Source organism: Brevundimonas sp. SORGH_AS_0993, assembly GCF_030818545.1.
In the GTDB taxonomy this organism is placed as follows: Bacteria; Pseudomonadota; Alphaproteobacteria; order Caulobacterales; family Caulobacteraceae; genus Brevundimonas.
The window spans coordinates 1,412,283-1,466,088 of sequence record NZ_JAUTAH010000001.1 but is presented as its reverse complement, the minus strand read 5'-3'; the positions used below and the strand labels follow the sequence as shown (position 1 = coordinate 1,466,088).

The 53,806-nt window shown below is 66.9% G+C and carries 57 protein-coding genes, 1 tRNA gene, 1 other RNA gene, 3 pseudogenes and 1 riboswitch (2 of these 63 only partly in view); of the genes and pseudogenes, 29 read left to right on the top strand and 33 right to left on the bottom strand.

Translation table 11 applies throughout. From position 1 onward, the window contains the following. Positions 1-358, bottom strand: partial view of a transketolase gene (tkt, locus tag QE389_RS07290; protein ID WP_307365873.1) — the start only. It extends 1,634 nt beyond the left edge of the window; 358 of the gene's 1,992 nt are visible here — the first part of the coding sequence; the start codon lies at positions 356-358; its stop codon lies off the left edge, out of view. 96 nt (positions 359-454) lie between these two features. On the opposite strand from tkt, the gene QE389_RS07285 reads away from it, so the two are divergent. From QE389_RS07285 to QE389_RS07265, 5 genes are all read left to right on the top strand, one after another. Next, positions 455-712, top strand: a complete 258-nt coding sequence (locus QE389_RS07285) for a hypothetical protein (RefSeq protein WP_307365872.1) — start codon at positions 455-457, stop codon at positions 710-712. Continuing rightward, on the top strand, positions 712-1,032 hold the full coding sequence (locus QE389_RS07280; RefSeq protein ID WP_307365870.1) for a cell division protein ZapA: 321 nt from the start codon (positions 712-714) through the stop codon (positions 1,030-1,032). Before QE389_RS07285 ends, QE389_RS07280 begins: the two co-directional genes overlap by 1 nt. A 52-nt stretch (positions 1,033-1,084) precedes the next feature. Then, positions 1,085-1,246: non-coding RNA, 6S RNA (gene ssrS / locus QE389_RS07275), on the top strand. 154 nt (positions 1,247-1,400) lie between these two features. Next, positions 1,401-1,949, top strand: coding sequence for a 5-formyltetrahydrofolate cyclo-ligase (locus QE389_RS07270; protein WP_307365866.1), 549 nt, complete (start codon positions 1,401-1,403; stop codon positions 1,947-1,949). Continuing rightward, on the top strand, positions 1,946-2,767 hold the full coding sequence (locus tag QE389_RS07265) for a TIGR00282 family metallophosphoesterase (protein ID WP_307365864.1): 822 nt from the start codon (positions 1,946-1,948) through the stop codon (positions 2,765-2,767). Before QE389_RS07270 ends, QE389_RS07265 begins: the two co-directional genes overlap by 4 nt. Positions 2,768-2,770: 3 nt before the next feature. On the opposite strand, the gene QE389_RS07260 is transcribed toward QE389_RS07265, so the two are convergent. The 6 genes and pseudogenes from QE389_RS07260 to purL form a co-directional block, all read right to left on the bottom strand. Beyond that, entirely contained in the window at positions 2,771-4,336 is a 1,566-nt protein-coding gene (locus QE389_RS07260; protein ID WP_307365862.1) for an alkaline phosphatase, read from the bottom strand. 56 nt (positions 4,337-4,392) lie between these two features. Beyond that, complete coding sequence (locus tag QE389_RS07255) at positions 4,393-5,781, bottom strand: cytochrome P450 (RefSeq protein WP_307365861.1); 1,389 nt, start codon at positions 5,779-5,781, stop codon at positions 4,393-4,395. A gap of 27 nt (positions 5,782-5,808) precedes the next feature. Further along, positions 5,809-6,123 (bottom strand): type II toxin-antitoxin system RelE/ParE family toxin, encoded by a 315-nt coding sequence (locus QE389_RS07250; RefSeq protein ID WP_307365860.1) that lies wholly within the window; start codon positions 6,121-6,123, stop codon positions 5,809-5,811. A 5-nt stretch (positions 6,124-6,128) separates the two neighbouring features. Next, positions 6,129-6,386: an addiction module antitoxin gene (locus QE389_RS07245; RefSeq protein WP_307365858.1), complete on the bottom strand. Its 258-nt coding sequence runs from the start codon at positions 6,384-6,386 to the stop codon at positions 6,129-6,131. Between the two features lie 57 nt (positions 6,387-6,443). Next, positions 6,444-6,686: pseudogene (locus QE389_RS14665) on the bottom strand (DUF305 domain-containing protein); the annotation flags it as partial. A gap of 95 nt (positions 6,687-6,781) precedes the next feature. Then, positions 6,782-9,011, bottom strand: a pseudogene (purL, locus tag QE389_RS07235) (phosphoribosylformylglycinamidine synthase subunit PurL). A 100-nt stretch (positions 9,012-9,111) separates the two neighbouring features. On the opposite strand from purL, the gene QE389_RS07230 reads away from it, so the two are divergent. Together QE389_RS07230 and QE389_RS07225 are read left to right on the top strand one after the other, a co-directional pair. Then, the gene (locus QE389_RS07230) at positions 9,112-9,279 is read left to right on the top strand and encodes a hypothetical protein (RefSeq protein ID WP_307365855.1); all 168 of its coding nucleotides are present in this window, start codon (positions 9,112-9,114) and stop codon (positions 9,277-9,279) included. Next, the gene (locus QE389_RS07225) at positions 9,276-9,509 is read left to right on the top strand and encodes a Tat pathway signal protein (RefSeq protein ID WP_307365853.1); all 234 of its coding nucleotides are present in this window, start codon (positions 9,276-9,278) and stop codon (positions 9,507-9,509) included. Before QE389_RS07230 ends, QE389_RS07225 begins: the two co-directional genes overlap by 4 nt. Here the strand turns inward: QE389_RS07225 and QE389_RS07220 are convergent. Next, a complete protein-coding gene (locus QE389_RS07220; protein ID WP_307365851.1) occupies positions 9,506-10,300 on the bottom strand; it encodes a hypothetical protein in 795 nt (264 codons plus the stop codon). The genes QE389_RS07225 and QE389_RS07220 overlap by 4 nt on opposite strands. A 116-nt stretch (positions 10,301-10,416) precedes the next feature. Between QE389_RS07220 and QE389_RS07215 the strand changes: the two genes are divergently transcribed. Both QE389_RS07215 and QE389_RS07210 read left to right on the top strand, forming a co-directional pair. Beyond that, positions 10,417-10,839, top strand: a complete 423-nt coding sequence (locus QE389_RS07215; protein WP_307365849.1) for a hypothetical protein — start codon at positions 10,417-10,419, stop codon at positions 10,837-10,839. Between the two features lie 56 nt (positions 10,840-10,895). Beyond that, positions 10,896-11,096 (top strand): hypothetical protein, encoded by a 201-nt coding sequence (locus QE389_RS07210; RefSeq protein ID WP_307365847.1) that lies wholly within the window; start codon positions 10,896-10,898, stop codon positions 11,094-11,096. Between the two features lie 6 nt (positions 11,097-11,102). Here QE389_RS07210 and QE389_RS07205 read toward each other — a convergent pair whose 3' ends face one another. The 5 genes from QE389_RS07205 to QE389_RS07185 form a co-directional block, all read right to left on the bottom strand. Next, entirely contained in the window at positions 11,103-11,780 is a 678-nt protein-coding gene (locus QE389_RS07205; protein ID WP_307365844.1) for a hypothetical protein, read from the bottom strand. 186 nt (positions 11,781-11,966) lie between these two features. Next, positions 11,967-12,629 carry a phosphoribosylformylglycinamidine synthase subunit PurQ gene (gene purQ, locus QE389_RS07200; protein ID WP_307365842.1) on the bottom strand — a complete coding sequence of 221 codons (663 nt, stop codon included), beginning with the start codon at positions 12,627-12,629 and terminating at the stop codon, positions 11,967-11,969. Positions 12,630-12,640: 11 nt separating this feature from the next. Beyond that, on the bottom strand, positions 12,641-12,871 hold the full coding sequence (locus QE389_RS07195; protein ID WP_307365840.1) for a hypothetical protein: 231 nt from the start codon (positions 12,869-12,871) through the stop codon (positions 12,641-12,643). Positions 12,872-12,945: 74 nt separating this feature from the next. Continuing rightward, the gene (locus tag QE389_RS07190; protein ID WP_307365838.1) at positions 12,946-14,142 is read right to left on the bottom strand and encodes an MFS transporter; all 1,197 of its coding nucleotides are present in this window, start codon (positions 14,140-14,142) and stop codon (positions 12,946-12,948) included. 60 nt (positions 14,143-14,202) lie between these two features. Further along, entirely contained in the window at positions 14,203-14,682 is a 480-nt protein-coding gene (locus tag QE389_RS07185; protein ID WP_307365836.1) for a YbhB/YbcL family Raf kinase inhibitor-like protein, read from the bottom strand. Between the two features lie 344 nt (positions 14,683-15,026). On the opposite strand from QE389_RS07185, the gene QE389_RS07180 reads away from it, so the two are divergent. Further along, positions 15,027-15,194: a hypothetical protein gene (locus QE389_RS07180; RefSeq protein WP_307365834.1), complete on the top strand. Its 168-nt coding sequence runs from the start codon at positions 15,027-15,029 to the stop codon at positions 15,192-15,194. Here the strand turns inward: QE389_RS07180 and purS are convergent. Both purS and purC read right to left on the bottom strand, forming a co-directional pair. Next, entirely contained in the window at positions 15,191-15,427 is a 237-nt protein-coding gene (purS, locus tag QE389_RS07175) for a phosphoribosylformylglycinamidine synthase subunit PurS (protein ID WP_307365832.1), read from the bottom strand. The two genes, QE389_RS07180 and purS, sit on opposite strands and share 4 nt — an antisense overlap. After that, positions 15,427-16,185: a phosphoribosylaminoimidazolesuccinocarboxamide synthase gene (gene purC / locus QE389_RS07170; protein WP_307365830.1), complete on the bottom strand. Its 759-nt coding sequence runs from the start codon at positions 16,183-16,185 to the stop codon at positions 15,427-15,429. Before purC ends, purS begins: the two co-directional genes overlap by 1 nt. A gap of 274 nt (positions 16,186-16,459) precedes the next feature. On the opposite strand from purC, the gene QE389_RS07165 reads away from it, so the two are divergent. Further along, entirely contained in the window at positions 16,460-16,783 is a 324-nt protein-coding gene (locus QE389_RS07165) for a DUF1476 domain-containing protein (RefSeq protein WP_307365828.1), read from the top strand. Between the two features lie 228 nt (positions 16,784-17,011). Here the strand turns inward: QE389_RS07165 and purU are convergent, their stop codons facing one another. From purU to purB, 4 genes are read right to left on the bottom strand one after another with little or no spacing between them, the layout of a single operon-like run. Beyond that, positions 17,012-17,854: a formyltetrahydrofolate deformylase gene (gene purU, locus QE389_RS07160; RefSeq protein WP_307365826.1), complete on the bottom strand. Its 843-nt coding sequence runs from the start codon at positions 17,852-17,854 to the stop codon at positions 17,012-17,014. Continuing rightward, complete coding sequence (locus QE389_RS07155; RefSeq protein WP_307365824.1) at positions 17,851-18,378, bottom strand: DNA-deoxyinosine glycosylase; 528 nt, start codon at positions 18,376-18,378, stop codon at positions 17,851-17,853. The genes purU and QE389_RS07155 overlap by 4 nt, the downstream gene beginning before the upstream one ends. Further along, positions 18,375-18,692, bottom strand: a complete 318-nt coding sequence (locus tag QE389_RS07150; RefSeq protein WP_307365822.1) for a hypothetical protein — start codon at positions 18,690-18,692, stop codon at positions 18,375-18,377. The genes QE389_RS07155 and QE389_RS07150 overlap by 4 nt, the downstream gene beginning before the upstream one ends. Positions 18,693-18,697: 5 nt before the next feature. Continuing rightward, positions 18,698-19,996 carry an adenylosuccinate lyase gene (gene purB / locus QE389_RS07145; protein ID WP_307365820.1) on the bottom strand — a complete coding sequence of 433 codons (1,299 nt, stop codon included), beginning with the start codon at positions 19,994-19,996 and terminating at the stop codon, positions 18,698-18,700. A gap of 194 nt (positions 19,997-20,190) precedes the next feature. On the opposite strand from purB, the gene QE389_RS07140 reads away from it, so the two are divergent. Beyond that, entirely contained in the window at positions 20,191-20,337 is a 147-nt protein-coding gene (locus QE389_RS07140) for a hypothetical protein (RefSeq protein WP_307365818.1), read from the top strand. A 61-nt stretch (positions 20,338-20,398) separates the two neighbouring features. Here QE389_RS07140 and QE389_RS07135 read toward each other — a convergent pair whose 3' ends face one another. Together QE389_RS07135 and QE389_RS07130 are read right to left on the bottom strand one after the other, a co-directional pair. Then, entirely contained in the window at positions 20,399-22,063 is a 1,665-nt protein-coding gene (locus tag QE389_RS07135) for a lytic transglycosylase domain-containing protein (protein WP_307365816.1), read from the bottom strand. 129 nt (positions 22,064-22,192) lie between these two features. Next, the gene (locus QE389_RS07130; protein ID WP_307365814.1) at positions 22,193-23,005 is read right to left on the bottom strand and encodes a uracil-DNA glycosylase family protein; all 813 of its coding nucleotides are present in this window, start codon (positions 23,003-23,005) and stop codon (positions 22,193-22,195) included. Between the two features lie 196 nt (positions 23,006-23,201). Here QE389_RS07130 and QE389_RS07125 point away from each other — a divergent pair, with 196 nt between their 5' ends. The 5 genes from QE389_RS07125 to glyS all read left to right on the top strand — a co-directional run bounded on the left by QE389_RS07125 (position 23,202) and on the right by glyS (position 31,066). Next, on the top strand, positions 23,202-24,857 hold the full coding sequence (locus QE389_RS07125) for an electron transfer flavoprotein-ubiquinone oxidoreductase (RefSeq protein WP_307368962.1): 1,656 nt from the start codon (positions 23,202-23,204) through the stop codon (positions 24,855-24,857). Between the two features lie 106 nt (positions 24,858-24,963). After that, positions 24,964-26,829 (top strand): tetratricopeptide repeat protein, encoded by a 1,866-nt coding sequence (locus tag QE389_RS07120; RefSeq protein ID WP_307365812.1) that lies wholly within the window; start codon positions 24,964-24,966, stop codon positions 26,827-26,829. Between the two features lie 70 nt (positions 26,830-26,899). Next, complete coding sequence (locus QE389_RS07115) at positions 26,900-27,796, top strand: 4-(cytidine 5'-diphospho)-2-C-methyl-D-erythritol kinase (protein WP_307365810.1); 897 nt, start codon at positions 26,900-26,902, stop codon at positions 27,794-27,796. A 39-nt stretch (positions 27,797-27,835) separates the two neighbouring features. Then, a complete protein-coding gene (locus QE389_RS07110; RefSeq protein ID WP_307365808.1) occupies positions 27,836-28,729 on the top strand; it encodes a glycine--tRNA ligase subunit alpha in 894 nt (297 codons plus the stop codon). Positions 28,730-28,885: 156 nt separating this feature from the next. Then, positions 28,886-31,066: a glycine--tRNA ligase subunit beta gene (glyS, locus tag QE389_RS07105; RefSeq protein ID WP_307365806.1), complete on the top strand. Its 2,181-nt coding sequence runs from the start codon at positions 28,886-28,888 to the stop codon at positions 31,064-31,066. 60 nt (positions 31,067-31,126) lie between these two features. On the opposite strand, the gene prmC is transcribed toward glyS, so the two are convergent. After that, positions 31,127-32,041 (bottom strand): peptide chain release factor N(5)-glutamine methyltransferase, encoded by a 915-nt coding sequence (prmC, locus tag QE389_RS07100; protein ID WP_307365804.1) that lies wholly within the window; start codon positions 32,039-32,041, stop codon positions 31,127-31,129. A gap of 87 nt (positions 32,042-32,128) precedes the next feature. Here prmC and QE389_RS07095 point away from each other — a divergent pair, with 87 nt between their 5' ends. Further along, positions 32,129-33,412 carry a YihY/virulence factor BrkB family protein gene (locus QE389_RS07095; RefSeq protein WP_307365801.1) on the top strand — a complete coding sequence of 428 codons (1,284 nt, stop codon included), beginning with the start codon at positions 32,129-32,131 and terminating at the stop codon, positions 33,410-33,412. Between the two features lie 72 nt (positions 33,413-33,484). On the opposite strand, the gene hslU is transcribed toward QE389_RS07095, so the two are convergent. Next, a complete protein-coding gene (gene hslU / locus QE389_RS07090) occupies positions 33,485-34,786 on the bottom strand; it encodes an ATP-dependent protease ATPase subunit HslU (protein ID WP_307365799.1) in 1,302 nt (433 codons plus the stop codon). 139 nt (positions 34,787-34,925) lie between these two features. Continuing rightward, positions 34,926-35,486, bottom strand: coding sequence for an inorganic diphosphatase (gene ppa / locus QE389_RS07085; RefSeq protein WP_307365797.1), 561 nt, complete (start codon positions 35,484-35,486; stop codon positions 34,926-34,928). Positions 35,487-35,625: 139 nt separating this feature from the next. On the opposite strand from ppa, the gene QE389_RS07080 reads away from it, so the two are divergent. After that, positions 35,626-36,309: a DUF599 domain-containing protein gene (locus QE389_RS07080; RefSeq protein WP_307365796.1), complete on the top strand. Its 684-nt coding sequence runs from the start codon at positions 35,626-35,628 to the stop codon at positions 36,307-36,309. Between the two features lie 256 nt (positions 36,310-36,565). Here QE389_RS07080 and QE389_RS07075 read toward each other — a convergent pair whose 3' ends face one another. Further along, positions 36,566-37,390: an N-formylglutamate amidohydrolase gene (locus tag QE389_RS07075; protein WP_307365792.1), complete on the bottom strand. Its 825-nt coding sequence runs from the start codon at positions 37,388-37,390 to the stop codon at positions 36,566-36,568. Positions 37,391-37,515: 125 nt separating this feature from the next. Here QE389_RS07075 and cpdR point away from each other — a divergent pair, with 125 nt between their 5' ends. The 4 genes and pseudogenes from cpdR (at position 37,516) to QE389_RS07060 (ending at position 39,681) form a co-directional block, all read left to right on the top strand. Beyond that, positions 37,516-37,872, top strand: a complete 357-nt coding sequence (cpdR, locus tag QE389_RS07070) for a cell cycle two-component system response regulator CpdR (protein WP_307365790.1) — start codon at positions 37,516-37,518, stop codon at positions 37,870-37,872. A gap of 124 nt (positions 37,873-37,996) precedes the next feature. Next, positions 37,997-38,071 (top strand) — tRNA-Val (locus QE389_RS07065). Positions 38,072-38,145: 74 nt separating this feature from the next. Next, positions 38,146-38,454: pseudogene (locus QE389_RS14660) on the top strand (DUF6538 domain-containing protein); the annotation flags it as partial. A 105-nt stretch (positions 38,455-38,559) separates the two neighbouring features. Beyond that, entirely contained in the window at positions 38,560-39,681 is a 1,122-nt protein-coding gene (locus QE389_RS07060) for a site-specific integrase (RefSeq protein ID WP_307365789.1), read from the top strand. A gap of 178 nt (positions 39,682-39,859) precedes the next feature. On the opposite strand, the gene QE389_RS07055 is transcribed toward QE389_RS07060, so the two are convergent. The 4 genes from QE389_RS07055 to QE389_RS07040 form a co-directional block, all read right to left on the bottom strand. Next, positions 39,860-40,942, bottom strand: coding sequence for a Fic family protein (locus tag QE389_RS07055; RefSeq protein ID WP_307365787.1), 1,083 nt, complete (start codon positions 40,940-40,942; stop codon positions 39,860-39,862). 141 nt (positions 40,943-41,083) lie between these two features. Then, positions 41,084-41,440 (bottom strand): hypothetical protein, encoded by a 357-nt coding sequence (locus QE389_RS07050; protein WP_307365785.1) that lies wholly within the window; start codon positions 41,438-41,440, stop codon positions 41,084-41,086. 20 nt (positions 41,441-41,460) lie between these two features. Beyond that, positions 41,461-42,081: a cysteine hydrolase family protein gene (locus tag QE389_RS07045; protein WP_307365783.1), complete on the bottom strand. Its 621-nt coding sequence runs from the start codon at positions 42,079-42,081 to the stop codon at positions 41,461-41,463. A 1-nt stretch (position 42,082) separates the two neighbouring features. Continuing rightward, the gene (locus QE389_RS07040) at positions 42,083-42,307 is read right to left on the bottom strand and encodes a hypothetical protein (RefSeq protein ID WP_307365781.1); all 225 of its coding nucleotides are present in this window, start codon (positions 42,305-42,307) and stop codon (positions 42,083-42,085) included. Positions 42,308-42,751: 444 nt separating this feature from the next. Here QE389_RS07040 and QE389_RS07035 point away from each other — a divergent pair, with 444 nt between their 5' ends. The 5 genes from QE389_RS07035 to QE389_RS07015 all read left to right on the top strand — a co-directional run bounded on the left by QE389_RS07035 (position 42,752) and on the right by QE389_RS07015 (position 47,305). Continuing rightward, positions 42,752-43,510, top strand: coding sequence for a Crp/Fnr family transcriptional regulator (locus tag QE389_RS07035; protein ID WP_307365780.1), 759 nt, complete (start codon positions 42,752-42,754; stop codon positions 43,508-43,510). Between the two features lie 82 nt (positions 43,511-43,592). Then, positions 43,593-43,812: riboswitch (cobalamin riboswitch) on the top strand. A 109-nt stretch (positions 43,813-43,921) separates the two neighbouring features. Next, entirely contained in the window at positions 43,922-44,902 is a 981-nt protein-coding gene (locus QE389_RS07030; protein WP_307365778.1) for a DUF1852 domain-containing protein, read from the top strand. A gap of 29 nt (positions 44,903-44,931) precedes the next feature. Further along, a complete protein-coding gene (locus QE389_RS07025) occupies positions 44,932-45,960 on the top strand; it encodes a methionine synthase (RefSeq protein ID WP_307365776.1) in 1,029 nt (342 codons plus the stop codon). Between the two features lie 5 nt (positions 45,961-45,965). Further along, positions 45,966-46,526, top strand: a complete 561-nt coding sequence (locus tag QE389_RS07020) for a flavin reductase family protein (protein ID WP_307365774.1) — start codon at positions 45,966-45,968, stop codon at positions 46,524-46,526. After that, positions 46,523-47,305 carry an acyl-CoA thioesterase gene (locus QE389_RS07015; protein WP_307365772.1) on the top strand — a complete coding sequence of 261 codons (783 nt, stop codon included), beginning with the start codon at positions 46,523-46,525 and terminating at the stop codon, positions 47,303-47,305. The genes QE389_RS07020 and QE389_RS07015 overlap by 4 nt, the downstream gene beginning before the upstream one ends. A gap of 47 nt (positions 47,306-47,352) precedes the next feature. Here QE389_RS07015 and QE389_RS07010 read toward each other — a convergent pair whose 3' ends face one another. From QE389_RS07010 to QE389_RS06995, 4 genes are all read right to left on the bottom strand, one after another. After that, positions 47,353-47,568, bottom strand: coding sequence for a hypothetical protein (locus QE389_RS07010; protein WP_307365770.1), 216 nt, complete (start codon positions 47,566-47,568; stop codon positions 47,353-47,355). A gap of 62 nt (positions 47,569-47,630) precedes the next feature. Beyond that, a complete protein-coding gene (locus QE389_RS07005) occupies positions 47,631-48,047 on the bottom strand; it encodes a YadA-like family protein (protein WP_373458296.1) in 417 nt (138 codons plus the stop codon). Further along, a complete protein-coding gene (locus QE389_RS07000) occupies positions 47,942-51,493 on the bottom strand; it encodes a hypothetical protein (protein WP_307365767.1) in 3,552 nt (1,183 codons plus the stop codon). The genes QE389_RS07005 and QE389_RS07000 overlap by 106 nt, the downstream gene beginning before the upstream one ends. A 125-nt stretch (positions 51,494-51,618) precedes the next feature. Beyond that, positions 51,619-53,370, bottom strand: a complete 1,752-nt coding sequence (locus tag QE389_RS06995; protein ID WP_307365764.1) for a PAS domain-containing protein — start codon at positions 53,368-53,370, stop codon at positions 51,619-51,621. Positions 53,371-53,657: 287 nt separating this feature from the next. On the opposite strand from QE389_RS06995, the gene QE389_RS06990 reads away from it, so the two are divergent. Next, on the top strand, positions 53,658-53,806 hold the beginning of the coding sequence (locus QE389_RS06990; RefSeq protein WP_307365762.1) for a cytochrome c oxidase assembly protein. Its footprint extends 574 nt past the window's final position; the window shows 149 of its 723 coding nt (coding positions 1-149); its start codon is at positions 53,658-53,660; its stop codon lies beyond the right edge, outside the window.

The window sequence follows — 53,806 nt, the reverse complement described above, 5'->3', positions numbered from 1 at the left end:
CCTCGACGCCGGGCATGTGGCCGTACTCGGGGTGGCCGGCGGTCTTGGAGCCCCACTGGCGGAAGTTGGACAGCTCCTGCTTGGTCGCGGCCTTGTAGCCGGTCAGGTGCAGCAGGGCGTAGATCAGCATCGAGCCGTGGCCGGCCGACAGGATGAAGCGGTCGCGGTCGGCCCAGTCGGGGCGCGAGGCGTCGAACTTCAGGAATTTGGAGAACAGCACCGTCGCCACGTCGGCCATGCCCATCGGCATGCCGGGGTGGCCGGACTTGGCCTTTTCGACGCCGTCCATGGCGAGGACGCGGATGGCGTTCGCCATCTGCTCGGGCGTGGCCTTCGGTGCGGATTTGGCGTCGCTCACGGCGGAGACCTTTCGGACGATGCGGAATTAAAGAGGCGGCGCCGCTTTACCCCGGCGCGTCCTCGGGTTCTATACGCAATTTGCAAGGAGCGACCGATGGCAGACGCCACAACGGCCGCACGGGCGCGCATCGACCGCGCCTTGGCCGAATTGGAACGCAAAATCCTGGAACTGAAGGCGCGCACAGCCTCGGCGCCCGCCGTGGCGGACGACGACCTGTTCGCGCCGCGTCCGTCCGATCAGCGCGTCGCCGAACTGGAGGTCGCCGGCCGCGAGGCGTCCGAAGCCCTGGGCCGCGCGGCCCAGGCGGTGCGCGAGGTTCTGGCCGAGACCGCCGAAAGGGAGGACGACTGATGGCGACCGTGACCGTGGAGGTGAACGGCCGACCCTACGCCATCGGCTGCGCCGACGGCCAGGAGGAGCGGGTCCGCATCCTGGCCAAACAGTTCGACAACCAGGTGCGTCAGGTGGCCCAGGACGTCGGAAACGTCGGGGACCTGAGGCTTTTTCTGATGGCGGCCCTGATCCTGTCGGACGAACTGCACGAAGCGCGGCTGAACGGCGGCAAGACGACCGGCCCGGCGCCCGCGCCCACCGCCGCGACCCATGACGGCGTGGCCGAGGCCCTGAACGCGGTCGCCGCCCGGATCGAGAAGATCGCGCAAACTATCTGATCCGCCGGTGCTGGCGCGTTCGGTCGCAAGGGCCTATCTTGATCGACGGCGGGTCCTGCTGCGGCTCACGTCGGAGGCAACATTTCCTCGCGACCTTAATTCACTCGAAGGGATCTGTCCCTGTCCGGGCTCGAGGGCCTGGGCACACGGAGCCCACCTGGCTACCCAGGTCGAGAGGATTTAAACCGCTCTTCACGGTTCACGCGGCGCCGCCAACCTTTTCTCTTTCTCGTGCGCTATCGCTCGCCGCGCGGCGGCGCGCTGCTTGAGCGCGTTTTCTCTCTGTTTAGGGCGCTACCGCTCGCCGCGCGGCGACGCGCTGCTTGAGCGCGGGTGCGCGTTCCGCCGGAGGGGTGTAAGGCGGCGGCATGATCCTGGACAAGCGCGAACTCCGGTCGGCCATGCGGGCGCGGCGCAAGGCCCTGGCCGAGGCCGACGCCCTGGCGGCGGTGCGGGCGGCGGGCTTTGCGGATCGGTTGCCCCGCGCGGCGATGGTCGCCCTGTATCGCGCCATGGGAACCGAACTGGCCGCCGACGCCCTGGCCGTGGCGCTGGAGGCGGCGGGGCGGCGCCTGTGTCTGCCCGTCGTGCTGGATCGCGACGCCCCCATGATCTTCCGCGCCTGGACGCCGGGCGAACCGCTGGAACTGGACGCCGCCGGTTGTCCTGCGCCCCTGCCGCTGGCCGAGACGGTGGACCCGGACTTGATCGTCACCCCGCTTCTGGCCTTCGACGCGACAGGCGGGCGGCTGGGGCAGGGCGGCGGGCATTACGACCGCACCTTCGCCGCGCGGCCGCAGACGATCCGCATCGGCTTCGCCTACGCTGGGCAGAAGGTCGAGCGGCTGGAACTGGAAGCCCATGACATTCGCCTGGATGGTGTTCTGACCGAGACCGGCTATACGGCTTTCAAATGAGATTGGCATTTTTCGGCGACGTCATCGGCAAGTCCGGCCGCGACGGCATCAGCGATCATCTTCCGGGCCTGAAGCGGGATCTGAAGCTCGACTTCGTGGTCGTGAACGCCGAGAACGCCGCGGGCGGGTTCGGCATCACCGAGAACACGGCGCGCGAGCTGTTCATGGCCGGCGCCGACTGCCTGACCCTGGGCAACCACAGCTGGGACCAGCGCGAGGCCCTGACCTATATCGTGCGCGAGCCGCGCCTTATCCGGCCGGCCAATTATCCGCGTCTGATGGATGCGCCGGGCGCCGGGGCCAATCTGTTCGAGACCGATACAGGGCGCACCGTTCTGGTCATGAACGTGCTGGGCCGGGTCCATATGGACCCGATGGACGATCCGTTCGGCGCGGTGGAGCGCGAACTGGCGGCCGCCCCCCTGGGCGCCGTGGCCGATGCGGTGATCGTGGATATGCACTGCGAAGCGACCTCGGAGAAGATGGCGATGGGCCATTTCTGCGATGGGCGGGCATCGCTGGTGGTGGGCACCCACACCCACGTCCCGACGGCCGACTGCCAGATCCTGCCCGGCGGCACCGCCTATCAGACCGACGCCGGCGGCTGCTGCGACTATGACAGCGTCATCGGCAACGAGAAGGACGAGCCGCTGCGCCGCTTCACCACGCGGATTTCCGGCGGCCGCTACACCCCGGCCTCGGGGCCTGCGACGGTGTGCGGCGTCTTCGTCGAGACCGACGACCGCACGGGTCTGGCTGTCCGGGTCGAGCCGATCCGTGTCGGCGGCCGACTGTCCCAGGCGATTCCGACGCTCTGATCGTCAGGCCGCGCTGAGGGTGTTCGATCCGGCCTCGATCACCAGGGTCTGGCGCAGGCTCAGCGTTCCGTCGCGGTCCGACACCTTGTCCAGCACCTTGAACTGGGTGGTCCAGCGGTCGGGCCGGGCCTCGCACACCAGATAGCCACGCTGGTTGTTCAGGAACTTCAGCTGCGGATTGGCGGCCATGAATCGGTCGTAGTCCGCGCGTCGGTCCGAGCCGTTTCCGCCCGAGCTGATCGAGGTGCCGACGAACTCCACCGCGATGGGCCGGCCCTCGGGCTGGCCGCCGTCCAGCCACAGCCCGCCGGCGAAGTTCTGGTGCTCGTCGCCGGTCAGGACCACGACATTGTCGATGCGCCGGTCGCGGATATGGCCCAGCAGCCGGTTGCGCGGCACGCGATAGCCGGCCCAGCTGTCGGTGTTGACGCCCTTGCCGCCCGAGGTGTTGCGGTTCAGGTCCATCATCATGACCTGCTGGGCCAGGGCCTTCCAGCGGGCGGTCGAGCGGTTCAGGTCGTTGAACAGCCAGGCCTCCTGGGCGTCGCCCAGCACCTGGGCCTCGGGCGATTCCACGCCGGGGCAATAGCTGTTGAAGCGGTCGTCGCAGGGCTGGTCGCTGCGGAACTGGCGGGTGTCCAGGAAGGATACGTCCAGCAGGTTTCCGTATTGCGCGCGGCGATACGCCTGCATCGAGGCGCCGCGCGGGAAGGCGGACTTCCGCATCGGCATGAACTCGTAGAAGGCCTGCAGGGCGGCCGCCCGGCGCAGCAGGAAGACTTCGGGCGGCGCGCCTTCCGGGTCGTGGTCGCCAACCCAGTTGTTGTCGACCTCGTGGTCGTCGAAGGTGCAGAACCAGGCGGCCGATCCCCGCGCGGCCTGAAGGTCGGCGTCCACGGTGTATTGCGAATAGCGTCGGCGATAGTCGTCCAGGCTGAACACCTCGCCGCCCAGGTGGATGCGGGGATTGTCCTGAGGTCCGTCCGCCGTCTGATAGATAGGGTTGCTGCGCCCCTCGTAGATGTAGTCGCCGTACAGGAAGACGAAATCCAGATCGTCTTCGGCCATGTGGCGGTGGGCGGTGTAATAGCCCTGCTCATAGGCTTGGCAGCCGGCGACGCCGAACCGGACGGCGTCCAGCGCCGCGCCGACGACGGGCGTGGTCTTGGCGCGACCCGTCCCGCTGCGCTCGCTCCCGCACTGGAAGCGGTAGAAATAGGGGCGGCCGGGCTCCAGCCCCCCGACTTCGACGTGGACGGAATGGCCCAGTTCGGGGCGGGCGACGGCCTCGCCCGACTGGACGACGGTGCGGAAGCCGCGGTCGGCCGCCACCTCCCATTTCACCGCCACGGGCGCCCTGGGCATGCCCGAGCCATAGGCCAGGGGATCGGGCGCAAGGCGGGTCCAGATGACGAAGCCGTCGGGCAGGGGATCGCCCGCCGCCACGCCCAGACTGAAGGGGTTGGTGTCGAAGGCCGCCTGGGCCAGGGCCTGACCGCTTCGCGCCAGGACCAGGCCGCCGCCGAAGACCGCCAGGATCGAACGGCGCGAAAGGACGGGGCGGGTCATGGGCGGCTCCGAGGCTGAGGCTCGAAACCTAGGCCGTCATTGTGACGGTTTGTCGATCAGCGGGGCCGGCGCGCCCGCAGACGCAGGCGCATCGGCTCGCGGCTGCGCAGGGTGATCTGATGCACGGGGCGGGGCTCGACCGCCGTGATCGGCTCCACCTCGGCGACGCGCAGGATGGCGGCCAGGGCGATCATCGCTTCCTGCAGGGCGAAGGCCGCGCCGATGCAGACGCGGGGTCCGGCGCTGAAGGGGATGTAGGCGTAACGGTCGATGGCTCTGCGGTTCTCGGGCAGAAAGCGTTCCGGCCGAAAGGCGTCGGGGTCGTCCCACAGCAGGGTGTGGCGCTGAACGATCCAGGGCGAGATGATGACGGTGGCGCCGGCCTTGATCGGCTGACCGCCCACCACGTCCTCGGCCAGGGCCTTGCGCGCCATGGTCGGGGCGGGCGGAAACAGGCGCATCGTCTCCTCCAGCACCGCGCGGGTCCAGGGCAGGCCCTCCGCCCATTTGGGATCGGAGACGTCGAAGGCGTCCGCCTCGGCCTGTAGCCGGGCCAGATATTCCGGCTGGCGCGACAGCAGGTGCAGGGTCCAGCCCAGTGCGCGGGCCGTGGTCTCGTGCCCCGCCAGGATGAAGGTCAGGATGTTGGCGGCGACCTCTTCGTCGCTCAATCCGGGGCCGCCGGTCTCGTCCCGGGCCAACAGGAGGGCGCTCAGCAGATCGGGCGGGATGTCGCCGGCCTGGATGTGCGCACGGCGGGCCTCGACCAATCGGGTGACGCGCTGTTCGAAGAAGCGGGCGGATCGGATACTGGCCAGGCGGCCCAGACGCGGCGCCCAGTCGGGGGCGCCCAGCACGTCCAGCGGATCGATGCGCCCGCCATTGGCCAGAAACTGGTTCAGGGCGCGCTCGAACCCGCGCGCCTCGCCGCCCAGTTCGTCCGAGAACAGGGTGGCCGACAGGATGTCGAAGGTCAGGCCCGACATCTCGGAATCGATGTTCAGCACCCGGCCGTGCGCCGACAACGACCAGCCGGCGACCCGCGCGTCACAGACCTCGGCCATGCGCGCGTTCAGGGTCGCCATCCTGGCGGGGGTGAACAGGGGCGCCAGAATGCGTCGGACGCGGCGCCAGGCGTCGCCTTCGGTCAGCAACAGCCCTTGCGCCAGCATCGGCCCCAGCACACGGCGTTGCAGGTCGCCCTTTTCGTAGTTGGCGGCGTTTTCGGTCAGGACGTGCCGCACGCCCTCCGGGTGGCTGACCACCAGGATCTCGCCGAACGCAGACTGGCCGTACAACTGCGGCTCGGTGAAATGCCGCTCGGACCACATGCGGATCGGATCGCGCCAACTGATCCACAGAAACGGCAGCAGCGACAGGGGCTTGCCCGCCCGACGGGGCGGGACGGCGGGGCGGAAGACGGTGTCGGCGGTCGTCGCATCCATCAGACGCTCCCTATTCAAGTCGCCGGTTCAGCCGGGCGCATCGTCCCTGAAACGCTGGATCTGATGCATGCGTTCATGCAGGATCGTCACGATCCCGACCGCCTCGTCGGACAAGATGCGCCAATAGACGTAATGATGTCCGCATCGCGCATGGAAGCCATCGACGCCGAACTCGGCTGGAATGGCGCGCCATGCGACACGGCGGGCCGCGATGTCTTCGAAACAGGCGAAGAGCTGACGGATATAGGTCTGCGCCTGCGCCTCGCCCCAGGCATCGCGGCTGTAGGCGTAGATGTCGTCTAGACGACGACCGGCCGCTTCCTGAATCCGAAATCCAGTCATGGATTTTAGGGGCGGCTGTTGCGAGCGAACACGGTGTCGGCGTCGAGCAGGCCGTAGCTGGTTTCCGGCGCTTGGAACGCCGCCGTCAGTTCAGCCTTCAGCCGGTCGAACCTTTCAGTTTCCACCCGGTCGCGGTCGCGTCGGATCAGATCGCGGACATATTCGCTGACGTTTTCGTACGCGCCGTTCTGTCCCACGTTCGTAGCCACGAACTCGCTCAGCGGGCCGGTGACGCGGACGTTTAGGGTCATGGAATTCGACATTGCGCTCTCCTCTGTCCTTAATCTGAGGAATATCGATGACAATGCAAGGCTGGCGGCTCAGTTCGCCAGGGCGGTCTTCGGCGTCCAGACCTTCATCTCGGCGATCTCGCGGGTCCGGGTGTCGATCACGGTCTGGGCCATGCGGCGGATGTCGGGGTCGCGGCTGTCGCGTAGGGCGATGCGGGCCGAGGCGACGGCGCCCTCGTGGTGGGCGATCATCCTGGCGACATAGGCATGGTCGGCCGTCTGGCGGGCGGCCTCGGTCTCGGCCGTCGTGCGGGCCGCCGCCGCGTGATTGGCGGCGGATGTGTCGCGCAGCGCCTGCTGCACCGGATCGCCGCCGCCGTCGCAGGCCCCCAGCGTCAGGACCAGGGCGACGGGAACGGCGGCGCGGATCAAGCGGCGTCGCCCAACCAGCCGGGCATCCAGCCTTCGTGCCATTCGCGCAGATGGGCGACGGGGATGCGGAACAGTTCGCCCTTGTCGCCCCTGGAGGCGAAGGCGTCGCCGCCCGCGTGGCCGACGACCGAGGCGTGCAGGCCGGCGGCCTGGGCCTTGGCGATCAGGGCCTCGGCGTCGGTCACGGCGACCAGATAACGGGCCTGATCCTCGCCAAACAGGAAGATGTGGGCGTGGGCGGCGCTGGAGGCGTCCAGCGTCACGCCGACGTCCGACGCCAGCACCAAGTCGGCGGCGGCGGCCGATCAGGCCGCCGTCGGACAGGTCGTGAACCACGGTCAGTTCGCCGCCCTCGATCAGGCCGCGCACGAAGTCGCCGGTCTGTTTCTCCAGCTTCAGGTCGACGGGCGGCGGGGCGCCGTCCTCGCGGCCCAGGACCTCGCGCAGATAGATCGACGCGCCCAGTTCGCCGTGGGTCTGGCCGATCAGGACCAGGGCGTCGCCCTCGGCCATGCCGGAGAAGCCGGTGACGACGTCGTAGTTGGGCAACAGGCCCACCGCGCCGACCGTCGGGGTCGGCGGAATGGCGACGCCGTTGGTCTCGTTATACAGCGACACATTCCCCGAAACGACGGGGAAGACCAACTCGCGGCACGCCTCGGCCATGCCGTCGATGGCGCGCACGATCTGGCCCATGATCTCCGGCCGTTGCGGATTGCCGAAGTTCAGATTGTCGGTGATGGCGATGGGGCGGCTGCCCACGGCGGTCAGGTTGCGCCACGCCTCGGCCACCGCCTGTTTGCCGCCCTCGTAGGGGTCGTTCTGGACATAGCGGGGGGTGCAGTCCGAGGTGACGGCCAGGCCCTTGTCCGTGCCATGCACCCGCACCACGCCCGCATCGGCGCCGGTGGAGGAATCCTGGAGCGTATCGGCCATGACGTGACGGTCGTACTGTTCCCAGATCCAGCGTTTGGAGGCCATGTCGGGGCAGGCGACGACCTTCATCACCGCGTCGGCCCAGTTGTCGGGCGCGGGGACGTCGGCGGGGCTCAGTTTCGGCTGCAGCTCGGGCTGGACCCAGGGGCGGTCGTACAGGGGGGCGTCGTCGAACAGGGGCGCCAGCGGCACGTCGCAGACGGTCTCGCCGTGATGCGTCAGCACCAGATGGCCGGTGTTCGTGGTCTTGCCGATGACGGCGAAGTCCAGGCCCCATTTCTGGAAGATGCGATAGCCGACGTCTTCGTAACCGGGCTTCAGCACCGCCAGCATCCGCTCCTGGCTTTCCGACAGCATCATCTCATAGGCCGTCATACCGGTTTCGCGCTGGGGAACCTGGTCGAGGTCCAGTTCGATCCCGACGCCGCCCTTGCCCGCCATTTCGACGGAGGAGGAGGTCAGGCCGGCGGCCCCCATGTCCTGAATGGCGGCGACGGCGCCGGACGCCATCAGCTCCAGCGTGGCCTCGATCAGCAGCTTCTCGGCGAAGGGATCGCCGACCTGGACCGTGGGGCGTTTGGCCTCCGACTCGTCGTCGAACTCGGTCGAGGACATGGTGGCGCCGTGGATGCCGTCGCGGCCGGTCTTGGAGCCGAAATAGACCACGTCATGGCCGGCTTCCGGCGCGGCCGAATAGTAGATCTCGTCGGCGCGGGCCAGGCCGACGCACATGGCGTTGACCAGGATGTTGCCGTTGTAGCCCTTGTGGAAGTTGGTCTCGCCCGCGACCGTCGGCACGCCGACGCAATTGCCGTAGCCGCCGATGCCGGCGACCACGCCCTTCACCAGACGTTTCGACTTCTCGTGCGAGGGATCGCCGAACCGCAGGGCGTTCAGCAGGGCCACAGGGCGCGCGCCCATGGTGAAGACGTCGCGCATGATGCCGCCCACGCCCGTCGCCGCGCCCTGATAGGGTTCGATGTAGGAGGGATGGTTGTGGCTCTCCATCTTGAAGATGCAGGCGTCGCCGTCGTCGATGTCGATGACCCCCGCATTCTCGCCCGGCCCGCAGATGACGCGCTCGCCGGTGGTCGGGAACTTGCCCAGATGGATCTTGGAGGACTTGTAGGAACAGTGCTCGGACCACATGACCGAGAAGACGCCCAGTTCGACATGGTTCGGCTCACGCCCCAGCCGGTCCAGGACGACCTGATATTCGTTGGGGGCCAGGCCGTATTCGGCGGCCAGATCGGCCATCGACTTTTCGGGGGTCTTTTGCGGAGCGCTCATGGGCCGCGCTTCTAGCGGTCGCAGGGCCAAATGTCAGCCCGCCGGAACATCGAAGATCGTGGGCGGTTGATTCCTGCGACCTGAAACAGGAGCCTGTTCCATGACCGACATGACGCACGATCCCGCCGCCGCGCCCGACGACGCGGACCGCCCCAGCATCGCCGCCGACGACGCCGGCGCCACGGCCCTGGCCGAGGCGGCCCAGAAAAAGGCCGAAAAGGCCGAAGAGGATGAAGAGGGCGAACGGGACGGGGAGGACGCGGCATGAGCGCCGACCCCCGCCACATCGTCCCGGCGGACGGTCAGCAGATGAACCGCTCCAACGATCCCGCCGTGACCCGCGACCTGGACGCCGAGGCCCCCGAAACGGCCTTCCGCAGCCGCCAACGCCTGACCGGCTCGGCCGTCGGCGTCGGCAGCGTCGGATTCCATGAGGCCGGGGCCTTCGACGTGGGCGCCGACGACCATGACCCTCAGGACGATCCGGTCGCGGGTTAGCGTTCGACGCCGGGCCGTAGCCGGAAGCTGAGCAGCACCCCGCCCAGCAGCAGCACGATCGCCGCGCCCAGGGCGGTGAAGGCGACCACCGGCTTGCCGTCCGCCTGTTCCGCCACGAAGGCGCCCAGTAGGCCCCACGCGGCGGGCAGGGGATAGGCCAGGGTCCGCAGAACAGCCGTCACGCCCAGTGCGACCGCCGTGGTCGCCACGATAGCCACGATGGCCCAGCCCTGCGGCGACAGGGCGGCGGGCAGGGCCTGGAACGCCGTCGCCGTGGTGATCAGGTTCAGGGGCGCGGCCACCGTCAGCCATCCCGCCAGGGCCGCCAGCGGCCAGACCAGGAAGAGGCGGTCCCGTTCGAACCGGCCCACGCCGCGAATGCCGCGCGCATAGGACAAGAGGGGCGCCAGAAGCGAGATCAGGGTGGCGAAGATGATGATGACGCTGGCCGCCTTCAGGTTCAGGGCGGCGACGACGATCCACAGCCCCAGGCCGAAGAAGGCCACGATGGACGGCAGGCCCATGCGGGTGATCAGGTCGCTCTCGCCCGTCTGGGGCAGGACCTGGCGGATCGCATAGGCCAGTATGCCCAGATAGATCAGGCCCCAGATGGAGAAGGCGTAGCCCGCCACGCGCAGGGTCGTGTTTCCGTCGGCGGCGAACTGCGCCTGGTTCAGGCCCAGGCCCGCCAGGTTCTGCACGATGGGTGTGACGATGGCGAAGACGGCGGCGGCCAGGACGACCAGACGGCGCGTGCGCTGGCCGGGGGTGGGGCGAAGGATCGAGGACATGGGCATTCCCTTGCGGCGTTGGATACGGTTACGCATCGAACGGGTCTTAGGTTCATGCGGGCGGACAGAAAAGTGAAGCTTGCATCGGCGTGGCGGCTGCGCCTCATGATGCGTTCATGACATCGGGATCGACAAGACGCGGCCTATTCGTCCCGTTCGCGGGGGCGGCGGGCCTGGGCCTGGGCCTGGGCTTGGGCTTGGGCTTGGGTCTGGCCAACGCCGTCAAGGCTCAGACGGGCGAAGCGATCCTGGATGCAGAGGCGGCGGCGGCGTGGGAGCGGGTGCGTCAGGCCCTGACGCCCGCGCAGCAGGCCAATGCCGCCCGCGCCTTCATGGCCGCCCTGGCGACGGCGAACCGGCGACGCATCGTGCCGCCGATGGACGCCCGCGACCGGGCGTCGGGTCGGGCCGTGTCTCTGGACGATCCCGCCTTGCTGCAACGCCCCCAAGCGCATGAGGTGACGCTGAGCGTCGGTGGGCGGTTCCTGACCTTCCGGCCCCTGTCGCGCGCCAGTCTGGAGCCTTTGCTCGGCCGGTGACGGGAACCGGCCGCTCCGCCATCGGTTGTCGGGGAAGGTTAGAGAAGGAAACCGCCATGGCCGACATCGACGACGACACGCCGCCCCTGGCCGAAGAGGTCGAGGCCAATCTGGCCATCGAACAGGGCTTGGGGGTCGGGGCCCGGGAACTGGCCGCCCAGCGCGAAGCCGGCGCACCGGCGCTCGACGATGATGAGACCGAAGACGACGCGGCCGCCGACCTGTCCGACGGCCGCGCCCGGATCAAGCAGGTTTGAGCCTGCTTACGGCTGTATCTTGAAGTTGATGGAGAAAAGAATCATGCGGCCAGACAGGGTCAGACCGGCGGCGGCGGCTTGGTCCGAAAGCTCGACTCTGGCCCTGGACAAAGACCGCTCGACTGCACGCCAAAGATTATAGCCTGCCGGCTGTTCACTTTCGCTCTCGCATTGCGTCAGACGTCCCACCTCATCGGCGACGCATGACAGGACGACATAGCCCTCCAAGGGGCTGCGGTCATTCACAGGAGCCGGGAATTCCGGGCGCGGCATGATCTTCCATTTGACGGTATCGGGCAGTCCGTCTTGTCCATTGCCGTCAATCTTTTCAGCCTGAACCTGACGCGGGTCCACCATGGCCCGTCCGCACGCCGTCAGGGTCTGTTCGATGGAGGTGCTGGAGGGGTCCAGGTCCATGACATACCTTGTGCGGGGCCTGGCAGACGGCGATGGAACGATGATCTGAAGCTTGCCGCCCTCGGCCAGACCCCGCGCCACGAGAACGGGAATTCGGCTGAACGCCGCATCGCGTCGCGCACTCACCGACCAGATGGACATGTGAGGCTCGGACTGGTCGCCAACCTGAACGCCGAGTTCGCGCGATGTGGCTCGGCCCGCCGCTTCGGGCAAGCCGGTGATCAGGACATCATAAACGCCATCGACGCAGCGTGCGGCGACGGCCAAGCCGGATGTGAAGTTGACCGTGGCCACGACCGCCTTGCGCGCGGGCAAGGATAGCAAGGTCCAGTCCTCGCTCTGAGGGGCGGTCTCTTGAGCCAGGGCGGGTGTTGCACTGGCCAGAGCCAAGGAAACGGCGAGGAATCGAAGAAGCTTGAGCATTCCTTCAATCCGCACCAACTCGGATTGCCGTCACGCCGCCGCGTAGATGCTCTGGAACAGAACCGCCCCGTCGGCGGAGCCCAGTTCGGCCTCGAAGGCGCGGTCCGGGTGGGGCATCATGCCCAGCACATTGCCGCGGGCGTTCTGGATGCCGGCGATGGCGTTGACCGAACCGTTGGGGTTGTCGACATAGCGGAACACCACCTGGCCTTCGCCCTCGATGCGGGCCAGGGTCTCGGCGTCGGCGAAGAAGTTTCCGTCGCCGTTGCCCTGGGTCATGACCACTTCGCGCTGGCCCTGATAGCCGGCGGTGAAGCGGGTCTGGCCGTTGGCGACGGTCAGGCTGATGGGCTTGCAGACGTATTTCAGCCCCTTGTTGCGCAACAGGGCGCCGGGCAACATTCCGGCTTCGCACAGGATCTGGAAGCCGTTGCAGATGCCGACCACGGCCACGCCGTCATCAGCGGCCTTCTTGACCGCCTGCATCACCGGCGACTGGGCCGCCATGGCCCCGCAGCGCAGATAGTCGCCGTAGGAGAAGCCGCCGGGAATGACGATCAGGTCCAGCCCCTGGGGCAATTCCGTCTCGGCGTGCCAGACCATCGAGACGGGTTCGCCGGTGGAACGTTCGACGGCGACCTTGCAGTCGCGATCGCAGTTGGAACCGGGGAAGACGATGACGGCGGCGCTCATGGCGCGGGCCTTTAGCACCGATCCGTCGGCCTGTCAGTCCCGCAAGACTCAAGTGTTCGAAGCACGGCCTCCACCCGCTCCAGCAGCGCCTGGCGGTTGGCGGTCAGGGGCGGCAGGCCCAGTGCCGCGTTCAGGTCGTCCATCGCGTCGTGAAGCTGGTCCGCCGTCTGGGGCGGGCGTCGGCCCTCCTCGACTTGCAGCGCCAGGCGGCCGATCCGGGCCATCAACTCTTCCGCGATCACGTCCTGGCTCCAATGCAATCATGAATTGTGATCATGTGACACTGGCGTGTGCCTGGCGTCCGCGCAAGCGCCGATCAGGCGGTTCGTCGTCCCGTCAGCCAGGCGACGACGAAGATGACGAAGCCGCCCAGAGAAAGGCCCACCCCGACCCAGGCGGTGGAGGTCCAGCCGAACCCCGCCGCAATGGCCAGGCCGCCCAGAAAGGGCCCCAGCGCGTTGGCGGTGTTGAAGGCCGAATGGTTCAGGGCGGCGGCCAGGGTCTGGGCGTTCCCGGCCACGTCCATCAGTCGCGTCTGCAGGACGGCGCCCAGGCCGCCGCCACCGCCGATCAACAGCACCACCCCCATCAGGGCCCAGACGTTGGAGGCCGCGAACGGATACAGCGCCAGGGCCGCCGCGCTCCATAGCAACAGGCCCCCCGCCGCGGGAAAGCCCACGCGGTCGGCCGCCCAGGCCCCCAGTATGTTGCCCAGGAACATCCCCACGCCGAAGACGGCGAAGACCCAGGGCAGCAGGTCGGGCCCGACGCCGGTGACAGCCTGAAGAGTCGAGGCCAGATAGGCGTAAACGGCGAACATTCCGCCGAAGCCTATGGCGCCCACGCCCAGGGTCAGCCAGACCTGGGCGCGCTTCAGGGCGCCCAGTTCGCGCAAGGGACTGGCGTCCGGATGGGCCGCGTCGCGCGGCGCGAACAGGGCCACAAGGATCATGGTGGTCAGGGCCAGGACGCTGACGATGGCGAAGGTCCAGCGCCAGCCGAAGGCGTGGCTGACCAGACTGGCGAAGGGCACCCCGATCACGGTCGCCAGCGTCAGCCCCATCAGGATGGTGGAGACGGCGCGGGTGCGCAGGTGCAGCGGCGCGATGGAGGCGGCGACCAGGGCCGCTACGCCGAAGTAGGCCCCGTGGGGCACGCCGCTGAGGAAACGGAAGACCAGCATCCATTCATAGGTCGGGGCGACCGCCGACAGGCCGTTGCCGACGGCGAACAGACCCATGAAGCCGATCAGCAGCAGCCAGCGAGGGCTGCGCGCGCCCAGCACCGCCAGGATCGGGGCGCCGACCACCACGCCGGCGGCGTAGGCGCTGATCACATGACCGGCGGCCGGGGCGTCGACGCCCAGGCCCGCCGCGAAATCGGGCAGGATGCTCATGGCCGCGAACTCGGTCACGCCGATGGCGAAACCGCCCATCGCCAAGGCGATAAGCACCAGGGCGACCGCCGTGCGAGAATGGACCGGAGGGGCGGTGTCGAGGGCGATGTCGGTCATGCTGCGCTGCAAACTAATCAGCGTTCATGTCAGGGCAAGGGCGCCGACGCCCCGCTGCGATCACGCTTTGTTTTCGTAGGTCGCGGTGATCGACGCCTTCGCCAGGGTGTGGAAATGCAGGTTGAAGCCGAAGACGGCGCCGGAATCGTCGGCCGTGACGTCCAGCGTCTCTACATCGACGGCGAAAACCGTGAAGATATAGCGGTGCGGGCCGTGGCCGGCGGGCGGAGCGGCGCCGCCGAAGCCGGGCTGGCCGAAGTCGGTGCGGCCCTGGATCGTCCCCTTGGGCAGGTCGCCTCCGCGCGATCCCGCCCCGGTCGGCAGTTCGGTCACGTCGGCGGGAATGTTGGCGACCGTCCAGTGCCAGAAGCCCGAACCCGTGGGCGCATCGGGGTCGTAGCAGGTGACGGCGAAGCTCTTGGTTCCCTCGGGCGCGCCCGACCAGGCCAGTTGAGGCGACTGATTGCCCTTGGCGTGAACCTGGGCGTCCGGCAGCACGCCGTCGTCCTGAATGTCTGTGGAGGTCAGGGTGAAGGTCATCGGTCGCTCCTCTGTGTCGATAAAGCATTTAGGCGGACCGTGACCGATCACAATGGAGGAGGAGGCCGTCGCCGATCCACTGTTGGGGATTCAAGTCGAGGAGGCGTCCACATGACGCAATCTTCTTCTGCGTTAAGAAGCCTGTCGAACAGATGGTGGGCCTTGAGTTCTGCTTCCAAGGCCGATTGGCCGCCGAAGCCGCAGCCGCCGGATATGATCTGCGTCAACTCGATGCCCGACACGACCTGACGGACGAATAGGGCGGGATGTGCAGGGTGATCGGGCTGCGTGACCAGACAGAGCTTCAGCTCTCGGTCGTCTCGATAGGCCGATGAGCCACGATCATGTTTGTCGGCCACAATGCCGGGAATAGACGCGATTTCAGATCGCAAGGCGTCGAAGCCTTTGCGGCGATCAAGTCCGACACTGCCGAACTCGACGGCGGGATGTTTTGGCGTGCAGCTAGAAAGACAAAGGCCGCGCCGATGATCGGGGCGGCCTTCATGATTTAAGCCGCCTCGATGCGGTAGCTTTCGATCACCGTATTGGCGAGAAGCTGCTCGCACATCTTTTTGGCTTCGCCTTGCGGGTCTTCGGCGCCGTCGAGGTCGAACTCGATCAACTTGCCGACGCGCGCGTTCGACACGCCGGTCCAGCCCAGGCCCTGCAGGGCGCCTTCGACGGCCTTGCCCTGAACGTCCAGAACGCCGGGCTTGAGGAAGACGTGAACTTTCACCTTGGCCATCAATGCAGTCCTCCCTGGATCACCGTCGGCATGCCCTTCATGATGCCCAGGCGACGCGCGACCTCGGTGTAGGATTCGATGACATTGCCCAGGTCGCGGCGGAAACGGTCCTTGTCCAGCTTCTCGCCGGTCGTGGCGTCCCACAGGCGGCAGCTGTCGGGGCTGATTTCGTCGGCCAGGATGACGCGGCTGAAGTCGTTCTCCCAGATTCGGCCGAACTCGATCTTGAAATCGACCAGGGTGATGCCGACCGCGCTGAACATCCCCGACAGATAGTCGTTGACTCGCACCGTCATGGCCAGGATGTCGTCCAGCTCCTGGGTCGAGGCCCAGTTGAAGGCCGTGATGTGCTCTTCCGTGACCATCGGGTCGTTGAGCTCGTCCTTCTTGTAGTAGAATTCGATGATCGAGCGGGGCAGGGGCGTGCCCTCCTCGATGCCCAGGCGCTGGCTCATGGAGCCGGCGACGATGTTGCGGCAGACCACTTCCAGCGGAATGATCTCGACTTCGCGGATCAACTGTTCGCGCAGGTTCAACCGCTTGATGAAGTGGTTGGTCACGCCGATGCCGTTCAGGCGCGACATGATGAATTCGCTGATCTGGTTGTTGATCACGCCCTTGCCTTCCAGGACCGCCTTCTTCTGGGCGTTGAAGGCGGTGGCGTCGTCCTTGAAATACTGGATCAGGGTGCCGGGCTCAGGTCCTTCGTACAGGATCTTGGCCTTGCCCTCGTAGAGCTTCTTGCGTTTGGTGTTCATCGTCCGTCCCGCCTTACGGGCGCCCGTTAGAAACAAAAATCGCGCGGCCATGATGCCGGGAAGTCCCGATCCTGGCGGCGCGTTTCGGAATCGCTCGGGCAGTCAATCTCGTTCGGCGTCTCCTTAGCCGAAGGCGGCTTCCGATACAAATACGGATGGTCTTGGATGTGGACAGGACGTTCCGGTGGGTCACAGGCGGTTGCGTTCGCGGGCGGTCGGGCTATAGACGGCGCTTGCCCCGGAGTTTGGCGGGGTGCGGAACATGCTGAGCGATATGACGACCTTCGACGATCGGGAAAAGGCTTTCGAAGCCAAGTTCGCCCTCGATCAGGAGCAGGAATTCAAGGCCATCGCCCGGCGCAACAAGATGCTGGGCCTGTGGGCTGCCGAGAAGATGGGCCTGTCGAGCGAGAGCGCCGAGCAATACGCCGCCGCCGTGGTGCGCGCCGATTTCGAACAGCCGGGCGACGAGGACGTCTTCCGCAAGGTCGCCGGCGACTTCAAGGGCGCGGGTCTGTCGGTGTCGGAGGGCGAGATTCGCTCGAAGATCGACGAGCTGGCCTCCATCGCGCGCGAGGAAATCCGCGCCGGCGAATAAGATTTTCGACCTTCGGGCCGTTCAAGACGTCGAAAGGGCCGCACCCGGGGGAAAGTGCGGCCCTTTCTTTTTCGCCGGGGACGTTGGGGGATGTCTCTCCCGGCATACTCTGCGTCTCGCGCCCTTCAAGAACACCGAAGGCGTGATTTGGTTTCCATCGGTTCCAGCCCGTTCGCAAATATTTTGCAGGGCGGTAGCCAGAGGCTCGATCAGGCGCCGCCTGGCGGTTCAGTCTTCGAACACCACGGTCTTTGCGCCGTGCAGCAGAACCCGATCTTCCAGATGCCGTCGGACGGCGCGGGCCAGCACCCGGCGCTCGATGTCGCGCCCTTTGCGGATCAGGTCTTCGGGCGTGTCGCGGTGGCTGATGCGTTCGACGTCCTGTTCGATGATCGGCCCCTCGTCCAGAGCGGCGGTGACATAGTGGGCCGTGGCTCCGATCACCTTCACCCCGCGCGCATGGGCCTGGTGATAGGGGCGCGCGCCCTTGAAACCCGGCAGGAAGGAATGGTGGATGTTGATGCAGCGACCGGCCAGGCGCGCGCTGAGATCGTCGGACAGGATCTGCATGTAGCGGGCCAGGACCACCAGTTCGGTTCCCGTCTCCGCGATCAGACGAAGAAGCTGGGCCTCTTGCGCCGGCTTGTCGGCGGGGCTGATCGGCAGATGGTGGAAGGGCAGGTCGCCCAGATCGACATGGCCGATCATATGGCGCGGGTGGTTGGAGACGATCCCCGTCAGGTCCATCGGCAGTTCGCCGATCCGCCAGCGGTACAGCAGGTCCGCCAGGCAGTGGTCGAAGCGCGAGGTCAGGATCATCACCTTGCGCGGTTCCGGCCCGCGCAGGGTCCAGTCCATCTCGAACCGTTCGGCCAGGGGGGCGAAGGCGGCGCGCAGGGCCGGCTCGGCGTCGCCGTCGTCGGGCGCGAACACCACACGCATGAAGAAGGTGGCGGTGGAGGCGTCGCCGAACTGCTGGGCGTCGGAAATGTTGGCGTTCCGCTCCAGCAGGAAGGCGGAGACGGCCGCCACGATGCCGCGGCGGTCGGGGCAGGAAAGGGTCAGGATCATCGGTCGAAAGGCGTGTCCGGGAGGAAGTCGCCCAGTATGGCCCAGCTTTCCGCCTTTGCCGACAGGGATATCGCATGGGCGGGACTCGACGACGGCAGGTCGATCAGGGCGAGGTCGTCCGCGTCGGCCAGGATGCGCCGCCCGAGACCGGCCGCCAGCTTGCCGTTGAAAGCGACGGCCCGCAGCTTCGGCAGGCCGGCGATCAGACCCCGCAGATCGGCGGCCTCGGGCGAACGGATCGCCGCGTCCAGACTGCCCGACCGCCGGGCCGAGGCGATCACGTCCCACAGACCGACCCCGCGCGCCTTCAGCCGGTCCAGGCGCTCGGCGTAGGGCAGGGCGGCCAGGGGCTGGTTCAGCACCCCGCCGATCAGGGGCCAGAAGCCGTTGCGCGGATGGGCGTAATACTGCGCCGCCTTCAGCGAGGCGTCGCCCGGCAGACTGCCCAGGATCAGCAGGCGCGTGTCGGCGTCGACGATGGGGAGAAAGCCCCGTCTGCGGTCGTCGGTCGCAATACCCGTCACCGGGCCGGCGGGTCGTCGCGCAGCCAGCCGGTGATCGACCGACGCTTGCCCCCGGCGTATGCGGCGACCGGGGCCACGGAATGCTGACGCGGCGTCTTGAACACCGTCCAGACGTTGAAGCCCGGCTTGAAGCCGCCCTCGGGCGTCTTCAGCGACAGCCGCCAGGCCGTGTCGTGTTCCAGCGCGAGGTCCAGCCATTCGGCGCTGGCCTCATCCAGCAGGTCGGGCGCCTGCACCATCCCGTCGCGCGCATAAGCCGCCGCAAAGTCGCGGGGGTCGAGCCGGGGGTTCAGCCGGATCGTGCGCTCGACCATTGGGATCAGCCTCCGAACACCCGGTCGAACACCACGTCGACGTTCTTGGTGTGGTAGGTCAGGTCGAACAGGGCTTCCAGGTCGGTCTCGGGCAGGGTGACGCGCGGGTCGGCCTTCAGGAAGTCGATGAAGCGGCCCTCGCCGCGCCAGACCTTCATGGCGTTCTCCTGGACGGCGGCATAGGCGTCCTCGCGGCTGATCCCGGCCTGGGTCAGGGCCAGCATGACCCGTTGCGAAAAGACCAGGCCGCCCAGGCGATCCAGGTTCTTCTGCATGTTCTCGGGATAGATGTTCAGCCGCTCGACCACATTGGCCAGGCGGTGCAGGGCGAAGTCCAGGTGGATGGTGGCGTCGGGGCCGATGCCGCGCTCGACCGAGGAGTGGCTGATGTCCCGCTCGTGCCACAGGGCGACGTTCTCCAAGGCGGGCGTCACGGCCGAGCGGACCAGGCGGGCCAGGCCGGTCAGGTTCTCGGTCAGGATGGGGTTGCGCTTGTGCGGCATGGCCGACGAGCCCTTCTGCCCCTTGTCGAAGAACTCCTCGGCCTCCAGCACTTCGGTGCGCTGCAGGTGACGGATTTCGGTGGCCAGACGCTCGATGGAGGAGGCGACGACGCCCAGGGCCGCGAAATAGGCGGCGTGGCGGTCGCGCGGGATCACCTGGGTCGAGACGGGCTCTACGCTGAGGCCCATCTGGTCGGCCACATACTGTTCGACCGCCGGATCGACGTTGGCGAAGGTGCCGACGGCGCCTGAGATGGCGCAGGTGGCGATCTCTTCGCGCGCCGTGACCAGGCGACGGCGGGCGCGCTGGAACTCGGCGTGATAGCCGGCCAGCTTCAGGCCGAAGGTCACGGGTTCGGCGTGGATGCCGTGGCTGCGGCCGACGGTGACGGTGTATTTATGCTCCTTGGCGCGGGTCTCCAGCGCCTTCAGCACCCGATCGACCCCGTCCAGCAAGAGGTCGGTCGACCGGGCCAACTGCACCGCGAAACAGGTGTCCAGCACGTCAGAGGAGGTCATGCCCTGGTGCAGGAAGCGGGCTTCCTCGCCCACGATTTCGGACACATGGGTCAAAAAGGCGATGACGTCGTGCTTGGTGGTGCGCTCGATCTCGTCGATGCGGTCGGCGTCGAAGGTCGCGTCCTTGCCCTTGGCCCAGATGGCCTCGGCCGACTCCTTGGGGATCACGCCCAGCTCGGCCATTTTGGTGGCGGCGTGGGCCTCGATCTCGAACCAGATCTTGTACTTGGTCTCTTGCGACCAGAGGGCGACGGCGACGGGGCGGGAATAGCGCGTGATCATGGGCCGGTCGTGTCGGTCGCGCGGCCCGGCGAGTCAAGGTTCGCCGCGCCTGGCGGGCAAGTTTCATGAGGCGGGCGATGCGCCAACGGTTAAGCTTGAGACAACCATGGCCGCTGACGCTCGATTAATCGGACGGCGTTATCCTGGGCGGGTCAGAACGACCGCGCCTCGAAACCGCGACCAGGAGAACGGCCATGACGGCCCCGGTGCTGCAGAACCGCCAGACCATGCGCGCCGCGCGCCGCGCGCCGATCCGTCTTTTCAACCCCGTAATCGGCTACACCCTGGCCGCTGTGGTCAGCGCCGCCATCTGGGGCCTGCTGCTCTCGGCCCTCTTCTAGAGTCCGATCGTTTAGACGGAATCGCGTAGTGCTTCCTCTGTAACGGATCAGGCTCTGGGGATCAGTGCGCGCCGGCGTCCGTCGGCGCCTGGGCGACCAGCACCGGCTCGGCCTGAGGCGGCGGGGCGACGTAGTCCAGGGTGATCGGCGCCAGCGTCGCGCCCGAGGCGACGGCGTCCAGCGTCTTCAGCGGCGCGCCCAGCATCCGCTGATAGATCCAGTAGCTGGCCACGACCTTTTCGACGTATTCGCGGGCTTGGGGCACGTCGATGGTCTCGATCAGCAAAAGGGGATCGGCGTCCGGCCCCAGCTTCCTCACCGCCGCCAGCATCGGGCCGGGTCCGGCGTTGTAGGAGGCCACGGCCCGCAGCAGGTCGCCCTGGAAGGCCGGCAGCGACAGCATTCGGTTCACATAGGCCTGGCCCAGCTTCAGATTGATCGACGGATCGAACAGGCGCGTCGGATTGGACACGAAGCCGCGGTCGCCGGTCATCTCGGCCGCCGTGGTCGGCATGACCTGCATCAGACCATAGGCGCCGGCGCCGGACCGGGCGGTCGGATTGAAGTCCGTCTCCTTGCGGATCAGGGCGTAAACCAGGGCCTTCTCGACGATGAAGCCGCCCTCGGGCTGAAGCTCCGGCATGGCGTAGCGCGTGGCGTCGATGCGGACGACGTCGGAACCCGAACCCGGAACCAGGGCGCGGGCCAGGGCCGACCACAGGCGCGCGGCGTCCCCGGCGGCGGTGCGCAGGCCCGAGCGCAGCTCGTTCTCGCCGTCGGCGCGGCGACCGACCTCGTAGAAGGCCACGGTGCGGCGCGCGCGCGGGTCGGTCTGAACAAAGGTCTCCAGCTCGGCCGGGTCCACGTCGCCGGAGGGGGCGAAGGCGGCGCGCTGCAGCCGGGGCTGGGCCTGATAGGGGCGGGGGCCCTGGTTTTCGACGACCGGCTCCTCGCCCAGGCGACGCAAGGCGATCTGGCCATAGAAGGTGGCGGGCCACTGGGCCGCGAGACGCAGATATTCGGTCACGCGGTCCTGGCGGCCGGACTGGGCGGCGGCGCGGGCCGTCCAGAAAGCGGCCCCGGCGCGGACCCAGGGATCTTCGGTCGGATCGTTGGCCACCCGCTCGAAGGCGGCGAAGGATTCGTGAAATTGGCCCAGACGCCATTCCGCCAGACCGACCGTCCACCAGTCGCCGATCTGACGGCCGACGGCCGAGGCGCCGGTCAGGTCGTCGTTGTTATAGGCGACGCGCGCCGCCTTCATCGGGTCCAGAACGGGGCCGCCGCCGGTCACGGCGTTGACCACGCTGTTCCAGGTCCGCTCCAGCACGCCGGCGGGCTTGACGGGCTCGGGCGCGCCGTCGGGACGCCGCTTCAGGGCCAGGGCATAGACCCGGTCCGCGCACGGCAGGTCCGAATAGTCCTGCAGCCAGACGGCCAGTTCGTCATAGGTGGCGGCGTAGTCGGGATGGAACAGGCGTTCGAACTCGACCTGACCCAGCAGCACACGATCCTGGGCCTGCCGGGCGGCGGTGCGAGCGGTCTCCAGATCGCCACGACGCAGGGCGTCGAAGGCGGTGGTGTAGGACAGGCGGTCGGCCGAACTCAGAGCCGTGGGGCGGCCCGCCCCGGATGCGGAACCGGAGGCGACGGCGCCCGTCGCCTCGTACGGCGTCTCGGCCAGGGCGGCGCCCGCGCCTACGGTCGCGCAGAGAGCGAGAATCATCGTCGGCGCAAGCATGGCGCGGCGAATGGTAAGCAATGCGGCGGCCCCCTCGTTGGCGGCGGCCCGGCCCGTCTCGACTCAGGCAGGGTCCGTATGGCGATCGGTCGTCAGCATGGAAACATGCGGCAATCAATCGTGATCCTCAACCGAGTCCGTTTCAAGGCGAACCGACAGGGCCAGAATATCGCTCCACACCTGGCGCTTGGCCTGGGGCTGACGCAGCAGGAAGGCCGGATGCAGGGTGGGCATGACGGGGGCGGACACGGCGCCTTCCGGCAGCCGCCATTCCTTCCACCGGCCGCGCATCCGCATGATCCCCTCCTCGACCTGAAGCACCGACTTGGCCGAGGCCGCGCCCAGCAGGAGGACGGCCCTGGGCTTCAGCAGGGCGAACGTCCGCTCGACGAAGGGGGCGCAGACGGCCTGTTCCTGCGGGCTGGGCGTGCGGTTGCCGGGCGGGCGCCAAAAGACGGTGTTGGTGATGAAGACCTTGTCGGTCAGGCCCGCCGACGCCAGCATCCGGTCCAGCAGCTGACCGGCCTTGCCGACGAAGGGCTGGCCGAGGCGGTCCTCCTCCGCGCCGGGGCCTTCGCCGATGACCAGGACCGGCGCCTGGGGATTGCCGCGCCCGAACACCGACTGGGTCGCGCCCATGCCGCGCAGGGGGCAGCCCTCGAAGGCGGCGACGGCGGCGGCCAGGTCCTGCAGCGTCGCCGCGCCCGCCGCCAGATGGCGCGCCTCGATCAGGGCGTCGGCGCCCACGGCCCCGGCCAGGGGCGTGACGACCGAGGCGGTGGCCCGCTGCACCGCCTTGACGGCCGGCGGCGGGGCGATGTGGGTGTGATCGACCGGCGCCTCGCCATAACAGGCGTCCACGCCCGCATCCCGCCAGAAGGCGAGCAGGCTTTCGACTGCAGCGATGTCGTGGGGTTGCGCGTTCATGTCTCGGGCTACCGATAAGCCTTGACCGCCGCCGCGTCACCTTCCGATAAGCGGCATAACCACACGAATAACCGGGATTTCAGGGGAAGACATGGCCCAGGACGCCATCGAAGGCGGCGCGGAGAACGCCCGTCAGGAAGCCATCATCGACAATCTGGCCCCGCTGGAGGCGCTGGAAGGGGTCGAGCGCGAGGTGATGGAGTACGACGTCGTCATCGTCGGCGGCGGCCCGGCCGGCCTGTCGGCGGCCATCCGCCTGAAACAGCGCGCGGAAAAGGACGGCAAGGACATCAGCGTCGCCGTTCTGGAAAAGGCGGCCGAGGTCGGCGGTCATATCCTGTCTGGCGCGGTCATCGATCCCAAGGCGCTGAACGAACTGTTCCCCGACTGGAAGGACCGCGGCGCGCCGCTGGAGACCCCGGTGACGAAGGACCGGTTCCTGCTCTTGGGTCCGCAAGGGTCGGCGCCCCTGCCCATGCCGCTGCTGCCGCCCTTCATGCACAACCACGGCTGCTACATCGCCTCCCTTGGCAATGTGGCGCGCTGGCTGGGCGAACAGGCCGAGGCGCTGGGCGTCGAGGTCTATCCCGGAATGGCCGCCAGCCATGTGGTCTGGGAAGAAGAGACGGGCCGAGTGAAGGGCGTGGTCGCCGGCGTGTTCGGCATCGACCGAGAGGGCAAGCCGACCGACGACTTCCAGCCGGGCATCGAACTGCACGGCAAATATGTCTTCATCGCCGAGGGCGTGCGCGGCTCCCTGGCCAAGACCATCATCGCCCGCCACAAGCTGCAGGACGGCAGGTCGCCCCAGAAATACGGCATCGGCCTGAAGGAGCTGTGGCAGGTGCCGGCCGACCAGCACCAGCCGGGCCTGGCCCAGCATACGACCGGCTGGCCGCTGGACGAACACACCGGCGGCGGCAGCTTCCTGTATCATTTCGGCGATCGCTACGTCGCCGTCGGCTATGTGGTGCATCTGAGCTACAAGAACCCGCATCTATCGCCTTTCGACGAGTTTCAGCGGTTCAAGCATCACCCGGAGATCGCCAAACATCTGGAGGGCGGCACGCGCATCTCCTATGGCGCGCGGGCCATCACCGAGGGCGGGCTGCAGTCCATTCCGAAGCTCAGCTTCCCCGGCGGCGTCCTGATCGGCTGTTCGGCGGGCTTCGTGAACGTGCCGCGCATCAAGGGCAGCCATAATGCGATGAAGACAGGAATGCTGGCCGCCGACGCCGCCTATGAGGCGGTGCAGGCCGGGCGCGGCGGCGACGAGCTGGTCGAGTATCAGACGGCGTTCGAAAAGAGCTGGGTGCATAAGGAGCTGTCGGTCGTCAGGAACGCCAAGCCCCTGCTGTCGAAGTTCGGCACGACGCTGGGCGGGGCGTTCGGCATGTTCGACATGTGGTGCCGGACCCTGCTGGGCGGCTGGTCGCCGATCCCGACGCTGAAGCACGACAAGACGGACGCGGCCTCGACCGAGCCGGCGGCCGATCACAAGCCGATCAAATATCCGAAGCCGGACGGCAAATTGTCGTTCGACAAGCTGTCGTCGGTCTTCATCTCCAACACCAACCACGCCGAGGATCAGCCCGCGCACCTGAAGCTGCTGGACCCGTCCAAGCCGATCAAGGTCAACCTGCCCAAATACGGAGAGCCGGCGCGGCTGTACTGCCCGGCCGGGGTCTATGAGGTCGTCTATGCGGACGAGGTCGCCAAGACTGATCCGCGCTTCGTCATCAACGCCCAGAACTGCGTTCACTGTAAAACCTGCGACATCAAGGATCCGTCGCAGAACATCGTCTGGACCACGCCCGAGGGCGGCGGCGGCCCCAACTATCCGAACATGTGACGGAACGCATCCTCGATCCGCTCGTCCCGGCGAAAGCCGGGATGAGCGGAGGCGAAGCCCTCATCAGCCTCTTGCGGGCGCGGGGGAAACCGTGAAGGGTCGGGCCATGATCGCCTCTTGTTCGCGCCTGTTCGCTGCTTCCCTGACCGTTCTGGCTCTGGCCCTCGCCGGGCGGGCCGGGGCGCAGGTGTCCACCCCGCCGGCGCCGACGCCGGAGACCCATCCGCCGGCGATCATCCTTCAGCCCGGCGAGCCGACGCCGGGCCAGCCGCCAGCAGACCCGGCCAACGAAGCCACGCCCGATCCGCACATCGTCGTCACCGAAGCCCCTGCCACGCCGCCGATCCCCGAGGTCTGGACGCCCGTGCCGACCGACGCCGACGGCGCCAGCGCCTATGGCCTCTATCTGGCGGGCAAGCTGGCCCTGATGCGGGGCGAGGGGACGGCCGGCGCCGACTTCCTGGCCCGCGCCAATCGCCTGACGCCGGAACAGCCGAGGGTGCGCGAACAGGCGTTCACCGCCGCCCTGCTGACCGGCGATCTGGACGTGGCGGCCGCCCTGGCGCCGAGCGACGGCTCGCCCGCCTTCGTCGAGGCGGGGCGTCTGGTCCAGGCCGTCCAGGTCTTCGTCCACGGCGACGCCCGCGCCGCCGACGCCGCCCTGGCCCAGCCGATCGGCGCCCCCCACGCCCGCGCCGGCGTCATGATCACGCCCTGGATCGCAGCGGCGGCCGGCGACTGGACCCGCGCCCTTCAGCCGCCGCCCGCCACGGCCGATCCCCTGACCCTGGCCATGGCCCGCATCAGCCGCGCCAATCTGCTGGAGCTGCGCCGCGACTACGCCGGGGCCGAGACCGAGTTGAAGGGGTTGGTCGATGCGCCGACCGTCGGCGCCCTGTTCAAACGCCCCTATGGCGAGTTTCTGGAGCGGCGGCGTCGCCGGCCCGAGGCCGTCGCCCTGTATCAGGCGGGTCTGGCGGCCAATCCGGAGGATTCGGGCCTGAAGCGCGCCCTGGCCCGCGTCCAGGCCAGAGGGCGTCCGCCGGCCCTGCCGACCTTCCGCGAGGGCGCCGCCCAGGGCCTGACCACCGCCGCCTTCCAGGCCGCAAACGAGCGTGGCAACGAGTTCGCCGCCGTCTATCTGCGGCTGGCGCTGAACCTGGATTACGACGACACGACCCAATTCACCCTGGCGCAGATGCTCTCGCGCGCCGGGTTGAATTCGGCGGCCCGCACGGCGCTGGAGCGGATCGGGCCGGACGATGCGGCCGTCTATGGCGCCGCCCGTGCGGAGCTGGCCTCCAGCTACGCCCAGGAGGGGCAGGACCAGGCGGCCCTGACCGAACTGCGCCGCGCCGCAGCCGTCCTGCCGGACGATCCGCGTGTCGCCCTGATGCTGGCCGGGCAGCTGGTTCAGGTGAAGGAGCATGAGGCGGCCCTGGCGCTGTTGAACGGGCCGCTGCTGAACACGGCCCAGCAGCCGGCCAGCGTCCGCTTCCTGCGCGGCGCCGTCTATGAGGCGATGAACCGCATCCCCGAGGCGGAGGCCGAACTGTGGGCCGCGCTTCAGGCCGATCCCAACAACGCCGACACCCTGAACTATCTGGGCTATCTTTGGGTGGACAAGGGGCTGAGGGTGCAGCAGGGCGCCGACATGATCGCCCGCGCCCACGCGCTGGAGCCCAACAACGGCAATATCGAGGACTCCCTGGGTTGGGCCCAGTATCGCCAGGGCCAGTACGAAACGGCCGTGACCACGCTGGAGCAGGCGGTGGACAAGGAGCCGGCCAACGCCGAGATCACCGACCACCTGGGCGACGCCTACTGGCGCGTCGGGCGGCGGCGCGAGGCCGGCTGGCTGTGGAACCGCGTCCTGACCCTGGACCCCGACGCCGAACGCCGCGCCGAGGTCGAGCGCAAGATCGCGGACGGGCTGGACAATCCCGCTTCGACCGGCGGCGTCTCTGATTGACCGCCGCCCGTCCCGGTTTTCGGCCGGATGGGCGGGTGAAATGTGCAAGGGCATGGGTTAGTCAGCGCCCATGACTGTCCGCACCGCCCTGGCCCCGGCCAAGATCAACCTGTTCCTGCACGTCGGGGCCGTGGACGGGGACGGCTATCACCCCTTGTCCAGCCTAGTCGCCTTCGCCGACATGGGCGACATGGTCGCGGTCGAACCGGCCGAGCGGTTGTCGCTGTCGGTCATGGGCCCGTTCGGCGCGGTGCTGGCGGCCGAGCCTGACAATCTGATCCTGAGGGCGTTGCGGGCGTTGGGGGAGACGACGGGAACCGGCGAGCCCCCGTTGAAGGTGACGCTGGACAAGCGGCTGCCCATCGCGGCCGGGCTGGGCGGCGGATCGTCCGACGCTGGGGCGGCGCTGAAGCTGGCGCGCGCGGTGCTGAGACTGGACATCGACGAGGCGGGGCTGGAGGCGGTCGCAGGCCGGATCGGCGCGGACGGCCCCATGTGTCTGCGCGCGCGCTCCGCCTGGGCCGAGGGGCGGGGCGACGTCCTGACCGAGGCCCCCGATCTGCCGCCCCTGCCGGCCGTGCTGTTCAATCCGGGCGTTCCGTCTCCGACCGGGGCGGTCTATCGCGCCTATGACCGGGGACCGATCCGGGGCGCCGACCGGCCGGCCCCACCTGCCGACGGGTCCGTCGCCGCCGTCATCGACTGGCTGGCGGACCAGCGCAACGATCTTGAGGCGCCGGCCCTGGCCCTGACGCCGGTGATCGGCCAGGCCCTGGCGTCGGTGGCCGGTGCGCCCGGGGTGGAACTGGCGCGGATGTCCGGCTCGGGCGCCACGGTCTTCGGGCTGTGCCGCACCGTCGCTGCGGCCGAGGCGGCGGCGCGGGTGCTGGGCGCCGCCTGGCCCGGCGCCTGGGTCCACGCGACCCGTCTGGGCGGCGGTTTCCCCTCCACCGATCATGCTCTATAGGTCCGCCGTCCCGATTTTCAGCCTCTTCAAGAGCCCGATTTGACCACCCCGACCCAGCCGCTCGCTTTCCAGGACCTGATCCTGAAGCTCCACAGCTATTGGAGCGACCAGGGCTGCGCCATTCTGCAGCCCTATGACATCGAGGTGGGGGCCGGCACCCTGCACCCCGCCACCGTCCTGCGCGCCCTGGGTCCCAAGCCGTGGAAGGCCGCCTATGTCCAGCCCAGCCGACGCCCCGGCGACGGCCGCTATGGCGAGAACCCCAACCGGCTCCAGCACTATTATCAGTATCAAGTCATTCTGAAGCCGAACCCGGATAACCTTCAGGCGCTTTACCTGGGCTCGCTGGCCGCCATCGGCATCGATCCGAAGCTGCACGACATCCGCTTCGTCGAGGACGACTGGGAGAACCCCACCGTCGGCGCCTGGGGCCTGGGCTGGGAGGTCTGGTGCGACGGGATGGAGGTGACGCAGTTCACCTATTTCCAGGGCGTCGGCGGCATCGAGGTCGATGTGGTCTCGGGCGAACTGACCTACGGGCTGGAGCGTCTGGCCATGTACGTTCAGGGCGTGGACAACGTCTATGATCTGAAGTTCACCAAGGAGGGGCTGACCTATGGCGAGGTCTTCCTGGAGAACGAGCGGCAGCAGTCGGAAGCCAACTTCCACGGCTATGATGTCGATGGTCTGAAGCGCCGGTTCGAGGATATGGTCGCCGAGGTGTCGCGCCTGTTGGCCATGACCGGACCGCAGGGCCAGCCGCTGGTCCTGCCCGCCTATGACCAGGTGTTGAAGGCCAGCCACCTGTTCAACCTGATGGATGCGCGCGGCGCCATCGCCGTCGCCGAACGACAGAGCTACATCGGCCGCATCCGCGAACTCTGCAAAGCCTGCGCCCTCGCTTACGTCGAACAAGAGCGGAAAACAGCGTGATTTCCATTTCCGCTCATCCCCGCGAAAGCGGGGACCCAGTCCTGTCGCGAGGCGCGATGTCTGGGATTGCGGTTGAAGCCCATACGGCGCTGGTTTTGCGCCCAAAGCGCTGGGTCCCCGCCTTCGCGGGGATGAGCGGACAGATTTGAGACCCTGATGCCCCAACTCCTCCTCGAAATCTTCTCCGAAGAAATCCCCGCCCGGATGCAGCAGGGCGCCGCGCGCGACCTGGAGCGGATGGCGGCTGATTGGCTAAACCGTGCCGGTCTGACCTGGGATGCGCTGACTACTTATTCCGGGCCACGTCGCCTGACGCTGGTGGTCGACGGCCTGCCTGTTCAGGCGAAGAGCACAAATGAAGAGATAAAAGGGCCTAAAACTAGCGCTCCTGCGCAAGCTCTCGAAGGCTTTCTTCGCAAAACTGGCTTGACCCAAGACCAGCTAGTCGAGCGTGACGGGGTCTGGTTTGCTGAAATATTCCGCGTAGGTGCTTCTACGGGGCGAGTTGTCACGGAGATGGTCGATCAGATCGTGCGCGCCTTGCCCTGGCCCAAGTCGATGCGCTGGGGCGCGGGAAGCCTGCGCTGGGTGCGGCCGATCAAGCGCATCCTGTGCGTCTTCGACGGGGCGGTGGTCCCGTTCGAGATCGACGGCATCCAGTCCGACGCGATCACCGAGGGCCACCGCTTCCTCGGCTCGGGCCAGCCGTTGAAAGTCAGCGACTTCGCCGACTACCGCGCCCAGCTGGAGAAGAACTTCGTCCTGATCGACGTGGCCGACCGCAAGCTGCGGATTCTGGAACAGGCCAGGGCCGCCTGCGCCGCGCGGGGCCTCGTTTTGGTCGATGACGACGGCCTGCTGGACGAGGTGGCGGGGTTAGCCGAATGGCCCACCCCGATCCTGGGCGACATGGACCCGCAGTTCCTGGCCCTGCCGCCGGAAGTCGTGCGTCTGTCGATGAAGGTTCACCAGAAGTATTTCGCCGTCCGCGATCCGGCGCGCGAAGGTCTGGCTCCCAACTTCCTGGTCGTCGCCAATGTCGAGGCGACCGACGGCGGCAAGGCCCTGGCCGCCGGCAACAGCCGCGTGCTGTCCGCCCGCCTGAACGACGCCCGCTTCTTCTGGGACGAGGACCAGAAGGTCGGCTTCGACGCCTGGAACGGAAAGCTGAAGGGCGTCACCTTCCACGCCAAACTGGGCACCCTGGCCGAGCGCGTCGACCGCATCGCCGCCCTGGCCCGCGAGATCGCCCCGCTGGTCGGCGCCGATCCCGAAGAGGCGTTCGAGGCCGCCCGCCTGTCCAAGGCGGACCTGCTGTCGGGCATGGTCAGCGAATTCCCGGAACTGCAGGGGATCATGGGCGGCTATTACGCCCGTCTCGCCGGCCATTCCGACGCGATCGCCGACGCCGTGCGCGACCACTACAAGCCGCAAGGCCCCGCCGACACGGTCCCGACCGCGCCCGTCACGGTCGCCGTCGCCCTGGCCGACAAGCTGGACACCCTGGTCGGCTTCTTCGCCATCGACGAAAAGCCTACGGGGTCGAAGGACCCTTTCGCCCTGCGGAGAGCAGCGCTGGGCGTGATCCGGCTGGTGCTGGAGAATGGGGTGCGGGCTCCGTTGAGAAGAGTGCTCATTGAAGGCGTTTTTGGACTGACAAATGTCAGCCGTACCTTGGATGTGTTGCACCGCTTTGAAGACGGCGGTGTGTCCACGTCTGGCGTCAGCGTTTCCAACGAACTCACCGATCAGAAGGTGGTCGGCCTGCAGTTGACTCGAGGCAGTGGCGAACTCGCTGCGCCTGTCGTCGTGTCCGGTGATCTTCTCGCCTTCTTCGCCGACCGCCTGACCGTCCTCCTGCGCGACCAAGGCCAACGCCATGACCTCGTCGCCGCCGTCTTCGCTCTGGGCGACGACGACTTGGTCCGGATCGTGCGTCGGGTGGAGGCGCTGGCCGCCTTCCTGGCGACGGACGACGGGGCCAATCTGCTGGCGGGCTATAAGCGCGCGTCCAACATCCTGAAGGCGGAAGAGAAGAAGGGCTCCCTCCCGACCGGCATGGTCCAGACCGGCCTGCCGAACCAGCCCGAGGCCGAGACCGAACTGGCCTTCGCCGTCGGCGCCGCCGCGACCGCCGTGGACACGGCGCTGGAGACCGAGGACTTCGCCGCCGCCATGACGGCCCTGGCCGCTCTGCGCGCGCCGGTGGACCGCTTCTTCGAGGAGGTGATGGTCAACTCCGACGTGGCCGAAGAGCGCGAGAACCGGCTGAAGCTGCTGGGCCAGGTGCGCACGGTCATGGGCCGCGTCGCCGACTTCGGCCAGATCGCGGGCTGATCGAAAACCGCCGTCCCGCGCAGGCGGGGCGGCGTCTTCGGTTCCATCCTCAGTCCTGGCTCAATCCTGGGGGATCGGATTGGTGCGCGGGTCCGGGCCGTTGGTGACGACGCGGTCGCGGTCGCCCAGGTCCTTGACGATCTTCACGTCGGTGAAGCCCGCGTCCTCGAACAGGGCCTTGACCTGCGGCCCCTGGTCCCAGCCGATCTCGACCGCGAAGACGCCCAGGGGCTTCAGGATGCGCCGGATTTCGGGCGCCAGGTCGCGGTAGGCCTGAAGCCCGTCCGGCCCGCCGTCCAGCGCCAGGTGCGGGTCATGGTCGCGCACCTCCGGGTCCAGGCTGGAGATGTGGTCGGTCGGAATATAGGGCGGGTTGGACAGGACCAGGTCGAAACTGGCGTCGCCGAAGCCCGCCGCCCATTCGGTGCGCAGGAAGGACGCCCGGCCGTTCAGGTCCAGGTTGGCCGCGTTCTCCTTGGCCACGGCCAAGGCTTCGGGCGAGATGTCGGTGCCGACCCCTTGCGCCGCCGGGCGTTCGGCCAGCAGCGCCAGGAGGATGGCGCCCGAGCCGGTGCCCAGGTCGATGGCGCTGAACGCCTCGTTCTTGGCGAAGGCCAAGAGGCTGACGTCCAGCAGGGTTTCGGTGTCGGGCCGGGGGCTGAGGACGTCGGGCGTGACGTTCAGCATGATCTTCCAGAAGCCCTTCTTGCCGACGATGCGCGACACGGGCTCGCGCCGCAGGCGCCGGTCGATCATGGCCGTATAGGCGGCCTGCTGTTCGGCAGTGACGACGCGATAGGGATCGGTCAGAATGTCGGTGCGGCTGGCGCCGGCGGCGGCTTCCAGCAGCAGGCGGGCGTCGATGGCCGGGCTGTCGATGCGGCCGTCCTTCAGCCGCGCCTGGGCGGCCTTCCAGATGGTCAGCAGGGTCGCGGCGCCGTCGGCCGGCTTGGGCGTAAGGGGTTCGGTGGTCATGACGGGTGAGTGGGGCTTTACGGCCATGATTTCAAGAACCGAGGACATCCGGGGGAACGTCGGGCCAGCTTCGCCGTTCGCGTCCTGATGAAGACTTTCCCCTATCGCCTTGCCGATCTGATCGGTCGTTTCGCGCCCGGTCGGCGCGCCTTGAAGGCGGCCGGAAGGGGCGGCGCGGGTCTGTGGGCCTATGTCGCGGCCGCGGCGGGCGGGCTTGCGGCCGGGGCGGGGGCAGCGCACCTGCTCTATAGCCAGGGCCACAAGTTCGGCGTCGAACTGCGCCCCGAACGGCCAGAGTCCCTGCCGCCCGCACCGCCGACGCCCGAGGATTTCGAGGCCAGGGAGCCTGGTCGAGGCCGCCTGGCCGAACGCCCGCACCAGATTCCGCGCAAGGGCTGGACCGACATCGTCTGGCGCGCGGCCGCCTCCTATTTCGGGGACCGGGTCGGCTTCGTGGCGGGGGGCGTGACCTTCTTCACCCTGTTGTCGCTGTTCCCCCTGCTGGGCTCGTTCGTGACGCTTTACGGCCTGTTCGCCGATCCGGCCAAGGCTTGGGCGCGGCTGCAGTTCCTTTATGCCCTGCTACCCGACAGCATCGCCGAATTCCTGGGCCTGCAGATGCAGCGTCTGGCCGAGAACTCCAGCGGCCAGTTGACCTTCACCCTGATCTGGACCCTGGCCCTGTCGCTGTGGACGGCCAACGGGGCTGTGAAGATGCTGTTCTATGGGCTCAACGTCGCCTACCACGAGGTCGAGAAGCGCAACATCGTCCGCTACAACCTCTTGTGCATGGGGTTCACGGTCGGGGCGCTGTTGGCCGTGCTGCTGACTTCGGCCCTGGTGGTGGGGGTGCCGGTGGTCGTGCATCTGTTCGGACTGGAAGAGGAATGGGGCCTGTTCGCCCCCCTGCGCTGGCCACTGCTGCTGACCGGCTATGTCTGCGCCCTGATGGTCATCTATCGCTACGGCCCATGCCGGCAGAAGGCCCGCTGGCGCTGGTTGTCGCCGGGAGCGGTGTTTTCCGCCAGCCTCAGCCTGATTCTGTCGCTGGCCTTCAGCTGGTATCTGAACACCTTCGTGCGGGTCGACAGCTATGGGCCGCTGGCGGCGATGATGGGTTTCCTGCTGTGGACCTGGCTGTCGGTGCAGGTGATCCTGATGGGAGCGTCGCTGAACGCCGAGATCGAGCATCAGACGGCGATGGACACCACCACCGGCAAGCCCCAGCCGATCGGACAGCGCGGGGCCATGGTGGCCGACAATGTGGGCGCACGGCGCGGCACGCCCGCCGCCCTGGCCTTCACCCAGCGCCAGATGGAGGCGGCGGCCGACAAGCTGCTGCGTCGCCGGTTGAAGCGGAACGGCCGGTAGGGGGCAAGCGCTCCCTATCGTCGTTCCGGCGAGTCCGCAGGACGAACCCGGAATGACGATAGGTTCGGGGGGTCAGAGGATGAAGCGGCTCAAGTCCACGTCCTTGGTCAGGGCGCCCAGTCTTTCGCGCACCGCCTCGCCGTCGAAGGCGACGGTCTGGCCCGACAGGTCCGACGCCTTGAAGCTGGTCTCTTCCAGCACCCGCTCCAGCACGGTCTGAAGCCGGCGGGCGCCGATGTTCTCCACCGCCGAATTGGCCGCCACCGCCGCGTCGGCCATGGCTTCCACCGCGTCGTCGGTGAAGGTCAGGGTCACGTCCTCGGTCGCCAGCAGGGCCTGGTTCTGGCGGATCAGATTGGCCTCGGGTTCCGTCAGGATGCGTTTGAAGTCGTCGCGCGTCAGGGGCTTCAGTTCGACCCGGATCGGCAACCGGCCCTGAAGTTCGGGCAGCAGGTCGCTGGGCTTGGCGACATGGAAGGCGCCCGAGGCGATGAACAGCACATGGTCGGTCTTCACCGGCCCGTATTTGGTCGAGACGGTGGCGCCCTCGATCAGAGGCAGGAGGTCGCGCTGCACCCCTTCGCGCGACACGTCGGCGCCGGACGCGCCCTGGCGCGCGGCGACCTTGTCGATCTCGTCCAGGAAGACGATGCCCTCGTTTTCGGCCAGTTTCAGCGCCTCCTGGGTCAGGCTGTCCTGATCAAGCAGCTTGTCGCCCTCTTCGGCGATCAGGGGGGCGGTGGCGTCGCGCACCGTCGTCTTGACGGTCTTGGTGCGCCCGCCGCCCATCTTGCCCAGCATCTCCGACAGGTTCAGCAGGCCGACATTGCCCCCGCCCGGCAGGTCCAGCCCCTGGATCGGGGAGGCGGTGTCGGCCAGCGACACCTCGATCTCCTTGTCGTCCAGTTCGCCGGCCCGCAGCTTCTTTCGGAAACTGTCGCGCGTGGCCTGGCCCGCGCCGGGGCCGACCAGGGCGTCCAGGATGCGGTCCTCGGCGGCGCTTTCGGCGCGGGCGCTCACCTCGCCCCGCCGCCGTTCGCGCACCATGACCAGGGCGCTCTCGACCAGGTCGCGCATGATCTGATCGACGTCGCGGCCGACATAGCCGACCTCGGTGAACTTGGTCGCCTCGACCTTCAGAAAGGGCGAACCCGCCAGTTTGGCCAGACGCCGCGCGATCTCGGTCTTGCCCACGCCCGTCGGGCCGATCATCAGGATGTTCTTGGGCGTCACCTCGTCGCGCAGATCGTCCGGCACGCGCTTCCTGCGCCAGCGGTTCCTCAAAGCCACGGCCACGGCGCGCTTGGCGTCGTTCTGCCCGATGATGTGGCGGTCAAGCTCGGAGACGATCTCGCGGGGGTTCAGTTCGGTCATGCGGTGCAGATAGGAGAGGCCGAACCGTTGCGGGAGAGGGGCGGCGCGTCGCGTTGCCGCATTGCCCGTGTTTTTCCAGCAAAAAGGCGCCCTCCAGCCGGAGAGCGCCTCGATGCGTCTGTCGCTGTCGTCGCCCGGATCAGGCGGCGTTGGCGGCTTTCTTCTTGGCCAGCTTGTCCTGATGAGCCTGCATGCCCTTGGCGATCAGGTCGGCGGCCTCGCCGGCGTCGCCCCACCCCTGGACGGTGACCGACTTGCCCTTCTCCAGATCCTTGTAGCGGGTGAAGAAGTGTTCGATCTGCTCGATCAGGATGGCCGGCAGCTGACGATAGCTGGCGATCTCGGTGTAGTAGGGGTTCAGCTTGTCGACTGGCACGGCCAGGATCTTCTCGTCGCCGCCGGCTTCGTCCGTCATCTTCAGCACGCCGATGGGGCGCGAGCGGATGACGCAGCCCGGCACCACCGGCGTCGGGTTCAGCACGATCACGTCGCAGGGATCGCCGTCGTCCGACAGGGTGTGGGGCACGAAGCCGTAGTTGCCCGGATAGTACATGGCCGTGTGCAGGAAGCGGTCGACGAACAGGGCGCCCGACTCCTTGTCCATCTCGTACTTCACCGGCAGGCCCCCTTGCGGGATTTCGATGATGACGTTGATGTCCCAGGGGGCGTTGGGGCCGACCGGAATGGCGTCGAGGTTCATGGCGGGTCTTTGCTGCGACTGCGAAATTCGAAAAGGCGATGGGTGATAGGCTTGTCGGCCCGTCACGGCAAGGGCGAGCTTCGGCCTGGACCTGGACGCGGACTTGCGCCGGGCCGCTTCATCGGGGACATGATGGGCCATGAACTTGATCGACTGGGCGGCCCTGGCGCTCTTCTTCGCCAGTTGGCTAGGCTATAATTCCATACTCGGCCTCGTCAGTCGCAAGGGCGGCTCGCTGAACGCCGACATGGCCTACATCCGCACGGTGTGGATGCAGTCCATGACCCACCGCGAGCTGAAGCTGGTCGACAGCCAGCTGATGGGCCATTCGATCAATTCCGCTTCCTTCTTCGCCTCGACCAACCTGCTGCTGATCGCGGCGGTGGCGGGGGTGCTGTTCGGCGGCGAGAACGCGCTGAGGGGGTTTGTGGCGGTGGGCGCCGAAAGCGTGCCGACCCGCGTTCTGGAGGCCAAGCTGGCCCTAGTGCTGATCTGCCTGACGCGGGGCTTTCTGGATTTCATCTGGGCCCTGCGCCAGATGAACTATACCCTGGCCCTTATCGGCGCGGCGCCCGAACTACATTCCAAGACCGACCGCCAGGCGTTCAGCGAGGCGGCGGGCCAGTTGCTGAACCCGGCTCTCAGCGCCTTCAGCCAGGGGGTGCGCGGCTATTATTTCGCCCTGGCGGCGGCCGCCTGGCTGTTCGGCCCGCTGTGGCTGGCGCTGGGGGTGGTGTCGTCCTTCGGCCTGCTGCTCTATCGTCAGGAGGCGTCGCCGGCCGCGCGGGCCATCCGCAATGCGCGGCGTCTGCTGACGGACTGACGATATCGCAACTGCGAAGGATGGTGGGCCTTTCGGCCGCGTTCAGAACCGTGGAAGCGGTTACACGGCCGATTTTCGTAACATGGCGTGACCGTTCCGGGGTCAGATCGGCCTTGACCCATTGTGCATCGCAACCTAGATTGACCTTCGACGCCTCCGGGCGTCTTGCCCTTCCTGGGCGTTTCCTCCCTATAGACTTTCATGCCGCACCTTCGGGTGCGGCTTTTTTTTGGCCCGACGCGGCGGGGAAGGGGCTTCAGTCGGCCCAGCGCTCGGCGCACAGGGCCGCGATCACCCGTGACAGGGTGCGTCGCGTCAGGTCGAAAGTCGCATTGGGCCTCTGGGTCGTTTCGTCCAGATAAAGACCCCGGCTGATCTCGATCTGGATCGCCTCAAATCCCGCCTCGGGCCTGCCCCAGACCTGGGTGGACCAGCCGCCGGCGTAGGGCAGGTTCAGCGCCACCCGCCAGCCCGCCGCCTGGAACAGGTCGCGCAGCCGCCGTGTCAGCCGCGCCCGACAGGCCGAGCCGTGCCGGTCGCCCAGCACCACTTCCACCCCTGCCGCCCGCGTCGGCATGGAATGCCAGTCGATCAGCACCGCCCGGCCGTGTCGGTCTTGCGCCGCCTGCATCAGCTCGGCCAGGGCCTGGTGATAGGGGAGGTGCGCGCCCTCGATCCGGCGCTGCGCCTCCGCCCGGCTCAGCCGTCGGTCATAGAGCGGGCGTCCGTCGCCGGTCAGGCGGGGCAGAACGCCGTAGCCGGCGGCCGTCTTGGCGCCTGCCGGCCCCGGGGCGCCCTCGACCAGGTCGGGGTCCAGTTCTTCGGGGTCGCGGTTCAGATCGACATAGGCCCGGCCGAATCGCCCCGCGATCAAGGGCGCGCCGTGGCGCGGGCCGTCGGCGACCAGATGGGCCATCAGGGCGTCCTCGGCGCTTCTCAGGCTGGATACGGCCAGATCGGGCGCCGCCCCCAGGTCTTCAGGATAGACGTCGCCCGAGTGGGGCGAGCCGAACACCAGGGCGCCCGTCGCGCCGGGCAGCGGCGGCCGTAGGATCGAAAAATTCTCGCCCGCGTCGGTCATGCCCCGGCATAGCCGGTTTTCCCACAGAAGAAAGCGGTCACGCCCCCCGGCCGCACGCTGAATTTCATCGCCGGTTTACGGTTCCTCCCCTAGCTTGAGCGCCGATATCAAGGGACTCTTTCCGCATGGCGCGCATCCTCCTGGCCGAAGACGACAGTTCGCTGCGCGGCTTTCTGACCCGTGCGCTGGAGCGCGCCGGCCATCAGGTCGTGGATTGCGAGAACGGCGACGACGCCATCGACGCCCTGGAACACGGCCCCTACGACCTGCTGCTGACCGACATCGTCATGCCCGGCGCCGACGGGATCGAGGTGGCGCGCGCCGCCGCCGCCCGCCAGCCGGGCCTGCGGATCATGTTCATCACCGGCTTCGCCGCCGTCGCCCTGACCGCCGCCCAGGCGTCGCCGGACGCCAAGGTCCTGTCCAAACCCGTCCACCTGCGCGACCTGGTCGACGAGGTCGAACGGATGGTCGCCGCCTAGAGCCTGAATTTTCTGGGATTTCCCATAAATCTCGCTCCATCGGCCAAAGCCGCTTGATGCCGGCGGATCGGGCCGCTATACGACCCGCCTTCCCGCTCTCGAACCCATCGAGAGCCGCCACGGCGGACGCGTAGCTCAGCGGGAGAGCACTACGTTGACATCGTAGGGGTCACAGGTTCAATCCCTGTCGCGTCCACCATTCCCTTCAATGACATTGCAAGCGTTGAAGAAACCGCTCTCGGGCGGTCGAAAACGCGCGTTTGCTACACCAGCTTGCTACACCAGCATCGTCTGGAAAGGTCAGAAAACAGTTCTGGAACAACGGCTTCTGCCGACCGGGACTGCTACACCAACCTGCTACACCAACCGTCGAAACGGCCCTCTTCACCGTCTTCTCGGTCGCCCCATCATCGGCGCGCAAATCCTCCCAGCCTGATCGTCAGGGGCAGGGTCTTTCATGTTCGGGTAAAAGTGCCTCGGAAGGCTCAAGCCACGGTTGGAAGAACGCAGGTCTGGCGGTCGCTGGGCACGGGCAACCGATCCGAAGCCATTCGGAAGTCCAAGCTGGTCATCGCCGATCTGGAGCGGTCCTTCTGGGCGACGGCGGGCGCCTCGGCATCCCAAGCACCACCAGTCGAGATCGCCACGCCAGAGCCGGTTGGGGTTGAAGCTGCACCAGTCAGTGTCATGACTTTCGATGACTTGTGTCGTCACTTCCAAGCCGATCCGGCGAAGGTCCGGGCACCCAAGACCCAAATGATCTACGATGGTCTTCTCTGGATCACGTCAAGCGTTTGGGGAGAGAACCGTCCGCTGACGTCCATAGACCGTTCAGCGTGCCGCGAACTGCTGGAAGTGCTGCGTTGGCTACCCTCAAATCCAGCGAAGCGGTTCCCCGGTTTGAGTGCGGCCCAAGCCGCCAAGATGGCGAAAAAACGGGGGCTGAAAACGACCCTCTCTCCCGGTTCGATCAACGGCTACATGGCGAAGCTTCGCGCGCTCATGACGTTCGCGCTAAACGAAGGATGGATAGACAGGCATCCCGCGACGGGGCTGGCTGTCGTTGATCCAGTTCGTGACAAGGACAAGCGGCTCCCGTTCTCGTCGGAGCAGCTACAACTGATTTTCGACGCGCCGGTCTACCGGGGATGCGTGGATGACGAATGGCATTTCGCGATGCCGGGGCCTCATCGTCCGCGACGCGCGCGTTTCTGGATTCCGCTTATCGCCCTCTACAGCGGCATGCGTCTCAACGAGATTTGCCAGTTGGATGTCGCCGACGTCCGCAATGTCGAAGGCGTTGACTGTTTCTGGATCACGGGTGGATCAACGCAAAGCTCTGGCGATAAGAGGCTGAAGACGGCCTCAAGCGAACGCCTCATACCTATCCACCCAAGGCTCATCGCCATGGGGTTTATGGCGTTTGTCTCCGAGCGAGTGGGCGGCAAGAAGCTGTTTCACGAACTGCCCCGATCAAAAGCGGGCTACTACTCCGACAGCTATTCGAAGTGGTTTGCTCGCTTCCTTGTTAAGGCTGGGGCGGCGCGTCCCAAGACGTGCTTCCACTCATTCCGTCATTGCTACCGCGACGCTCTTCGGAACGCTGGTGTGGAGCACGAAGCCGCTTTGGCTCTTGGCGGTTGGGCCGTTTCCCATCGAGATGGAGAGAGCGTTTCAGACGCTTACGGCAAGGGCCTTGGCGTAGCCCGATTGGCTAAAGCCATATCGTGCTTGGATTATCACGGGTTGGATTTGCAGCATCTGCTGCCTGAATTTCAGTCAGATATAACGGCGGATTCGGGAGCCTGACGGCAGGACCAAACATATAGGTTGGAGCCAATTTCCATGCATAATTTTGCGATATGCATAGAAGTCGGCTTTCACGTTAGCAGGTCGCTTGCGACGTGATCGAAAAGCGCACATCGCTATGCACGTTTGCAAAACGTGCATAGGAATTCCGATTTTCCTATGCACGTTCGCTCGTGCGTCAAACTGATTGGGCATTCCCGAGCAAGGCCATCAGTTCGCGATTCACATAATAATTTTCGCGCCCGATTTTCAGCTTCTGCATCATTCCAATGCGAGTGAGTTCGTCGAGGTAGCGTGTTGCCGTGATGCGGCTGACGTTCAGATCGCGTTCTACAAATGCGATCTTGCTGTAGGGATGGCCAAAAATGTTGTTCAGTAGGTCTTGGCTGTAAATGCGCGGAAGCTGCTCACGCATCTGCACCTTGTAGGATTGCATCAGGCTTCGAATGCTGTGGACCAGCCGCGTGGTTTGCTGCGCCGTCTCCTCGACGCCAGCCAGCACATACAGGAGCCATTCTTCCCACGCGCCATCCGTTCGCACTGCTTGTAGCAAGCGATAATACTCGCCTTTGGTTTGGTTGATGTAGCGCGAGAGATAGAGGACTGGCGTCGTCAGCAAGCCCTGCTTCACGAGATACAGGATGTTTAGGATACGGCCCGTTCGACCGTTCCCGTCATAGAATGGGTGAATGGTCTCAAACTGATGGTGGATGATCGCCATCCTGATAAGCGGATCGAGATCGGTGAGATCGTCATCGTTGATGAACGTCTCCAAGTTGGTCATCAATGCGAGAATATCGTCGTGGCTTTGCGGTGGCGTGAAGACCACCTCGCCAGTCTTGTCGTTCTTGAGAGCCGTGCCGGGCAGCTTCCTGAAGCCAGCCTTGTTCCGCTCCAAAGTCGCTTGCATGGCAAGGATATCATTGGTCGTGATCAGGCCCGTTCGGCGAACGGTGTCAAAGCCCTCTCTCATGGCTCTGGCGTAGCTAAACACCTCCTTGGCGGCGAGACTCGCGAAACGATCAGCGAGTGCATCGCTTCGGTAGAGGTCATCATGCGTCGTGATGATATTTTCGATTGCCGAACTGTCCTTCGCTTCTTGCAAAGACAGGGTGTTGATCAGGATTGACTCGTTAGGCACCAACCCGGCGGCACCTTTCAGTTCGGCAAGCGCGCCGCGCGCTGACGCGAGCTTTTTCAGGACAGTCTTGGTTTCCAGATCAATGGAGAGTGGAAGCAGGGGCGGCATATAGGTGGTCATCCTTGGAGGTCGCTCCTTACTCCAACCGCTGGACTATTTCTGCCACCTATAGCCCAAATCTCCAGACCTGCGTTCTTCCAACCGTGGCTTGAGCCTTCCGAGGCACTTTTACCCGAACATGAAAGACCCTGCCCCTGACGATCAGGCTGGGAGGATTTGCGCGCCGATGATGGGGCGACCGAGAAGACGGTGAAGAGGGCCGTTTCGACGGTTGGTGTAGCAGGTTGGTGTAGCAGTCCCGGTCGGCAGAAGCCGTTGTTCCAGAACTGTTTTCTGACCTTTCCAGACGATGCTGGTGTAGCAAGCTGGTGTAGCAAACGCGCGTTTTCGACCGCCCGAGAGCGGTTTCTTCAACGCTTGCAATGTCATTGAAGGGAATGGTGGACGCGACAGGGACGGGCGCGCCGGGTGGTCGGCGTGGCGGATGCGGAGGATGAACCGGCGGCTCCGGCCCGGTGGCGGCGTGACGGCGGCCAAGGGCTTGTCGATGGTCTTCATTCTACTCGAGAATGGGAAGGTCAGCCCCAGCCCCCAGTCTCAGGCCAGGCGACAAGAACCTCGGCGCATTCGGCGGTCTCGATCTGTTGGCTGAAGCGATCACTGTACAGGGACAGCAGGTTGTCGTGGGGACCGTCGGCCGAACTGCAGACGGCGTCCGTTACGACGACCACGCGATAGCCGCGATCCACAGCCCCCAGAACCGTGGCCAGGACGCACACGTCGGTCTCGGCGCCAGTGACGACCAGGGTGTCGATCCCATGCTTGTGCAGGGCGGCGTCCAAGGTGGTCTCGAACCAAGGCGAATACACGCGCTTGTCCACCACCCGCGCCGGCGGAACGAAACGGCGTAACGTCGGCGCCAAGTCGATCAGTTCGAGCGACATGGCCCTGCGGGTCATGGACGCCCAGCGCCGCCAGTAGGTCTTCCAGGCGCCGTCGGCATCGGCGGGGTGGTCGGCCGGGATGAAGCGCGTGAACCAGGTCTGGGCCGCGCGTCGGGCGCACAGTTCTGCGATGATCGGGAGGATGCGGGCGGCCCAGGGTGTGTGCCAGTCGGTCTCTTCGATGAACATCCGTTGCATGTCGACACACAGGTGCGCCGTGGTCGGTCCCAGGCGCGCGCGCAGGCCCGACGGCATCTCAGCCCTGCCTCTCGGACGCGGCGCTCGCATCGCCCGGCTCTTCGCCTGTGTGATGCTCGACCGCGCCGCGCTCTACTTCGCTACGCGAAAAGACTTCTTCCTGCCCCGCCTCCAGCAGTTCGTCCTCATCGCCCCCTAATCCGCCCTGCGCCAGGCCGGCGGACGCATCCTGCGCTTCGGGTCCCCGTTCGGCGCCTGTGACGGGGCGGTGCGTTGGCGCCATCGGCAGCCCTCCTCTAAGTCATTAGTGCAAACCGGCGGTCGCCGCCCCGGTTCCTGTGTCACATTCCGGATGCTGGGCGGCGGAGGAGGCCGTTTTCGAACTTTGGGACGACGAGGGAACGACGGGCGCGGGCGCGGGTTCTGTCCCGCATGAGCCGACGTTCAAGAAAACCCTCGATTCTCAAGAGCCGACGCGGCGTGGTCCTGCTGTTGGCGATCCTCGCGGGGGCTTTCGCCCTGCTGTACTTCGGGGTCGGCGCCACCGCCTTCCTGCGCACCCAGCCCCCGTCCTTCTAGGCGAGACGGCAAGGCTCGGCGCGGCCGAGACAAGGCTTCTGGGCGGACTTCGGCCGCCGTCGATCGGACGAGGCCAAGTCGGACGAGGCCAAGGCCGGAACTTACATGGGTTAGTGCGAGGCCCCGCGCATTTGTCCATCGCCGGGTCATGGACGACGTTTTCGATACGGAGCGCGATTCGCACGACAGGCCGAGCAATCGCTTCGGCGAGTTCCTCCGGCTTTCGGCCGAAGAGCGGGCTGTCGTCGCCGAGCTTCTGGGACCGCCCCAGCACTATCCGCGTCATCACGTCCTGCGCCGCGAGGGGACGGAGCCGCTGAACCTTCATCTTTTGCTGGGCGGCTGGGTCGCCGCCTCGCTGTCGCTGCCGACCGGCAAGCAGCAGATCGTCAAGGTGCATCTGCCCGGCGATCTGCTGGGCGCGCCGAGCCTGAGCCTGAAAAGCAGCGCGGAGACGTTGACCACCCTGACGCCCGTGGCGGCGCAGCCCCTGTCGCGGTCGCGGCTGATTGCGGCCTTCGCCCGTCATCCTCGCCTGGCGATCACCCTGTTTCTCAGCGCGCAGAAGGAGCGCGTCTCCCTGATGGATCGGCTGGCGCTGGTGGGGCAGGCCGACGCCCATGTCCGGATCGCCGCCCTGCTGGTCGATCTGTTCGATCGCCTCTCGGCCATCGGCCAAGCCCGAGACGGCGCCTTCGCCATGCCCTTGACCCAGCGGGACCTGGGCGATCTGGTCGGCATCACCCCGGTTCACGTCAATCGCACGCTGCGGGCCATGGACAAGGCGAACCTGATCCGCCGCTCCGACCAGACCATCACCCTGCTGGACATCGACCGGCTGCGCGGTCTGACGGGCCTTCCCCGACGCGACTTCGTCTTCGAGCCCGACTGGCTGCCTTTCCGCTGACGGTCGATGCGAGGGGGAGAGGCCAAGTCAACAAACACATAAAGATATCTTTATATGTTTGTTGACTTGGCCGGTCGATCTGGCATTCTGGCGCTGTCGAGGTTCTGCGCGCGGCTTTCGGGCTGTGCGGAGCTAAGAGGGAAGCCGGTGTGACGCATGGCGCGTCGAATCCGGCGCTGCCCCCGCAACTGTGAGCGGCGAGCCGAGGGTTCATCTCGTGTCACTGGGGTTCGCCCCGGGAAGGCCGGACCCGAAGCCGTGACCCGTGAGCCAGGAGACCTGCCCCGACCGATAACGTCCTCCGGCGGGGTGTCCGGTCAGGTCGCCTGAGCGCCGCGACGGGTCGATTCCGCGCGCGAGCGGTCGCGCGTCCCTGTCCGCTGTCTCGCCATAGCATCAGCGGCAGAGACCATGGCGAGCAGCGACTTCACCTTCACGATCAAGCGCACCGCGCTCGACGAGGATTACCGTCCCGCCGAGAACACGCGGATCACGACCAACTTCGCCAATCTGGCGCGGGGAGAGCGGCGCCAGGAGAATCTGCGCAACACCCTGAGGATGATCGACAACCGCTTCAACTCCCTGGCCGACCGGAACAATCCCCGGGGCGACCGCTATGCGGTCGAGCTTCAGATCGTGTCCGTCGAGATGAGCGTCTGTCCGGGCGAGGACGCCGACGCCTTTCCACTGATCGAGATTCTGCAGACGACCATCATCGACAGGGCGGATGGCGCGCGCATCGATGGGATCGTCGGCAACAACTTCTCCTCCTATGTCCGCGACTACGATTTCAGCGTGGTCCTGCCGGAACATATGAAGGTCCATGCCCGTGCGCCGGATGACTTCGGCGACCTGCACGGCAAGCTGTTCAGGCGCTTCCTGACGTCGAGCGCCTATCGCGACAATTTCGCCAAGCCGCCGGTCATCTGTCTGAGCGTATCCAGCAACAAGACCTATCACCGGACCGGCGACGAACATCGTGTCCTGGGTCTGGAATACGCGAACGACGACGTTTCGCCGACCGATCGGTATTTCGCCAAGATGGGGATGAAGGTCCGCTACTTCATGCCCAGGGGCAGCGTGGCGCCGTTCGCCTTCTATCATATCGACGACCTGACGGCGGACTACACCGATCTGGAACTGGTCAGCACCATCGCCACGATGGAGACCTTCCAGAAGATCTATCGGCCGGAAATCTACAACGCCAACTCGCCCGCGACCGCCCAGTTTCAGCCCAGCCTGAAGGCGCAGGACTATTCGCTGACCCGTATCGTCTATGACCGCGAGGAACGCAGCCGCCTGGCCGTCGAACAGGGCCGGTTCGTCGAGGAGCGTTTCATCAAACCTTATCGGCAGGTCCTGGACCGCTGGTCCGCCAGCTTCGCCGCCTGATCCCTCCTACGCACGCAAGGTCATTCCTCATGAAAACCCTGTTGCCCACCTCGACCGCCGGCAGCCTGCCCAAACCCGTCTGGCTGGCCCAGCCCGAGACCCTGTGGTCGCCCTGGAAGCTCGAAGGCGACGAACTGATCGAGGCCAAGCAGGACGCCCTGCGTCTGTCGTTGGACGATCAGCGCCGCGCCGGCATCGATATCGTCAGCGACGGCGAGCAGACGCGCCAGCATTTCGTCACCACCTTCATCGAACATCTGGAAGGCGTCGATTTCGAGAACCGCAAGACCATGCGCATCCGCAACCGCTACGACGCCAGCGTGCCGGTGGTGGTGGGCGCGGTCAGCCGCCCGAAGTCGGTGTTCGTGGAAGACGCCAAATTCCTGCGCGCGCAGACCGACCAGCCGATCAAATGGGCTCTGCCGGGGCCGATGACGATGATCGACACCCTGTACGACAACCACTACGGCAGCCGCGAGAAACTGGCCTGGGAGTTCGCCAAGATCTTGAACGAAGAGGCGCGAGAACTGGAAGCCGCCGGGATCGACATCGTCCAGTTCGACGAACCGGCCTTCAACGTCTTCTTCGAAGAGGTGAACGACTGGGGCGTCGCCACGCTGGAGAGGGCGGCCGAGGGCCTGAAGTGTCAGACCGCCGTTCACATCTGCTACGGCTATGGCATCAAGGCCAACACCGACTGGAAGAAGACCCTCGGATCGGAATGGCGTCAGTACGAGGAAGCCTTTCCCAAGCTGCGGACCTCCAGCATCGACATCATCTCGCTCGAAGCCCAGAACTCGCATGTGCCGATGGATCTGATCGAACTGATCCGGGGCAAGAAGGTGATGGTCGGGGCCATCGACGTCGCCACCGATACGATCGAGACGCCCGAGGAAGTCGCCGACACCTTGAGGAAGGCGCTCCAGTTCGTGGACGCCGACAAATTGTATCCCGCCACCAACTGCGGCATGGCGCCCCTGTCTCGCCGGGTCGCGAACGGGAAGTTGAAGGCCCTGGGCGCCGGCGCGGAAATCGTCCGCAGGGAACTCGGGGCCTGACCGCGATGACCCCCCTGCATGACGTCCACGACGACGCCGACCTGCGCCGACTGTTCGGGCGGTTCCCCACCGGGGTCATCGCCCTCTGTGCGATGGATCATGGGGAACCCGTCGGCATGACCGCCAGCACCTTCGTCGCCGTCTCGATCGACCCGCCTTTGACTTCGGTTTGCATCAAGCAAGGCTCTGGGGCCTGGCGTCGCCTGCGTCGTCAGGCGCGTGTGGGCATCTCTTTCCTCAGTCACGTTCACGCCGCGACGGCGCGCCAACTTGCGCAGAAGACCGGCGACCGTTTCCTGGGATTGGACCATGAGGCCACGGCCGGCGGCGCGGTGTTCCTGGCGGACGCCACGGCTTGGCTGGAATGCTCCATCGAGAAGGAGATCGGAGCCGGCGATCATGACCTTGTGCTCTTTCGGCTCCACCGTGGGGCCGTGGCTTTCGACGCCAGGCCCTTGGTTTTCCATTCCAGCGACTTTCATACCCTGGTGCGTCTCGAAGAGGGCCGCATGGCCGGGGCCAAGGGGGCGAAGGCTATCGTGAACATCGCGGGGGCTCGGGCATGATTTCGCGTCTGATCGACATGGTCTTCCCCGGCGACGCCAATCATCACGGGACGCTGTTTGGCGGGGTGGGGCTGGCCCATCTCGACAAAGTCGCCTTCCTGGCCGCCAGTCGTCATGCCAGACGGACCGTCGTGACGGCGGGTTGCGAACGGATCGACTTCGCCGCCCCGGCGCGGATCGGAGAGATGGTCGAAGCCGTCGGCCGCGTTGTCCGTACAGGGCGGTCCTCTCTGGGGGTTGAGGTCGAGTTGCACGCCGAAGCCCTGCTGACCGGCGAGCGACGGCTATGCACACGCGGCCTCTTCCATATGGTCGCTTCGAGGAAGGCTGGCGACGATCGGCCTCTGGAGCCCCTCGACCAGACGGAAACGGCCGATGACGGCTGGCTGAGGACCGCCGAGATGGTGTTCCCCGGCACGACGAACCACTATGGCGGCCTGTTTGGGGGTGACGCCCTGAAGCTGATGGGGAAGGCGGCGTTCGTCACCGCGACCCGTCACTCGCGCGAAGTCATGGTCATGGCCGCGACCAACCGGATCGACTTCAAGGCTCCCGTCGACGGCGGCGACATGGTCGAGTTGGTGTCGCGCGTTAAGAGGGTGGGGCGCAGCTCGCTATCGGTCGAGGTGCAGCTCTGGGCCGAACGATTGCTGACGGGGGAGAGGCGGCTATCGGCCACGGCCGAGTTCACCATGGTGGCGGTCGACGGCTCCGGGCGGCCCAAGCCGTTCGCCGTCGTTCAGGACGTCGCCTCCGGGCCGCCTTCAGCCCGCCTGTGACGGGAGAATCCCCGACCTTGCCTCCACCCCGTGTCCCGCGCCGCCGGCTAGAAGGTCCGCGGCTCGGGATCGACGAAGACGCCCGCCTGCGGCGTGAGCTTGGGATGGCGGGCCCGGATCGCGCGGCGCTGGCGGAGCATCTCATGGTAGCAGTCCGCCAGTTCCAGGAGCTGGAGATCGGTCAGCCGATCACCGGCGGCGATGAAGCGGGCCTTCATGGCTTCGAACCCATCCGGGCTAAGGGCAGTAAGAGCGTGGGTCATGCCTTGAACGGTCCGGGGGTGTGGAGGTGAAGCTGGGGGAGGCGGAGCCTCCCCCTCTCCGGTCAGAAGCGCCAGCCGATCCCGGCGTTGGCGCCGACATGGTTCTGGGTGTCGAAGGTCGCGCCCGCCCGGAAGACCATGGAGCCGTCGCCCAGGGCGCGGGAGTAGCCCATGGCCATGGCCGATTGGCCTTCATAGGTTCCATAGCCCACGGCGAACATCGACCGGCCGCGCTCGGCGATCTGCGGCATCCCGGCGGCGGCCAGGGCGCCCGCCGTGCCGGCGAAGGCCAGCTTGCGCACTTCCTGGACGTTGTAGTTGATCGCCGCCAGTCGCATGTCGGTGTAGGCGTTCGACTGCTGGATCGCCTCGTTCATGCTCTCGCGCATCTGGAGGACATTGACCGCGTCGGTGTCGGCGACACCGGCGGCGACGTTGCTGACCGTGACGGCCGGTCCGTCGCTGCGGCCCAGGACCACACGGGTCTGGCCCTGATCGGCATATTGCAGCGAGTTCCCCGGCCTAGCGTCAGGGCCGTATCCGCCGTCGACTGGGCGGCGGCCGCCGCCTGGTTGGTCTGGAACAGCTGCGAGCCGTTGACCGCTTCGGTCGAGGTCGCGGTCACTTGGCCGGCGGCGACATTGTTCAGCGTCACAGGGGCCGCCGCGTCGCCGCCCTGGAAGGTTACGCGATTGGTGCGCGCGCCCGAGGCGTCGGTCTCGTACTGCACGGCGTTCGTGGCGGCGAAAGCCAGTTCGTGGATCTGGCCGCCGTTGACGGCGTCGGTCGAGCCGGCGGCGATCCGGCCGTTGGCGACATTGTGCAGACCCACCGCGCCGCCGCTGGCCCCGACCAGAGTGAGGTCGTCGGAGCGCACGCCGCCGTTGGGCGTCTGGGGATCGTCGCTGTCGCTGTACTGCACGGGGCCGAGGCCGCCGTTGGCGATGTTGTTGGTCAGGTTGGTGATCGCCGTGGTGTTCTGGGCGACCTGGGTGTTGGTGGCGTGCAACTGCGATCCGTTGACGGCGTCCGTGGAGGCGGCGTTGACCTGGCCTGCGGCCAGATTGGTGATTGTGGAGCCGTTGGCGCCGGCCAGGGTCAGGGTGTCCCTCGTCGCGGTGTCGTAGGTGACGGCGGTTCCGGCCAGGGCGTCCACGCGATCCGCCACCCCTTGCAGCTGGGCGACATTGACCGCGTCGGTCGCCGCCGTACCCGCCGCGACGTGGGTCAGCTGTCGTTCGGCGCCGGCCGAGCCGAAGGCGACCGAGCCGGCCGAGGACTGCAGGCCCGCCACGCCCAGGGCGGCATAGTCGGCTTGAGCCGCGCGGTCGGCCACGCTTCCCGATCCCACGGCGACGCTGTTGTCCGCGACCGCCCGAGCTGCAGGGCCGATGGCGACGGCGTCCTGGCCCTGGGCGGCGGCAGGCGCGAGGTTGGAGTTGACGGCCAGATAGACGCTGGAGCCGCCGCCGGCCGGCGTCGCCGACAGGGCGTTCAGGAAGGTCTGGATGCTGGCGTACTGGACGCCTCGATAGGTCAGCGCGACATCCAGGGTATTGGTGAGGGGATCGAAGGCCGAGCCACCGCCGAAACCGGCCGCCAGGCTTTGGCCCAGGGCGAACGCCTGCCCCCCGTTCACCGCATCGGTCGAACCCGAAGCGATCAGTCCGGCGGCGACATTGTGAAGGCCGACGGGGCCGGCCAGGGCGCCCACCAAAGTCACGTCATTGGTCGCCACGCCGCCGTTCGGCGTCGTCGGATTGGCAGGATTCGAATACTGCACCACGCCGATTGCGCCAGTGTTCAGGTTGTTGGTCAGGGTGGTGATGGCGGTGGTGTTGGTGACGATGTCGGCGGTGTTGTCCGCGACCTGCGCGTTGGTGGCGAACAGCTGGGCGCCGTTGACGGCTTCGGTCGATGTGGACGAGAGGATGCCGGCGGCGACATTGTCGATGACCGTGCCGCCGCTGCCGGCGAGGGTGACGCGACCGGCCAGCAGGTCGTCATACATGACCGCCGTGTCGGACAGGGCGCCGAGGTTCGTCGTGAGGTTGGTGATGGCCGTCGTATTGGCCCCGACCTGGGTGTTGGTGGCGAACAACTGGGCGCCGTTGACGGCCTCCGTCGAGCTGGCGCTCAGGGCGCCGGCGGCGACATTGTCGATGACGGTTCCGCTCGCGCCGGCCAGTGTCACGCGCCCGGCCAGAAGATCGTCGTACATCACGGCCGTGTCGGACAGGGCGAGCAGATCGGTGGACAGGTTGGTGATGGCGGTCGTGTTCAAAGAAACCTGGGTGTTGGTGGCGAACAGTTGGTCGCCGTTGACGGCCTGGGTGGAGCCGGCGCTGAGGTCGCCGGCCGCCACATTGGAAACGACCGTGCCGCCGGCGCCTGCCAGCGTCAGGTTGGCTGCCGTCGGATCGTCATAGGCGACGGCGATGGCGGCGAGGGCCTGAAGGTCGTCCGAGACGCCCAGCAACTGACCGACATTGACGGCGTCGGTCAGGGCCGAGCCGGCGGCGATATTTGTCAGCTGGCGCTCGGAGCCCGCGATCCCGATCGACACCTCGCCCGCCGAGGTCTGGGGCGCGTCCAGGCCCAGGGCGGCGTAGCCGATCACGGCGCCGCGGTCAGCGGCGCTCAAGGCGCCGAGAGCGACGCTGTTGTCAGCGCCGACAGAGGCGGCCGGGCCCACGGCGGTCGAATTCAGTCCGCTCGCCAAGGCGCCGCCCAGGGCGGAGTTCACCGACAGGAAGGGCGTTCCGCCGGCGGGCGTGGTGAAGATCGCGTCCAGCGCCTCCTGGACGCTGTCGTAGATGACGCCGTCATAGGTCAGGCCGATGTCGATGGTGCTGGTGGCGGGATTGAAGACGGTGCTGCCGCCGATCTCGGCCGCCAGACTGGCGCCTAGGCCGAAAAGCTGGGCTCCGGCGACGGCGTCGGCAGAGCCCAGCGCCAGAAGGCCCGGCGAAAGGTTGGTGATCCGCGTGCCTCCGGCCCCGCCCAGGGTCAGGGTGGCCGCCGTCGCGTCGTCATAGGTGACGGCCAGATCGGCCAGGGCCTGGAGGCTTGTGGAGACGCCTTGAAGCTGGCCGACATTGACCGCGTCGGTCAGGGCCGAGCCGGCGGCGATGTTCGTCAACTGCCGCTCGGCCCCTGCCGCGCCGAAAGACACTTCGCCCACGGAGGTCTGAGCCGTCGTGAGACCCAGGGCGGCGTAGTTGGCCAGGGCGCCGCGCAGGGCCGCGCTGTCGGCGCCGAGGGCCAGGCTGTTGGCGACCGCCACCGAAGCCTCGGCGCCCAGGGCGATGGAGCCCGAGGCGCCGCCGAGGATTTGAGCCTCTCGGCCCAGGGCGACCGCATCGGCCGCCGTGGCGGCCGTCCGGGCGCCGTTGCCGAAGGCGATGGCGTTCAACTCGCCGGCGATCGCCACCGCGCCGCCGGATCCCAGGCCGGTGATCCGGTTGCCGCCGATGGAGATTCCCTGCTCGTCGGTCAGGGTGAAGCCGTCGGCCTGATTGATGCAGGCGTCGGGAAGATCGACGACGGCGCCGTTCACATCCAGAACCCGCAGTCGGATGTCCTCACTGTTGGCGGCGCTGGCGAGAAGGCCCGTGGCGTTCACGTTCAGCCGCGGCGTCAGGATGCTGAGCAGACCGTTGACGGTGTTCTCTATGGGGGTTGCGATCCCGGTGATGACGGGCGCCATGATGTTCGTCACGGCCGAGGCGGGAAGCGAGACGCCCGTACAGACGTCCACCACGCTGGTCTGCGCCCGCGCCGGAGCAGGCGTCAGAAACAGACCCAGAGGCATGACGGCGCCTAGGGCGTAGGCGGCGGCGACCAGGAGCCGCGTGGTCAGGCGCGTGACCCGTGTTGCGCCGCCTGGAGCGGGCGTCCGGCCGATGATCGATCGTGCGTGCATTGTAATCCTCCCAGCTTCGGGAAGGCGTTCGGCGCTTCCCGATCGGTGAGGCTAATGCGGGGTGGACACAATCGTGACGTGTTTGCGAATCCTTAGCGTCCGCGTTGGGGTTCTACTTTCGGCGCCTAGGGGCGCTGAACGGGTAGGGCCGAAACGGGGGTGAAAAGGTTGGACGCCTGGCTGACCGACTTCAGGCCGAGTTTGTCCAGGGCCTTTGTGCGATGGTAGTCGACGGTCCGGGGGCTGATCCCCAGCTGGCGGCCGATGGTCTTGGAGGTGCCGCCCTCGACGGCGCGACTCAGGATATCTCGCTCCCGTGCCGACAGACGCGCCAAACGCTCCCTGGTGGATCTACCAGGTATCTCCAAATCATTGTTCTGATGGATATTTATGAGATGATTGCGGATGGCGCCGACCAGGGCCTCCTCGGTCTGATCGTAGGACAGGACATCGACCACGCCCGCCCTGTGCAAGGCGATGATGTCGCTCGGGGACGCCATGGGGTCTCCCAGAACGACCAAGGGATGGTCGGGCCAGGCAGGTATGACCACCTCGGCGACCCGCAGGATGTCCGAGACTGTCGAGTCCGAACAATAGACGACGACGCCCACCTCGCTTCGCTCTCTGGGGCGATAGGCCATGTCCTGCGCCGCATCGACCCTGAGGCCCGTCGCCTCCAACGCCTTGACCAGAGAACAACCCCGGCGGGCGGGGTCGAGCAGGAGCACCTTGGTCACGGCGTGGTTGCGGACCCTGGATTCGCCCATCAATCCGCTGACGGATCCGTCCGCCTCGATCACCGGAAAGGCGGTGTCTTCCACGGCGTAGAGATCGCCCGCGGCCGTGCGGACCCGGTAGGCCGTGCGGACGGGTCGCCCTGTCGCCAGGGTTTCCAGAGCCGCGCGGCAGGATGGACGATCCTCGTCCACGACCAAGGCCATTTGGTCGGCCCAGGAGAGAGCCCCCCCCTTGTCGCCGGGCCAGTTGGTGCGTCCGTCGGCGTTCAGGAACCGGCGGGTCCAGGTGACGGCATCCGCCGTCCAGAGAAACCGACGCTCGGTCGAGGCGTCTTCTCCCTCGTCCGCTTCGATCGCCGCCGAATGCCATTCGACCAAGGCCCCGGTCTCGTCGAACTGGGGCAGGGCGCGCAGGGTGAACCAGCGATAGACGCCTTCGGCGCTGCGAAGGCGATGGCGGCTTTCAGTCGGTTGGGCCAATGTGACTGCGCGGCCCCAATCCGAGATGACCCGGTCGCGGTCCTGCGGGTGAAGCCAACCGATCCAACCCTCGTCTCTCGCCTGGGACAGGCTGACGCCGAGATACGCCTGACATCGCTCGTTCATCCAGCGCACGACGCCCCGGGCGTCGAGTCGCCACAGAAACATCGGCGCCAGAGCCGTCAGAGAGTCCACGGTCGCTTCCGCCGCGGCCAGGCGGGCGCGAAGCCGCTTCTCTTCGGTCACATCCCGGAACACGCAAAAGATCGCCGACACCTTGCCGTCCCTGGCGACCGGGGTGATGGCGGTTGTGACCCAGAGTTCGATCATCCCTTCGGGGCGATCGACGGTGACCCGCACGTCCTGCGCCTGTCCGGCCTGGCCCGCCCACGCGGCATCCAGCGTCGGCGCCAGCTGAGCGGCCAGCGAGGGCGCAAGATGGGGCAGGGCCGTCCCCTGCGCCGCCGCCAAAGGCAGCATCAGCGACCTGCAGGCTTCGTTGAAGTAAATCGTGGCGTCGGCGCCCACCAGCACCAGGGTGGGGAAGGCCTGGCGCAGCAACGACTCCACGGCGCTTACAAGCCAGTCTCGGTCCAACGCCCCTTCCGCGCGGCGCGAATCCGCGGCCGCGGACAAGCCCTCGCCCATCGCATTGATCATGCGATCACCCTCCCTACACCCCTGTGACATTCGCCGAGTCACAACTTTCGGTAAATAGGTCCGGCGACGAGAAATTACCGCAAAGCTTTGATTTTTATGATGACGTCTTCCTTCGTCGCACCCTTAAGTTGGCGGCGACAGGGACGGGGGCCTTCGGGCCGGCGTTCGGTGAGGAGCTTTTCCAAAATAGTGTCGCCGGACGCGCGTGGAACTTGTCACCGCAAGGTCTCATTTAAAGGTCGCATATCTATCGGGGAGACGCGCTTGCGATCGTCTGCGGCAGAATCATGAGGGCGCCGGCGCTGTGGACTCCCTATTGCGGCGTCGCGCCCCAGATAGGGGAGTGGCGCTGGAATCTGGACCCCGTGCTGCTGGCGGCCCTGGGGCTTGCCGCTGTCGTGATCGGGGCGCGGCTGGAGGGACGACGGCGCGGGCT

What these genes read in the sequence shown, in the direction of transcription:
- QE389_RS07285 (WP_307365872.1), top strand. Translation starts at nt 455, where the DNA reads ATGGCAGACGCCACAACGGCCGCACGGGCGCGCATCGACCGCGCCTTG.
- QE389_RS07280 (WP_307365870.1), top strand. Translation starts at nt 712, where the DNA reads ATGGCGACCGTGACCGTGGAGGTGAACGGCCGACCCTACGCCATCGGC.
- QE389_RS07270 (WP_307365866.1), top strand. Translation starts at nt 1,401, where the DNA reads ATGATCCTGGACAAGCGCGAACTCCGGTCGGCCATGCGGGCGCGGCGC.
- QE389_RS07265 (WP_307365864.1), top strand. Translation starts at nt 1,946, where the DNA reads ATGAGATTGGCATTTTTCGGCGACGTCATCGGCAAGTCCGGCCGCGAC.
- QE389_RS07260 (WP_307365862.1), bottom strand. Translation starts at nt 4,336, where the DNA reads ATGACCCGCCCCGTCCTTTCGCGCCGTTCGATCCTGGCGGTCTTCGGC.
- QE389_RS07255 (WP_307365861.1), bottom strand. Translation starts at nt 5,781, where the DNA reads ATGGATGCGACGACCGCCGACACCGTCTTCCGCCCCGCCGTCCCGCCC.
- QE389_RS07250 (WP_307365860.1), bottom strand. Translation starts at nt 6,123, where the DNA reads ATGACTGGATTTCGGATTCAGGAAGCGGCCGGTCGTCGTCTAGACGAC.
- QE389_RS07245 (WP_307365858.1), bottom strand. Translation starts at nt 6,386, where the DNA reads ATGTCGAATTCCATGACCCTAAACGTCCGCGTCACCGGCCCGCTGAGC.
- QE389_RS07230 (WP_307365855.1), top strand. Translation starts at nt 9,112, where the DNA reads ATGACCGACATGACGCACGATCCCGCCGCCGCGCCCGACGACGCGGAC.
- QE389_RS07225 (WP_307365853.1), top strand. Translation starts at nt 9,276, where the DNA reads ATGAGCGCCGACCCCCGCCACATCGTCCCGGCGGACGGTCAGCAGATG.
- QE389_RS07220 (WP_307365851.1), bottom strand. Translation starts at nt 10,300, where the DNA reads ATGTCCTCGATCCTTCGCCCCACCCCCGGCCAGCGCACGCGCCGTCTG.
- QE389_RS07215 (WP_307365849.1), top strand. Translation starts at nt 10,417, where the DNA reads ATGACATCGGGATCGACAAGACGCGGCCTATTCGTCCCGTTCGCGGGG.
- QE389_RS07210 (WP_307365847.1), top strand. Translation starts at nt 10,896, where the DNA reads ATGGCCGACATCGACGACGACACGCCGCCCCTGGCCGAAGAGGTCGAG.
- purQ (WP_307365842.1), bottom strand. Translation starts at nt 12,629, where the DNA reads ATGAGCGCCGCCGTCATCGTCTTCCCCGGTTCCAACTGCGATCGCGAC.
- QE389_RS07190 (WP_307365838.1), bottom strand. Translation starts at nt 14,142, where the DNA reads ATGACCGACATCGCCCTCGACACCGCCCCTCCGGTCCATTCTCGCACG.
- QE389_RS07185 (WP_307365836.1), bottom strand. Translation starts at nt 14,682, where the DNA reads ATGACCTTCACCCTGACCTCCACAGACATTCAGGACGACGGCGTGCTG.
- QE389_RS07180 (WP_307365834.1), top strand. Translation starts at nt 15,027, where the DNA reads ATGTTTGTCGGCCACAATGCCGGGAATAGACGCGATTTCAGATCGCAA.
- purS (WP_307365832.1), bottom strand. Translation starts at nt 15,427, where the DNA reads ATGGCCAAGGTGAAAGTTCACGTCTTCCTCAAGCCCGGCGTTCTGGAC.
- purC (WP_307365830.1), bottom strand. Translation starts at nt 16,185, where the DNA reads ATGAACACCAAACGCAAGAAGCTCTACGAGGGCAAGGCCAAGATCCTG.
- QE389_RS07165 (WP_307365828.1), top strand. Translation starts at nt 16,460, where the DNA reads ATGACGACCTTCGACGATCGGGAAAAGGCTTTCGAAGCCAAGTTCGCC.
- purU (WP_307365826.1), bottom strand. Translation starts at nt 17,854, where the DNA reads ATGATCCTGACCCTTTCCTGCCCCGACCGCCGCGGCATCGTGGCGGCC.
- QE389_RS07150 (WP_307365822.1), bottom strand. Translation starts at nt 18,692, where the DNA reads ATGGTCGAGCGCACGATCCGGCTGAACCCCCGGCTCGACCCCCGCGAC.
- purB (WP_307365820.1), bottom strand. Translation starts at nt 19,996, where the DNA reads ATGATCACGCGCTATTCCCGCCCCGTCGCCGTCGCCCTCTGGTCGCAA.
- QE389_RS07140 (WP_307365818.1), top strand. Translation starts at nt 20,191, where the DNA reads ATGACGGCCCCGGTGCTGCAGAACCGCCAGACCATGCGCGCCGCGCGC.
- QE389_RS07135 (WP_307365816.1), bottom strand. Translation starts at nt 22,063, where the DNA reads ATGATTCTCGCTCTCTGCGCGACCGTAGGCGCGGGCGCCGCCCTGGCC.
- QE389_RS07130 (WP_307365814.1), bottom strand. Translation starts at nt 23,005, where the DNA reads ATGAACGCGCAACCCCACGACATCGCTGCAGTCGAAAGCCTGCTCGCC.
- QE389_RS07125 (WP_307368962.1), top strand. Translation starts at nt 23,202, where the DNA reads ATGGAGTACGACGTCGTCATCGTCGGCGGCGGCCCGGCCGGCCTGTCG.
- QE389_RS07120 (WP_307365812.1), top strand. Translation starts at nt 24,964, where the DNA reads ATGATCGCCTCTTGTTCGCGCCTGTTCGCTGCTTCCCTGACCGTTCTG.
- QE389_RS07115 (WP_307365810.1), top strand. Translation starts at nt 26,900, where the DNA reads ATGACTGTCCGCACCGCCCTGGCCCCGGCCAAGATCAACCTGTTCCTG.
- glyS (WP_307365806.1), top strand. Translation starts at nt 28,886, where the DNA reads ATGCCCCAACTCCTCCTCGAAATCTTCTCCGAAGAAATCCCCGCCCGG.
- prmC (WP_307365804.1), bottom strand. Translation starts at nt 32,041, where the DNA reads ATGACCACCGAACCCCTTACGCCCAAGCCGGCCGACGGCGCCGCGACC.
- QE389_RS07095 (WP_307365801.1), top strand. Translation starts at nt 32,129, where the DNA reads ATGAAGACTTTCCCCTATCGCCTTGCCGATCTGATCGGTCGTTTCGCG.
- hslU (WP_307365799.1), bottom strand. Translation starts at nt 34,786, where the DNA reads ATGACCGAACTGAACCCCCGCGAGATCGTCTCCGAGCTTGACCGCCAC.
- ppa (WP_307365797.1), bottom strand. Translation starts at nt 35,486, where the DNA reads ATGAACCTCGACGCCATTCCGGTCGGCCCCAACGCCCCCTGGGACATC.
- QE389_RS07080 (WP_307365796.1), top strand. Translation starts at nt 35,626, where the DNA reads ATGAACTTGATCGACTGGGCGGCCCTGGCGCTCTTCTTCGCCAGTTGG.
- QE389_RS07075 (WP_307365792.1), bottom strand. Translation starts at nt 37,390, where the DNA reads ATGACCGACGCGGGCGAGAATTTTTCGATCCTACGGCCGCCGCTGCCC.
- cpdR (WP_307365790.1), top strand. Translation starts at nt 37,516, where the DNA reads ATGGCGCGCATCCTCCTGGCCGAAGACGACAGTTCGCTGCGCGGCTTT.
- QE389_RS07060 (WP_307365789.1), top strand. Translation starts at nt 38,560, where the DNA reads ATGACTTTCGATGACTTGTGTCGTCACTTCCAAGCCGATCCGGCGAAG.
- QE389_RS07055 (WP_307365787.1), bottom strand. Translation starts at nt 40,942, where the DNA reads ATGACCACCTATATGCCGCCCCTGCTTCCACTCTCCATTGATCTGGAA.
- QE389_RS07050 (WP_307365785.1), bottom strand. Translation starts at nt 41,440, where the DNA reads ATGAAGACCATCGACAAGCCCTTGGCCGCCGTCACGCCGCCACCGGGC.
- QE389_RS07045 (WP_307365783.1), bottom strand. Translation starts at nt 42,081, where the DNA reads ATGCCGTCGGGCCTGCGCGCGCGCCTGGGACCGACCACGGCGCACCTG.
- QE389_RS07040 (WP_307365781.1), bottom strand. Translation starts at nt 42,307, where the DNA reads ATGGCGCCAACGCACCGCCCCGTCACAGGCGCCGAACGGGGACCCGAA.
- QE389_RS07035 (WP_307365780.1), top strand. Translation starts at nt 42,752, where the DNA reads ATGGACGACGTTTTCGATACGGAGCGCGATTCGCACGACAGGCCGAGC.
- QE389_RS07030 (WP_307365778.1), top strand. Translation starts at nt 43,922, where the DNA reads ATGGCGAGCAGCGACTTCACCTTCACGATCAAGCGCACCGCGCTCGAC.
- QE389_RS07025 (WP_307365776.1), top strand. Translation starts at nt 44,932, where the DNA reads ATGAAAACCCTGTTGCCCACCTCGACCGCCGGCAGCCTGCCCAAACCC.
- QE389_RS07020 (WP_307365774.1), top strand. Translation starts at nt 45,966, where the DNA reads ATGACCCCCCTGCATGACGTCCACGACGACGCCGACCTGCGCCGACTG.
- QE389_RS07015 (WP_307365772.1), top strand. Translation starts at nt 46,523, where the DNA reads ATGATTTCGCGTCTGATCGACATGGTCTTCCCCGGCGACGCCAATCAT.
- QE389_RS07010 (WP_307365770.1), bottom strand. Translation starts at nt 47,568, where the DNA reads ATGACCCACGCTCTTACTGCCCTTAGCCCGGATGGGTTCGAAGCCATG.
- QE389_RS07000 (WP_307365767.1), bottom strand. Translation starts at nt 51,493, where the DNA reads ATGCACGCACGATCGATCATCGGCCGGACGCCCGCTCCAGGCGGCGCA.
- QE389_RS06995 (WP_307365764.1), bottom strand. Translation starts at nt 53,370, where the DNA reads ATGATCAATGCGATGGGCGAGGGCTTGTCCGCGGCCGCGGATTCGCGC.